Here is a 57,671-nt window from a genome sequence, read left to right as displayed (position 1 = left end):
CAAACAACAGATGCGTAATAACCAGACGCCTCACGGCGTCCGCTCGCCTACCACTACTAACCCCTGAATCGACGGAATGTCCCTTAGCGCAGTTTACGGTGCCGACCGCTTCGGTTTGTCGTTCGAACTGTTTCCGCCCAAGACCGACGCGGGCGAAGAAGCGATGTTCCGTCACGTCGAGCGGCTGCTAGAGTTCCAGCCAGGCTTCATCACCTGCACCTATGGCGCAGGGGGTTCGACCCAGACCAAGACACTCGACATCGTCGCTCGGGTCCGCGAGATGAGTGGCCTGCCCGTCGCCACGCACCTGACCTGCGTCGGCAGCACCGCCGACCAGTTGGCCGAGTACCTGACCGAAGCTCGTAAGCGGGGTGTCGACAACGTGGTGGCCCTGCGCGGGGATCCCCCCAAGGGTGAGTCCGCGTTCACGGCTACCGAGGGTGGCTTTCGCTACGCCAACGAGCTCGTGGCGTTCATCCGCGAGAACTTCGCCGACATGGGTATCGCCGTTGCCGGCTATCCCGAGAAGCACCTCGAAGCCCCCGATCTCGACGTCGACCTCGCGAATCTCAAGCGCAAGGTCGACGCGGGTGCCGACGTGGTCGTCACGCAGTTGTTCTACGAGAACGCCGACTTCTTGTCGTTCCGCGACCGCTGCTCCGCGCTCGGTATCGACATTCCCATCGTGCCAGGGCTTCTGCCGGTGACCAACTTCGCCCAGATCCAGCGCATCACCTCGCTGTGCGGCGCGAAGCTGCCAAAGGAATTTGCCACGGCGCTCGAAGCTGCGGGCGACGACGAGGACGCGCAGTTCGAAGCGGGTGTCGAGTTCGCCACTAAGCAAATGGAAGCCCTGATCAAGGCGGGCGTCCCCGGCATCCACCTCTACGTGCTCAACAAGTCCGAAGCGGCGAGCGCGGTGCTGGAGAACTTAGGAGTGGGGCGATAGTCGACGAGGACCTGTCGACAGCTTTGTACCCAATAGCCGACGAGCTACGTTTCGTCGGACAAACCCTTAGCATTTAGTGCTCGTCGGCTATTCCGCTTTGACTTCCGATCCCTCGTTGGCCATCGGTAACTCAAAACACGCGAGCGACCTCTCGCCTCGCACGTAAAGGCGATTGCCAACAATTGCAGGGTGCGAATAGAGTTCGGCTTCTTCGGTGGCTTCGTCGTCGAATAGCTTTGTGCGGCTGACGACTTTGGGTTTGTCACCGGTGATGTCGATCAGGATCAGTTCGCCACCGCGGCCGAGCACCAGCAGTCGATTGTCATCGGCGATCAGCGGCGCGTAGTCGCAGAACGCGGGGTCGTCGAGCGTCCAGAGTTCCTTGAGGCCATTGTCGAGGTCCAAACAGAAAAGCCGCTGCACGACGCAGTACGCTCGCCGGCCCACCACCACGGGTGTGCTCATATCGGGGGCGAGTTTCGCCTGCACCGCAATCGGCTCAGGGACGATGTTGCCCGAGTCGTCGAACTCGTACAGCCGCGTGCCATTGCCCTCGGTAGCGACCAGCAGCTTGCCATCGATTTCGATGGGCGTGGGGACGTTGAAGTCCCCTTCACGCGGGGGTTTCAGGGTCCACAGCCGCTCGCCGGTCGCGATGTCCCAACCACCAAGCGACGTGCGATCGTGCCCGACGATTTGCTCGCGGCCGCCGAACGTGCCGACCATGAACGAACCATAGCCGGCCGATTCGCCGGGGGTTTGCCACTCGGCCATGCCGAGCGCGGGGTCGATGCCCACCAGCGAAGCCTGGGGGCCACCGGGGTTCACGACGACTTTGCCGCCGGCCATGAGAGGCGAGCCACACGTGCCCCACACCATCTCGCTCTCGACGCCGTATTGATCGCGAATGTTTTGCTGCCAGAACACCAGCCCCGTCTCAAGGTCGACGCACGACAAGTGACCAAACGCACCGAGCAAAATCGCCCGCGTGCCGAGCAGTTGCGTCTCGTCCCCTTCGATCACCAGCGGCGTTGCGCGGGGAGTGTTGTCGTAGTCGAGCTTGCCGGGGGCGTCGTAGTCGACCATCCACACCAGGTCGCCGGTGGCGGCGTCGTAGCAGCGAAATTCGTCGCCCGTGTTAGGCAGGTTGCGGTCGCCAATCACGACGAACTTGTCGGTGGCCATGATGCCGCCGAGGCCTGCGTGGGCGAGCGGAACTTCCCACACGGCCGGCAACTTTTCGGGAAGGCTGGTTGGCAGAGCTCGCACGCGGCCATCGCGGTGCGGGCCCCGCCAACCAGTCCACCCGTGGGTCGACTGCCAGGCGGTGGCCGCCGGCGGCCCTTCGCCCGGCGGCCCTTCGCACATCGTTTTCCCTTCCGACTCGACTTCGCGAGGCGAAGTGGTCCCAAGCTTATCAGTGGACTTCTCCTTGGCCGAGTCTTTCTCGCCCTTGGCGTCCTTCTTGTGATACGCCTGATAATCGTCGGTCAGCGGCACGAATCCTTGCAGCGTCTCTAGCGCCAGCATCAACTCAGGCTCGTCCATCACGCCAACCAGCGATTCGCGAATGATTTGCTGATCGGCCTCGGGAAGGTCGGTGTTGATGAACGCGGTGACAAAAGGCACGGGCTTCGTCTCGGCGACCACACGCAGGTCGCCCTTCTTCACCGTGCCGCAGCCTTCGAGCAGCGGTGCGGCGTAGCTCGAAATCACGGCGGCAGCTTGCTCGGAGTCGCCCCACTCCAGAATCTTCACGGCACCATCGCTGCACGCGGCACTCGTCTCGGCCTTGTCGGCGTCGACCACCGCAATGCCGGCATCGGTGAGCATGTCGCGCGGGGCGGCGAACTTCTCGGCACACTCGGCCGGCCCGTACAGAATGCGATAGCCGCTGAGATCGGACACGGTCTTCGCCGAGTCGCCACTACGGACGACGATCAGGCCGGTCTGAGTGGTCGACCCATCTTTGCCAGTGAGCTGGGCGACCGGCTCGACGTTCAGATTCTTCTTCGCCGCATCGGCTCGCACCACCGAGTCCTTGCCGATCACGATGTGCACGGTGTCGAGCTCGTACTTTTTCATCGCACCGACCAGCGATTCACTAAACCCGACGGTCACTTCACGGCCAAGCTTCTTGCTCAGATACGCACCGAGCTTGTCGTAGTCGCGCTGGGCGTAGCCCTCGACGCACGGACACGACAACGGCAGGGCGAGCGGGTCCATCACCACCAAGTGCAGTGGCTGGGGGTCCGCCGCCATGGCGGCCTGGCTGGTGCCGAGCACCAGCAAGGCCGCGGCGATTAAACGCTTAACCAACATGGATTGACTCCAGGGGGATGTATTTGCTGCCGAATGACCAATAACCAAGAACGGCCTATTCGGCCTCGGCCTTCTTCTGTAGCGGAGACATCAGCACCCGCAGCGGCGCGCTGATGGCTCGCATCGTGGTGCTTGTGGTGGTGGTCGCCGCTTCGTCCGCAGCATTCGCAGGGACTTCGCCGGCCTTGGTCTTGGCAACCATCTCGGCACGCTCTTCCTCCGGAATTCGTTCCATCATCACGATGTGATTCCGAGTGATGTCGAGCATGAAGACTCGGCTGCCATCGCTGGTCGCGCCGATCGAGACCTTCTTACAGCCAGGCACGAGGTCGGCGGTGCCGACGACTTGCAGCAGTTCGCCCTTCGAGCTGTACTGCTTGATGCGCCCGGTGCCGCTCTCGGCGGTGTAGACGGTGCTTTCGGGACCGAACGCAACGTTCATCGGGTTGCAGCAGCTTCCGAAGCCACGGTAGCCATCGCGATCCGACTCGCCCCAGTGGGTGACTTCGTCCCCCTCGTAGTTGAAGCAAACCACGCGGTGCTTCGAGTTCTCGGCGACGTAGATGCCTTGGTCGTTGGCCTGGACGTCCATTTGGCCGCAGCAACCACTCAAGTCGGCGACGATCTCTTCGCCCGCCTTGAATTCTTCGTCGATCTTCCAAACGCTGTAGCCGTAGCCAACCGACGATGGGCAAGCGACGAACACGGTGTCGCCCACGGCACTGATCGAGGCGACGCCCAGCTTGCGAGCGATTTGCGAATCGAGTTGAGCCTGAATCTCTTCGTCCGAGGGCTCGGCGTCGTCCATCTGGGCGATGCGCTCGTTCCACAGCTTCTGGGTTCGCTCGAGGCTCGTCTTGCTGCGTTCGAGCTGTGTGATCTGTGTTTCAAGCATCTTGCGGGTACGATCGTCCTCCGATTCTTCATCGGCCGACTCGTCCGCGGGAAGTTCGGCGAGCGTGGTTTGCAGCTTCTCGATTTGACCACCGATCAATTCGATTTGCTGCTCGTAGATTTTGGCTTGCCGCTTGTACATTTCGGCTTGCGACTTCATCTGAACGATCACCGCTTCGCGCATCTTCGCGGCTTGTTCCTTGGTCACCGTGGCGTGCGGCGACGGCTCGTTGGCGACTAGATTGCCCGATTCGTCGAGCTTCACCAGTCGTCCGCCGCCGGCGACAAACACCATGCCGTCGGTCGACCGGATGTTGATCGCTTCGACCTGCACCGGGGTCGACCAAGTCTCGACGTACTCGCCATCGGCGTCGAACACGCGAACCTGGCCATCCTTGTCACTGGTACCGCAACCTGCGAGCAGGCGACCATCGCGGGTCATCGTAAAGCAGTTGACGGTGGTGTTTGGCAGGCCTTCTTGGTTGGCGGCGATGATCTTGGTTTGCTTGTGCGTGGGGGTTGCGAGCTCGGCTTCGGTCTCGGTCGACGAGATCACTGGCTGGCCACCCTCGGCAACCACCGCCGCGGCGGCGGCCTTTAGCGGGCAGTTCTCGGCATCGCAGGTGCCGTTCTCACATGCCTCGCATTTCACGACCGCTGTCGCTACGTTGGCGGCGTCTTCGCAGCACTTGGCGGGGCACTTGGGGTCGGTGCAGGTGCCGGCTTCGCAAGCCTCGCACTTAGCGTCGGTGCATTTCACCACCGGGGCGGGTGGCAGTGCCTCTTCGGCAGCGACAACGGCCGGCTTGGTGTCGGGCGTCTGGGTATCGGGCGTTTGGGCGACCTCGATCGCCAGCGCCAGGCCAGTTATCGCAACCAATCCGACGACCGCCAATAACAGCGATTTCATGTTCCGTGGCATGCCAGTGTGCCTCCCTGTTTAGAAAGAAATAGTCAGCAGGACTAAGAGTAGGAATAGGTCCCCGCCCGGGCGGAGTGCCCGATAACCATTCGGCGATTATCTCCGCTTCTTGGTCTAAATACCATCGCGAACGGTTAAAAGTTTCAGCATTTTTGGCCGGCCGCTATCGCTAGTTTCCCTAACAACAAGCTGCCAGTTAGACGGACGGCCTGCCGGAGAAGTTCCCCTGAAATGGAAGCAATTATTCCTAGGGAAGCTGGGCAAGGGACGACTGTTCTGACGCAAGCAGCCGGTTTTGGATAGAATGGGGGAGCTTGCACTTCGGCGAGGCACGAGGCCACGGTAGGCGACTCGTCGAAAAACACCCCCCTGCCCTACGTTATCTTCCCTCCGCCTTTGTCCGATCTTACTGGCACGCTGCTGAACGACTATCGGGTGCTCCGCCGGCTAGGCCGCGGGGCGATGGCCGATGTTTACCTGGCCGAACAGCAGTCGCTCGCCAGGCAGGTGGCGCTCAAGGTGCTATCAAGCGAGCTGGCCTCCCAGCCCGCGTACGTCGAACGCTTCAAGCACGAAGCCCGCTCGGCGGCGGCGCTCGTGCATGCGAACATCGTGCAAGTCTATGAGGTCGGCCAGTCCAACGGCTCGCACTTCATCGCCCAGGAGTACGTCGCGGGGCAGAACCTTGCCGAGTGGATCCACCGCAACGGCCAGGCCGACGCCGCGCGAACGCTCGACATCCTCCGCCAAGTGGCCGCCGCGCTGTCGAAGGCGCATGAGCGATCAATCGTGCATCGCGACGTGAAACCCGAGAACATCATGCTCGCCCGCAACGGCGAAGTGAAGGTCGCAGACTTTGGCCTGGCGCGCGTCACGACCGACGAGACGAATCGCACGCAGGCTGGCGTGACGATGGGCACACCGCTTTACATGAGCCCCGAGCAGATCGAAGGCCGGCCGATCGATAGTCGCAGCGACATCTACTCGCTTGGCATCACGGCCTATCACATGCTGGCCGGCGAGCCACCGTTCCAGGGCGAGACGCCACTCGCTGTCGCCGTGCAGCACATCAACAAGCAGGCACCGCCGCTCGCTGAGCGGGCATCGGAAACACCCGCGGCGCTCGTCGCGGTGGTCGAACGGATGATGGCCAAGCGACCGGAAGATCGCTACGCCGATCCAATCGAACTGATGCGCGAACTGCGCCTACTCGCCAAGCAAGCCGCCGCCGAAGGGTGGGCCGAAGGACCGGAGAATTGGTCGCTCACCGACCTCTCGTCCTACGGTGGCAATTCGATTCCCGCCACCGGAGAACTCGATCAATTGATGCGTGGCACGCGGATGCTGCAACTGCCGAAGACGAATCGTCGCTGGTTGTTCGCTGGCTTGGCCGGGGCAGTGATTGTGGGTGCGTTGGTTGCCGGAGCGGCGAGAAGGCCCTACGTGCTCGCCAATAACGAACTCCCGATGCTTGCCTACGACACTCCGCAGCAACAGTTTTGGCATGCCAAGATGGTCAACACCCCTGCAGGATGGAACGCGGTGCTGGACCGGTTTCCGACTGCCGATGCGTTTTTCACCGACGAAGCGAAGAAGGGCCTCGCACGGTACTACTTGGCTGCCGAGAACTACGAGGCCGCGTTACCCTACCTCATCGAGCTGGCGAACGTCGCGGAGAGCAAAACCGCCACGCGGACCTTCGCCAATGTCGCCCTCACAGTGGCCTACACCGAACTGGGCAACACGACCGAGGCGCAGCGCTACAAGGCGTTGGTCACGCCAACAGATATCGAGAACATGCTGACCGACCCGGAGTTGGTGGAGCGGTACCGCGGGCTCAAGCTCTAAGTCGCCTTCAGTTTCTCGCGCGAATGCGGTGCCGAGGGCTCGCTTGGCGGGTCAAATCTTAATCGCCGAGCGTGGTCGAGCGAATCGCGGACCATCATTCCGCCAATGAACACCCAGGCACAGATAAAGCACGTGCCAAGGACCGATAGGTGCAGGTCGAAGGGCATGGTGGAATCCAGGGAGGGTGCGGCGGGGCGGGCACGCTTCCGTGGTGCGCTTGGCGGGGAGGCATTCCATGCCATCAGCAGTTTCTTCGGCCCGTCTGGCCAGCTGTCTTCAGTGCCTCCTTGAGATTGCCATCTATGCCGCTTAGGTGGATTGGATTGGGTAAAAACGTCCGAAAAGTCGGCACACGAAAAGTACACAAATTTTTCGGATTGTGACTAGAAAGCGCGCTGTACCTGTGTTAACTTCGTGGCATGAATAGTGAACATAACCACACAATGCACGCACGTTCTATTCCCGACCAAGCCTGGGATGTTTTCCTCCCCGATGACGAAGGAGAACCTCTGCCAGATGAGGGGGATTTCTGGTGCGAACCGTGCGACGACGAGGAGGAGGACTAGCTGTGATTTGAGGTGGACTTCAACTTTCAACTTTCAACTTTCAACTTTCAACTTTCAACTTTCAACTTTCAACTTTCAACTAGTGATACGCACCACGGCCCTTACGCTCACCCGCTCGCCCTGTTTTTCTTGTTTTCCTTTTCGAACGAGTGCCATGCTTACTCCTGCGCAAATCGAATACATTCAGCACCTTATCAGCAGCAACGAAGAATCGAGCTACCGCGACATCGCCACGCGCGCGGGCGTTAGTCCGCGGACGGTGTCGCTCGTGGCCCGAGGTCGACGGCGGGCCGATCGTCGCCAGGATGCCTCGCGGAGCGAATCGCTAGTGTACGAACCCGCGGCGAACATCGGACGGTGTCCGAATTGTGGTAGCCGCGTGGTGCTTCCCTGCGTTGCGTGCCGGGCGCAACGCTACCGCCGGTTTCGCGGTTGGGGCGAGACCTGCCCGCTCAACACGGTGGCCCGCGGGCAGTGTCAGGCGTTGCGGCGACCAGCGTAGCCGCTGGTCTCGCGCGGCAGGCGCTCGCCAAACGGTATAACCGCACCTATCGCCAGCAGAATTCGGCGCTAGCAGGACGATTGTTGTCGACGTGCGGCGAAATCGGGGGCAATGCTTGTTCGGCTTACCACTTGGCCACGATCGGCTTGATAGCCGGCTGGCGAGCGAACCTCGCCGGCCGGCATCAGCCATCTGATTTGGCCCCCTGCTCGCGACGCTCTGTCGCCGGTATTTTCTCGGAAAATCAAGCGCCGATTGCTGCGCGGGGCGTGGGCCGGTACACTGCGATGACAAGGTTCAAAGTGGTTCGAGGGGTGCCACTTCGCCCGAGGTCGCTCGACCATTCGGAACTGGTCGGGCACACAGACGACAATACAGCAATCAATCAGGGAGTCCTCGATGAGCGAGGCGGCGAAGCTATCCGTTAACGGCAAAGAGATCGAACTACCCATCTTGGTCGGCACCGAGAACGAAGTGGGGCTCGATATCTCCAAGCTCCGCGCCTCGACCGGCTGCATCACGCTTGACGAGGGTTACGTCAACACCGGCAGCACGGCCAGCGCCATTACCTTCCTCGATGGCGAAGAAGGTGTGCTGCGTTACCGAGGCTATCCGATCGAGCAACTCGCCGAGCATGCCGACTTCATTGAAATCGCTCACTTGTTGATGCACGGCGAGCTGCCCACCCAAACGCAGCTCACCGAAATGCAATCGACCATGCGTTTCGAGCGAACGATTCCGCCGGCGATCGTTAAGTTGATCGCAAGCTTCCCACAACAAGCCCACCCGATGGCCATCGTGATGGCCGCCGTTGCCGGCCTCAGCGCGCATCACCTGGAACGCATCGATCCGGCCGACCCAAAGCAGGTGGCAGAAGCTTCTGCGCGGCTATTGGCCGAGATGCCAACCATCGCGGCTTATGCTTATCGCCGGACGACGGGGCAGGACTTCGTCGAGCCCACCAAGGACCTCGATTACTGCCGCAACTTCCTGCACATGATGTTCAGCCAGCCCGACAAGCCGCTGGAGATCGCCGACGAGCTGGCCGAAGCGCTCGACATGTTGCTGATCGTCCACGCCGACCACGAACAGAACTGCAGCACCTCGACCGTCCGCATGGTCGGTTCGAGCGATGCGAATCTGTACGCGTCGATTTCGGCGGGTGTTGCCGCGCTGTGGGGCCCGCTGCATGGCGGGGCGAACGAGGCGTGCGTCAACATGCTCGAGATGATCCACGCCGACGGGGGCGATGTCGCCAAGTACGTCGAGATGGCTCGCAAGAAAGAAAACAACTTCCGCCTGATGGGCTTCGGCCACCGTGTTTACAAGAGCTACGACCCGCGGGCGAAAATCGTCGAGGCCGCGTGCAAGAAGGTGCTGGCGAAACTGAAGATCGAAGACCCGATCTTCCCGATTGCCCAGGAACTGGAGCGCGTGGCGGTGACCGATCAGTACTTCATCGATCGCAACCTCTACCCGAACGTCGACTTCTACTCGGGCGTGCTGTACCGCGCGATGGGTATCCCGTCGAACATGTTTACCGTGCTGTTCGCGATGGGCCGCCTGCCTGGGTGGCTCGCCCACTGGATCGAAATGCGAACCAGCCCCGAGAAGCGAATCTGCCGCCCTCGCCAGATCTACACGGGCGAAACCGAGCGGAACTTCGTCCCGATCGAAAAGCGATCATAGTACCTCCATACTCCGTATGGAGAGAACCATGAAAGAAGCTTGCCACTCGAATAAGCTCGATTCGGAGCTAGCCTCCGCATCCCTGACATGGAATGGTTTGCTAGCCAAATAACCATACGGAGTATGGTTGTACAATGAACCTCGAAGAGCCTCGACCAAGCCTGGTCGGGGCTTTTTTCGTATAACGGTACGAATGTCGGTAAGCCATCGAACCCTGGCGCATCTAATAGGGAAATGACGGACACAGTCGCCATCCACCGTCGGGCGGGGCCAGCAACCGCTGCGGAGGACGGGCGTACGAAACCTTGCCCCGCCGCTGCCATGGCCAACTCCACCGACAGCGAGCTGGCAGCGCGGTTTGCGGCGGGCGATAACGCCTGCATCGCCGAGGTGATCGAACTGCATCAACCGAGCGTCGTTCGACTCGCGGCTCGCATGCTCGGCGGCGACCACCAACTGGCGATGGACGACTTGGTGCAGGAAGTGTTCCTCCGCGCGATCGAAAAACGAAACCAGTTTCAACAGACTTCCACCCTTAAGACTTGGCTCACCAGCATCACGCTCAACCAGTGCCGGGCGTACCTCCGCAAACAGCGACGGCGGAAGCTACTGCTCGGCTGGTGGCAGAACCAGAACCCATCGCAGCCCACAGGTCCAGCCGACACTCGGGCGACCACCAGCGAATCGGCCCAGCAAGTCCGCGACGCGATTGCCCGCTTGCCAACCGTCAGCCGCGAGATCGTGGTGCTGCACTACCTTGAAGAACTCACCATCGACGAAGCGGCCCAAGCACTCGGCATCACCGCAGGTGCGGCGGCAACGCGACTTAGCCGCGCCCGGGCACAACTCCGCGAACGCATCGACCCCACGCTCTTTCACGATTAACTAGCAATGACTCCCACGGACCAACAACTTACGCAACTGCTTCGCGAAGCCGACGCGATATCGACACCGCAAGTCACCATGCCGCTCGATGCGGGTCGGCTGCTCACAGCGGTCGCCGAGCGGCGGCGCAAGCGTACCGCGACGCGAACTGTCTTGGCTGCCACGGTGATAGTGGCATTGATCACGAGCGTTCGCTTCTGGCCGAGTTCGACAGAGCAAGTGGCGATGCCAACCGCGGAGGAGACGTCCATGGAGGAACTCTCGGCGGCGATTGCGGAGATTGAGTCGGAAGTAGCGCAGTTGCAAGCACAGATCGCAGACTCACCGGCACCAACTTACGATCTTATTTCGGCGATGAAGCATTCCTCCCACAACGACCCCGCGTATCGCGAGAAACTCCGAATTGAACTCGCAGAGCTCGAGAACCACGCCGCGGCTAGCGACGCCGCGCTCGCCTGGGAGCGGGCATGGTTTCGTTCGGGCGCGCTGCGGCTCGAACTCGCACGGCAGGACGCCAAGATCGCCCCCGATCGGGCAGCCGACTCGTATCGCCAGATCGCCAAGTCGTACGCCGGTACGCCTTGGGGCGACGAAGCGCGACTTGCGCTGACGAACTTTGCTACCCAATAGTTGCTACTTGCAACGGATTCCCCATAGACCGAACCGCCTCCTCCTGAGGAACTTCCCTATGTCGTACGCTTCCAAGCTCTCAGTGGCTCTTCTTGTTCTCGCCCTAGCTCCCACAGGTCACGTCGTGGCCCAGTTCGGAGGAGGACTGCCCGAAAACTCCGTCATGGTGACCACGTCAGTATTGGTGACAGGTGACACTTCGGCTTTTCCGCTCGACGATGGGTCGCTCAACGCCTTGTTCACAAGTTCCTTTATCGCGGAGGCGGGGGCCAAACTGAAAGAAACCCTGGGTGAGGAAGTTAACCTGCACCGATACCCCGGCCCACACTTCGCCTACATATCCGGTGGACGAAACGGCGACTCTCGGGTCGGTTCGCTTGTCCTCATGTTCGTCGATCCATCCGAAGAGTTGCAAGCTAAGCTCGCCTCAGAAGCTCCTAAGGTTGTAGTCGATATGCTTCGCCAGCGAGTGCAAAAGCAACTCGATAAGCAAGTAGATCAACGAGCTAGGGATTTAAGAACGCGACACGCGGCCCTCAATGAGCGGTCAGCTACCCTCACGGAGGAAATCTACGGTTTTCAGAAAACTCTTCTGGCGGAGGACGAACTCGTCAGTAGCGAGGAATTAAGAAAACACTATCTATATCTGGACAAGCGCCGCCGCGAGGATCGCCTCACCCTCCTCAACATCGATGCGGAACGGCAAGCGGTGGAGAAGCAAATCGAAGTGCTTCGACAGCAAACGGATACGGGTGCCACGACGCCGCTCCTGGAGGAACTGAAGGCCGCGGCCGCTTCCCGTCATGAAGCACTCTTAAGACTTCGTCACAATGCGAGGGCACATTCAGCCAAAGTGGAAGAGCTGGAGAAACAGATTGAACAGTTAGAACGCACCGTGCAGGACGAGGCGACAAAATCGACGTCGGACGATTCACCTTCACCTGGGCCGTCAAAGACGCAACAGGCGCTAGAGCAACTACGCGACGCCAGGAATCAGCTCGCGCACGCCCAGCTACCCAATCAAGACATACTTGGAAGTGCCGAGCACGCCGCGATGGAAGGTAAGATCGAATACTTGCGAAAGAAGGAAGAACTTACCCAGGCCCAATTCGGGACACAGCTACAATCGCTCAATGGCATGCTATCGCAATTGGCCATTCAATCCGATACCGCTGCCGCCCGCAGCGAGGCAATCGACATCGAACTAGAGAGTGTCGCCCAAAGCATTCGCAGCGCGAGCTTGATCGAACTCCAGCGAAAAGCCACCGATCGCCAAGTTCAGCTACTCGAAGCGAAATTGGAGCGCGTTCAGCAAGAGCTCATCGACGTGGAGATGTTGCTAGATAAACCTCAGAGCCAAGAGTTTGAAGTTCGGCTTTGGGGGGAATGAGTTCACATGGATGTGTTGACTACCGCTTCGCGATCAGCACTTCGCCGCGGCCTCCTTCGAGGAGGTCGCCGTTGTAGAGCTCGACGCTCCCCGGGACTTCGCGATCGAGCTCTAACTCTTTGAACACAAGCCCCAAGGCTTGCGGTGAATAGTCGCAGGCGTAACGAAACGTCGGGAGCAGCGTCGGCGTTTCGCCCAGCAAGATCAGCGTCCCGCGGCGCATGCCGGCGGCGGGGTGGGGGCCGCACTCGCCGCAGATGACGATGGTGCCGGCTCGCATTTGGTAGCCGGGCCATTCGCCGCAGTCGCCGAGTACGACGATCGATCCGCGGCGCATTCGCTCGCCGGCGTGGGTGCCGACGCTGCCATGCACCGTGATCTGCCCGCCACGCATGCCGACCTTCGACGCCGCGAGCGAACCGCCAACGTGGTTCGCGGCGTCGCCCTGCACTTCGATCCGCCCGCCGCGCATCTCGCTACCGAGCCAGTCGCCGGCCGAGCCTTCGATCACCAGCGACCCGCCGCGCATCCCCTGCCCCGCGTGACGACCGACGTTGCCTTCGACTCGAATTTCGCCCTGCGAAATGCCAGCGCCGATGTGATGGACGTAGCTGAAGTCGCCTTCGAGTTGCAAAACTAAGTCGCCGACGGTGCCCGAGACCTGAAACAGCTCGGCGAGCGGCACTTGGCGGTTGCCATGCCACACCAGGGTCTTTTCAATTTCTACGAGCGACTTTTCCACAAGGGCATCGGGCGTCACGCCGGCGAGCGAGACGGGGATCGTGTCGAGCGAACGTGGGCGAATCGTGAGTGGCAAGTGGCGAGCGTCGAAGGGCGAAACGAATAGCCGGCGAGCTACGCCTCGCCGGACCTATCGACTACTATAAGGAACATGCCTGCCGATCGTGAATCCCCGAACCTCCACGCCCTCATTCTCTGCGGCGGCACCAGCCGGAGGATGGGTCGCGACAAGGCGACGCTCGACTTCGCCGGCGAGCCGATGCTCGCGCGAGTGGTGCGGCGACTGAGTGCCACGATTCCGGTGGAGAACATCCTGTGCGTCGCGGCGAACGGGCAAGCCTTGCCGCCGCTGCCATCGCCGGTTCGCATCGTATTCGATCGCCAAGAAGACTGCGGACCGCTGGAAGGACTCGCCACGGGACTCAGTGCGCTGGCTGACGCCGATGCCGTGTTCGTCACCACCTGCGACGCCCCGCTGATCGTGCCCGAGGTGCCGGAGTTCCTCGCCAGGCAACTCGCCAATCACGACGCCGTAGTACCACGGATCAACGGGCAGCTCTACCCGCTTACGGCTGTCTATCAACCGCGGGTTGCGAGCGTAGCAGACTCCAGACTCGCGCGCGGCGAACGCCGCGTGATCGACTGGGTGACGGAGCTGGATGTTCGATATCTGTCGCGCGAGGAATTGACTGCAGTGGATCCGGAGCTCGTGAGTATGCGGAACTGCAACACGCAGGAGGAGTTGGAGGAGTTGTTGGAGGTCCACGCGAAGACGCGAAAGCACGTAGGCCGCTAACAGGCTCCGCGCCGTTACGGCGGACAGGCGAGGTGGCTTGCGCGATTGGTGGCTGCCTATGGGCCAGCGCAGGTATCTGCCGGCATCGATTCACCCGCACTGCCATAGGAACTTCGCCTTGGTACCATCAGTATTCAAGAAAGCATAGCCAACACCTCCATCACCAAAGTTGACGTAAAAGGGTGAAGTGCATGAGTCGATCTGACATAGAAATTGCCAGCCATCGTCAAAGGGAATCTCATCCCCTTGGAGGAATGCGGGAGTTCCACCGACCTTACACTCTCCCACAAGACCCATCGCAGCATTGCGTTCGTGTTCCGGCAACTTCCAGCGGTCCTGTTCCGACATGTACGGGACATCCTCGACAGCACTCCGATACACGGCGAACTCGCAAGGTTCTGGCTGAAGTCTATCCGAATTCGCAACTTCTACCATTCGATATAAAGTCGGCCCTACTTTGAGTTCTGCGGTCGAACATTCATTGGAGCCAGGTTGGAGAATGATGGCGTTTTCGCCACCATTCGGTTCGTAAGTACCGTCAACAAACTCGCCATCCTCCTCGTCAGTCATGAAGATGTATGCCATTCGAGCGGGTGTGATGACGCCTGTCACGTCGGAAAGGGCGATCTGGCAAATGAACCGCATTGGATTTCCCGTCTCTTTGCTGAGCGGCCACTCTGGGAGGGCAATCCAGTTCGGTTGGCCACCAAATTTGGTGGAATACTCAGTTATGGGAACACCTGCTTCGATGAAATCAATTACCTGCTTCGTTGGCATCTTTCACTTCACTCCCTCAAGTTTGTCAAGGACTAGTACCATCGATTAACTTCCCCGTCCGCGCAGCCTCCAACTCATCCCCTTCTTCTCGTGAACCAACTCACAATTAAGAAGTTCGTCACCCCCATGGCAACCCCGCCTGCTCGAATACAAGTCCAGGCGTAGTCATATCCATCCTGGCCAAGTACTTCGACAGTAGGCGCAGTCCTCGATTGCGAGACAATGTACGAGTAAATGGTCACCCAGAGGGCGATGCTAACCACTAAGCCGGCAACTTGTGTAATGGAGAATCGCATGGGCCTACGTTTCGGAAGAATGAGGTCTGCGGATCCGCGTTCATCCGCTCCGATCCGCGTCTAATTCCTCCGCCCCAATCGCAAAATTCTCAAACTCCATCGAATACCGCGAGTTAAACCACTCCGGCAAACGTGCTAAGCGGTCTTCATCGTACGGCACGTCGACGTGCAGCGTGCGGCCCACGGTCGCCGTGCGGATTTCGCCGTTTTCTACGAGTAGCTCGCCACCCTTGAACACCATCCTTGGCAGCTGGAACATCTCGGCGTAGTTCTTGCTCGGGGTGTAGAGCGTGATGTCGGCGTCGGCGCCGGGGGCGAGGTGGCCTTTTTGTTTGAGTCCTAAGAGGCGTGCGGGGCCGGCTCGCGTGATGATCGCAACTTCATTCAGCGTGTACTCGCGCTCCATGTCGGCGAGGTTCGATCGTTTCAATAAACCGCGAGGGCAGGTGGTGATCACTTCGCGGCGATACGTGCGGTCCATCAGCAAGCGGATCACTTCGGGGTACGCCAGGAACGAACCGCCGTTGGGGTGGTCGGTGCTCATCACCACCCGCCACGGATCGTCGACCAGCAGGTACCACTCCAGGCCAATCGCCCACTGCAGGGCGTGGACCAGGTTCTTGTTCTTGTACTCGATCGGCATGACGCCGCAGCCCGCCTCGACCTCGGTGTCGGCCGAGTACCAGCGGTCGCCGTAAATGTTTCGCAGGTAGTAACCCAAAGGGCCATCGCCCGTCATGCTGGTCGTGTTGCCAAACAGCACCTGCCCGACGTCGACCGACAAGTTCTTGTGCGTGTTGACGTACTCGGCGAGTTCGGCGACCTGGCTCTTGAGCGAAGTCTCCTCGCCCTCGCCACCCCCGTAGCTGTGAAACTGAATGTGGGTGAGATGCCCTTGATGGCCTTCGAGCGACTTCATCGTCTCGAGCGTCGTCCGCCAGTTGCCCGGCATGCCGAGCTGATTGCAGTGGATGTGTACCGGATGAGGCAGTCCCAGCGCGTTCGCCGCGCGGGTGATCCCTTGGATGATCTCGCGCGGCGTCACGTCGAACGTCGGGACGCGATCATCGAGCCCCGTGTTCTTACCGGCACCAAGCTGCTTCCAAGTTTCGACGCCGCCCGGGTTCACCAGCTTCGGCGCGTAGCTTTTGGTGGCCGACAATAGCCACGCGAGGTACGCCTCGACGTTCTCGGGCTCGCCCGCCGCGATCTGCTCCATCAGGTAATGGTTGTTGCCAACCAGCGTGTAGAAGCCGCGATCGATGGATGGCGTGTCAGCGAGTTCCTGATGAGCCTGACGCGCGCCTAGCGGCGGCACCGCCGCATCGAACGCCGCGGTGTATCCGAGGCCGGCGTACTTGTATGCCGTGGCGAACGTCGAAGGAACACTGCCGAGCGTCCCGCTTCGCGTCCAGCCACCATTGGCGAGCCGCGCCCGCTCCAGCGCCTCGGCAGGACTTCGACGATCGTCCGCGCGCAGTTTGCGGCCGACGTTGACCTTGGGCCCCGCGATGTGGCAATGCATGTCGACGCCGCCCGGCATGATGACGAGCCCGGCCGCGTCGATCACCTTGTCGGCCCGCGCGTCCTTGCCCGTAGGGGCGGCGATGATTTTGCCGTCCGCGAACCACAGATCGCGCACCACCCCATCAATTCCATTCGCAGGATCGTAAACCGTTCCGCCGGCGATTTTGGTGGTGTGAGGCATGGAGATAGTTTGATCGATGGACGCGCGGGCGGGAAGGTGTAGATGGGACGCACGAGTTCCGGGTTTCTGCCGCTATGGGAGAGACTCCAACCCTATGTCATCCTGAAGGAGCCGTATCCCTTTTGTCGTCCTGAGGGAGTTTAAGCCTTCATGTCATCCTGAAGGAGCCTAAGCGACTGAAGGATCTCGTTTGCCATTGAGACAGACCATTCCCAGGGTTCGTCCGACGACACGTAGGTCGTCGGCTATGGGTGCAAGCGAGTTCGACCATGCTGCTGAGACGCTATTTTCTAAGCAGCGCCGACTCCAGCTCTTGCGGAGTGCACTGATGAAAGCCTAGCAGCACTTCCATCTCGATCTTGCGACCGGCGCTCAGTAGTCCCGCACACGTAGGGCCAAGTAGCTTCGTCAGATCACCGAGGCATTCGGCGATGAGTGGCAGAGCGGCGCGCTCCAACGAGCTAAGCTCAATCGTATAGTTTTCTTTGACCACAACTTTGCACTCGCCGAGCAGCCGATCCGACATTCCAACATGTTCGATCGGCAAGAGCTCGCGGAGCCACGCATAGACCAACAGGTCGGCGGGGTCCGCATCGCCCCAAAATAGTAGGTGCCGCGAACCGACTAGTTTGTGCAGCCACCCCATATCGTCCTCTGGGGGGAGTCCAGCATACGCTACCGCACCGAAGGTCGGAGGATTTTCAAGCGACATTACAAATCGGTGGAGGCAGCTCTTTTTAGTGCAGTAGAGCACGGCTTCGGAATCGGCTCTCGGCGGAATGACATCGAATGGATAAGTTCTATCGGGGATGTAGTAATCACCATCGTTGATGTCATCGCGGCTGATGTCGTGCTGCTCAAACCACTGGCGAATCTTGTCTTTCATGACCTTGAAGGTAGCTCGGCGACACTTGGCGGCCAAGCACGGTGGGTGTTTTCTCCGAATTCTGGCGAATCCGGCTACAAAATCCTTGGCCTGTCACAAATCTACGCCCTCATTCGTCCTTATGGGTATCAGCGGGTGAGTTGCCTGCTGCACCGAAGCCTTGCGGAGGATGATCGCCATGAAAAAGATGCTAGTTGGGTCGATGTTGTTACTGGTGGGAGTGGCCGGATTCGTGCTCGCCAAGGGACATGAGGATGGCGAGCAGGTTCGGGTGATTTCGCAGCAAGATATCATCGAGAAACTCGATGGCGAGGAGGCCGCGGCGACCGTGGTCGAGGTGACCATCGAGGCCGGCAAGAGTGGTCTCGCGCACCGGCATCCGGGGCCTGGAATCGTCTACGTTCTGGAAGGCGAGTACGAGCTGGGCATCGACGACAAGCCGACCAAGAAGTTCAAGGCGGGCGAAACCTTTTACGAGCCGTCGGGATGCTTGCACAGGGTGTCGCGGAATCCTTCGAAGAAAGAGCGCTGCCGGCTGATCGCCGTAGTGCTCCATCCGCGGGACGCCAAGGAAATCGCGACCCCTGAAACGGCTTCCGAGCACGTGATGGAATAGTTGGCAACGATCGAAGTACAATGCGGCGTGGCGGTTACGGCTGGAGGGTGCTCGGCATGATGATGGAAAACCTGAACGAACTGCGGCCCCGGATGATGTCGGTCGCGTACCGCATGCTGGGGAGCGTCGCCGATGCCGAGGACGCAGTGCAGGACGCCTACTTGCGGCTGCACACGGCCGACAGCGTGACCTCGCCCGAGGGTTTCTTGATTCGCACCACCACGCGGCGTTGCATTGATCAGCTTCGCGCGGCGCAGCGCCGCCGCACCTACATCGGACCGTGGGTTCCCGAGCCCGTCGATACGACCAGCGGCGTAGACCAAGGGAAACTTGTGGACTCGTTGAGCCAAGGATTTCTGTTGATGCTCGAACGCCTCTCGCCAATCGAGCGAGCCGCGTTTCTGCTGCGGTCGGTGTTCGATTACGAGTACAGCGAGATCGCCGAGGTGCTCGACAAGACCGAACCCGCCGTGCGGCAGATCGTCAGCCGCGCGAAGTCGCGACTGCAGCAAGGTATTCCGAGATTCGAAACCGATACCGCCAAGGCCGATCGACTCGCCGAGCAGTTCATGGACGCTTGCCGGGCGGGGGACAAGGCATTGATCGAGTCGCTGGTGACAGACGATGTCGAGGTGCACTCCGATGGCGGCGGACGCGTGACGGCGGCCCGCGTCGTCATTCGCGGGCGGAATCTCACCGCGAGGTTCCTGGCGGGCGTCTTCCACAAGAAGCGGCGCAACTGCGAGATGCACGCCGCGCGGGTAAACGGCTCGCTCGGTGTGGTCTTCACGCTTGAAGGCAAAGTGGTTCAGGTCGTGTCGTTTGCCATCGATGGCGACATCAAAGCGATCTACATGACGCTGAATCCCGAGAAGTTAGCTCGCTGGTCCGCCACAGATATTCGCTAGTTTCGCGAATATCTTTGCTGCCGGGTCACAAACCGCGGAGCTCCGGCGTCCTTGTTGGTGAGAGCACAGAAGCAAGGACAAGCTTGCTATCGGGCGGGCTGCCCTTCTACCTTTAGCTGGAGAATTGAAATGGAAACCGCTACCTACGACCGCACGAAGAACGACGCCTACCGGGCCATGCTTGGCGTGGAGAAGCATCTCGCAAAGTGCACGATCGAGCGAACGCTGCGCGAGTTGATCAAGCTGCACGTCTCCCAGATCAACGGCTGTGCGTTCTGCATCGACATGCACTGGAAAGACGCCCGCGCGTACGGCGAAGACGAACAGCGGCTCTACAGCCTGCCGGCTTGGCGGGAGTGCCCCTACTACACCGAGCGCGAACGTGCGGGTCTGCTGATGGCCGAGACACTGACCAAGGTGGCCCACATGCCGGTGCCCGAAGAAGTTCACGAGCAAGTCCGCGAGCATTTCAACGAAGAGGAAATGAACGACTTGGCGTGGACCATCGCGTCGATCAACGCCTGGAACCGCATAAGCATCGCCCTGCACGCCACGCCGGGTGAATACCAGCCGCCACGCCATTAAAGTTGGTAAGTACCCGTAGGGTGGGAGGTTCTGTCGGCGTATGGAGCCGTGGATTGCAAAAACGCTCCGCCGCCGACAGGTTCACCCACCGTTCACCTCAGCCATTTAGGTGGGTAAACCTGCTGGCGGGCAAAGCCTCAACCATGGCAAACGAAACCTCGCCAGCAGAACTACCCACCCTACCGAATCCACACACCATCGAAGTAATGAGCAGAACATGAAGATCGTCGTCATAGGCGGCACCGGCCTAATCGGCACGAAGCTGGTAACACTTCTTCGCGAGCGTGGTCACGAAGTGATCGCCGCTTCCCCCTCCACGGGCGTGAACGCCTTAACGGGTGAAGGAGTCGCCGCAGCAGTCGCAGGTGCCCAAGTCGTGGTCGATGTGGCGAATTCACCGTCGTTTGAAGATGCAGCGGTGATGCACTTCTTTGAAACGTCGAGCCGCACGCTGCTTGAGGCCGAGAAAGCTGTCGGCGTGACGCATCACGTCGCGCTCTCGGTGGTGGGCACCGACCAGTTGCAAGCGAGTGGCTACTTTCGCGCCAAGCTGGTGCAAGAGCAGCTCATCGAGGCGTCGGGCATTCCGTACTCCATCGTCCGGGCGACGCAGTTCTTCGAGTTCATCGAAGGAATCGCCCAGTTCGGAACCGACGGAAACTTCGTCCGATTGCCGCCCGCCTACATGCAGCCCATTGTGTCGGACGACGTGGCGGCGCTGCTCGCGGACGTGGCCACTGCGAGTCCCGTGAATGGCACGCTCGACATCGCGGGACCCGATCGGATTCGCATGAACGAGTTCGTCGGCATGCTGCTCGGGTCGAAGAACGACTCAAGAGAAGTGATCGCGGACCCCAAGGCCACGTACTTCGGCACTCCGCTGGAAGAGAACACGCTGACGCCGATTGGAGCTGCGAGATTAGGTTCGACGCGGTTTGAGGACTGGCTGAAACGTTGAGTGGGAAATATTGCAGTGCGACTTCTGGCGCATACCGGCTATCTCACACCAGTCACGGAAGCCGCCACCAAGGCATGGTAAATTCGGTCCCTGCCGACCGGCTTAATCGTGGCCAAGCACCGATCCAGAATGCGGCGCAGATACACGCGAGTGACGCTCCCAACCAGAGGAGCCGAGGCTCATGCACTGCCGCAAAGGTAACCAAGCCGATTAGCTGTCCGAGATTGGTAGACATGCCCAGCCACATTATCCAGCGGGGCATAAGGTACGTACCAGACGGGACGCGCCAGAGCTTGCCCATAGACCCCGCCTTGAGACGAGGCATGACAAAGGCCATCGGCAACGCAACGAGGGTCCCGATGGCCAGCAGAATAAGAGACGTGGTGTCGCTCACAAGGTCTGCCAAACCCATTCCCTCGGGTTCATGCTTGAGAGTAACGAACGTAAGTACTGCAACTATCGCGGCAATTACTCCGTGAATGCTGAGAAGCTTCGTCATTCGAATCCATTGCTTGATCTGGCAATGCAAGTCCGTCGGACCAATTACACCATCACGGCACGTCCGCTGCCTTCGCGCGTATCAGTTCGCGATAAGGCTTCGCCTCCGGCCAGCCCAGCACTTCTTCGAGCTTGTCCGGCGGGACTTCGATGGCCGTTATGTGCTTCATCGTCACGCGATTATCGAACTTACCTTCGAGATAACCGAATGGTGTCCGCGCGATGGCTTCGGGGCCGGTGAGGGTTTTGTCCCGGGCCGGGATGAACAGGTCCCAGAATTTGTCGGCGTCTTCTTCGTCGAGCATCTGGGAGAATCGCTCGCGGATCGCGTCACCCGCGGCCGAGTCGCCTGCGTTACGAAGCACGAGGATCGCTTGGTAGGCGAGCGCCCGCTCCCAATGATCTTCCACCACTACGTAGTGCGAGAAGTGCAAGCGATCGTCGAAACCTAGAGCCAGCGGATTCGTGGAATCGGTCGGCAGTGGCTTTCCCGACTCCAGCACCTTCTGCATCTTGCGGGCGTCTTGGTGCCGGATATCGTACACAAAATACATGCCGCTGAACGGTGTCGCCCAGGCACCTTTGCGGATCTCGTCCGAGAGCCTGATGATCACCTCGCCATACTGCGGCGAACCATCCGGCGGACCGACGCTCGCGAACACGCAGTCGTACGCCCCGTAGAGTTCGTCTTCAATCGCGGGCGTCGTGTGCTGCAGGTGCTTGCCTCGTTCCTCTTCGACGTAGAACGACGCCAGCTCGCCACTCTTCAGCACCGCTCGCAGGTCCTCAAAGTGCAACCGATTCACGATCGGTGCCGCCATCTTGTCGAGCTTCAACACCAGCCGCTCTTCGTCCTCGGTAAGCGGCGCGAGGAACAGCTCGAACTCCTCCATCGTCGTCCGCGAACTGATCTCCATCCACTTCCGAATCTTCGCCGCATCCAGCGGTCGATGAAACGGACGAGTATCAATGGCCGTTTGACGCGTTTCCGCGAGCGGAGCGCCGGCGAGATCGGCGGGGGTTTGCTGGGCGAACGCGAACGGCGTTAGGAACAGCAGAGCAACGGACACCTTTAATGTTAACAAACGCATGAGAAGTGCATGAAAAAGAAGAGAGTACGGGAACACTAATCTTCGCTAATCTACACTAATCACTCCTCCTTAGATAACATCCATCGTGAATTCGACACCTACCGTGTTATGCGATCTTGGGCTCCTTGGCGTTCCAACTCCATCACTTCCGCTTCGATCTCGTCGTAGTGGTCTACCAGCCTTACACTGCGGTGCTCGTCTCGCCACGCTTGAAAAAGGTGTAATATCTCTGGCTTTCCAAGTAGTCTTGCGCCTTGTTCAACGACAAAAGAGTTCGGGACGTGCCTTTTGGGGTTTAGTAGTGCAAGTGCAAATTCCTTCCCTTGAAGTGCGTAGCTCAGTATGAAGGCTGTCGCCGCACTCCTCGATTGCCCAGCGCGACAACACACAAGTAGATTGTCGGCGTTTTTGGCGAAGGCCAGCGCACGCTCCAGATGGGAAGCGTCCACAGTCTTTTTACCTAGCTCGTTTAGGACAATGTCATCAAAGGTGAGATAGAGGTGATTCTTGCTGTAATCGCCAATGAACTTTGAATGCTTCATCGAAGAGTCGAGTATGGCAATAGTCGACCACTGATGAGGCTCGGTCTCAAGCAGATAGCTTCCGGCGAGATAGCTTCGAATGGCAATCTTCATTCGTGTCCTGAATTCTCGCGAATCCGGCTACAAATACAGGAACACTAATCTCCGCCAATCCCCACTAATACAATCCTATTAGCGAAGATTAGCGTCGATTAGTGTTCCCAAACTCATTGCGTCTCTCAACGACCTTGGCGATTAGTCTTCGAGGTCGATGATTCGCGTCTCGCTGTGGGTCACCCAGGCGTCGCCGTCGCGGTAGGTGGTGGCGGTGATGCTGTGGAGGCACTGGAGCACTTCGATCAGTTGATCGACTTGCGGTTTGACAAAGCCAATCGCGGCGACCGCGTTTTGGGCTTCTTCGTCCCCTTGCTCGATGGCAACCTTGATGCCGTAATCGGCCCACGGCTTGAGGGTTTCGAACATCGCTGCGCACCGGAAGTGGGCGGCCCACAACAGGGGCTTATCGAAGTCGGCGGCAGGGCCATCGACCTCGGGCTTCGAACCAGCCATCAGCTTCTCGCTCAGCTCGGGTAGCGTGCTCAGGATCAATACCGAATCGCTCAGGCCGGCACACGGCGCGATGCGATCGTTCACGCCCCACTCGGCGGGGAGTTCGTAGGAATAGATCGTGCCGGCCGAGGTGGTCGATTCCTTCGGGGCCTCCAGCTCCAAAGCCGGGACTCCCTCGGGGTCGGCTTCGTGGGCTTCGTTAATAGCGGCTTGGATTACGTCGAAGTACTCCACCGCACCATCGCGAACCGCACCGGCGTCGCTCACCCCCATTGCGATTGCAATCGTAGGCATGGGCAACGGTGTCTCGCTGAGCGGCATTTGGTCGAACCACAACGAGTCGGTCATGGTGGCGTCGAACACGATCGCGCTTTGGCCATCCGCAAAACCGGGGAGCAAGTGATCGCGGTTCGCCTTGTCGATGCGGGCCAGCAGCGGCACCACGATGTCGCGGACCTCTACGTACTTGGCCCAATCTTCTTCGGACGACTTCCGCTTACCAATGGTTTCCCAATGGCCAAACGCCCGCTTGCACCAATCGACGAACTGGTCGTAGTCCTCTACCGACTGGGTGCCCCGAGCGACGAACCAGCCGAGCGAGTCCTCGCCCAAGTGATTAATCAGCGGCAGTGGCTTGGTGCCGTCGGCACTGGGGGACATGGTGCCGTAGTTGTAAGTGAAAGCTTCGTAACCGCGTTCGGTCGCGAAGGTCGCCGACGCGATGGCACCAGGGGTCGGCAGCAAAGCTTTGACTTCGACGATTAACTGGTCGATGTCCTTTTCGATCGTCTCGGTTTCCTCTTCGGTCAGGTCGCCCATCGACAGTAGGCCTTTGCCCATCACGGCTAGGTCGCCAAACGAACGCTCCTGCGAATTGGCGGCCTCCATGAACGCGCCACTAACGTAACTCAGAGTGATCACGTCCTCGTCGGCGTGGGCGTTGAGACGCTTGAACTCCTTGCTATCGGCCAGCAACTTGCCTTCGCCGATGTCCTCAAACGTGTCGAGCGTGCTGGTTACACCAAAAACTAGGAAGTCGTCGATCAGGCCGACGACCAAGATCATCTCTTTGTCTTCCAGTATCTCTTTGACCGACTCGAACAACTCGGGCGTGTCGGCCATTTCTTCTTCGATCTCGCCCCAGGGGAGCTCATCGCCGGTGACGGTGAGCGTCAGCATCTCGTGGCCCGACACTTGCTTGCGCTCCAGTTGATCGTTCACCCACGCTGGGACGTCTTCGTTCTCGAGCTGCTTGCGCAAGTGAGCTTCGGCCGTATCCAGCACGCGGATCGCGCGGGCCTTGTCCTTAATGCGGAAGCCCATGGTGATGTTGGGGACGTCCAGCTTATCCTGGTATTTCTCCAGCAGCTTGACGATGTTTTCCTTGATGACTTCGTTCTCATCAATGGCTTCGGGGTTCCCGTACTTCTGCAGGGCCTCGAAAGGCGTGCGGTTTATCTCTGAGTTCATCTGCATGGCCACCTCCATCAGCGTGGTGACGCTGCCATCACCACAGACGAAGTACTCTTGGGCGACCATTTCCTTGGCGAGGGCGAAGACATCTTTGCCTTCTTCGCTGTCGAACCACTTCTTAAACTGCACCAGCTCGGGCTGCGTGGGGAACTGCCACTGCGTTTCGACCTGCATCCAGCCCATCTGGACGACGGGAATCGAGATCAGCTTCTTCCAGGCGTTGGTTTGCGTGATGCTCTTCCATTGCTCTTCGCCATTCAGCCACGCGGCGTAGAACGCGGCGTCGGCGGGCACGGCTTTGAGCGACTCGGCATGGTCGCGCATGTCGGCGGCCAGCGCGCGAGGCGCGGTTGCTAGCAGCGTCACCATCAGTATTGGAAGCGCTAGGCGTCCAGAGCGGGCTAGAAGAGATCGCATGGCGTCGGATCCTCGGCAATTCGAGTTAAGGCCTGTTTAGTTTCGTCGTGATAAGCTCGTAGGCACGCGCGGGCGTGCAGATGGTTGTTGTACGGCAGCCGACGGTCAAAAACAAACCGCCCCGCGTTCCCCACCCGCCCCCGAAGGCCCCCAAACTGGTGAGCCTAAGATAACCTACCTGTCATTCGCCGCCCGGGTTTCAAGCTTGGGGCAAAACGGTGGAAATTGTGGTAAAATGCCGGGCAGCAAACCGCTCTCGTCCCCCCAACACCCCCATCCCAACCGGAGTTTTCTATTATGAAATCCCGCCTCGTTGCTATCGCCGCCTGCTGTCTGGTCGCCACCTGGGTCGCCACTCTGGTCACTGCTCAAGACGCCCCCAAACCCGCGGACGCCACAGCGGCCCCCGAGGGCATGATTCGCCACGTGGTGTTCTTTAAGTTCAAAGAAGGGACGACCGAAGCAGACATCGAGAAAGTGGAAAAGGCGTTCGCCGCGCTGCCGGAGAAGATCGAAGAGATCGCCGACTTCGAATGGGGCACCAACAACAGCCCCGAGAAGCACGACAAAGGTTTCACCCATTGCTTCCTGCTCACGTTCGACTCCGCCGCCGACCGCGACGCCTACCTGCCCCACCCAGCCCACAAAGAGTTCGGCACGATCCTGCGTCCCTACCTCGAAGACGTGACGGTGATCGACTACGCGCCGGAAGCGGAGAATAAGTAGGCCGCACATAACGCGTGGCAGTCTTGTCATCCTGAGGGAGCCTCAGCGACCGAAGGATCTCGCGCAAGAGCAACCCCTGCCACTCGCGATGCAGCAGTTGAGATAGTTCTTAGCCACGGATGCACACCGATGAGCACGGATGCTCGTTGAGATTGGTGGTACTTTAGTAGCGCGAAACAACGGTGGGGGCCGGCATGACGGAGAATCCTTACGAACCGCCCCAGACCGAGATGGCGCCTGCGGCAGTCGAACCATTACTCGAATTCGAAGAGCCAGCCCCGCGTCCGATCTTTCGCGTTCTACTGGTGGGGTTTGGTCTTCTGATGATCTCGTCCGTTCCCGATCGCGCCTTCGCAGTGGTTCACTCCGAATGGAGCCTCGAAAGCTGGCGGCAACTTTGTTCGGCGCTCGTAAGCGTTTTGATGGGAACGGTGTGCCTTTACATCGGGATCACCGGCAAGACACCGTCGATCTTGAAACGCTGAGATCGAGATGGCGTTTTCGTAGGCCGGATCAAGCTCCGCGCCGACCCGGCGCTGCACGCGATAGACATCGTATAAGCGTGGCGATTTCTCAGCCACGGATGAGCACCGATTCGCCCGGATGGTTGCTGACCGGAATAATCCTTCTCTATTTTCCGAACTATGCCTGTTGCCCGCCATTCCACGGCGAGATAGGGAGTTCCATCAGCGAGTAGCACCCATCATGGGACAAGAACTACCAACCAGAGGCTGGGCCATCGCTAATGGACTAGGTGCATTCGCCATGCACTTTTTCGCATTCTTCGCGGTGCAAGCCGTGTTTGTGTTCGTCGTGCCCGAGCATTACATGGTGGCTCAGGAGGCGGGGATCGATCTCTATCCCTTTGCAAGGCTATTTGCGAGTATTTCTCAGTTGGTACTGCAGTTCTGGTACCTCCTAGTCATCGGCTTCCTACTCGCGGACGGCCTTGTGGTGACGTGGTTCACGTGGTGGGGATGGTGGAAAGCACTTACCCTGTTAAATTACGCCGTGTTGATGGGAAGCTTGTTCTTGGTACTGCTTGTGAGCGCTTGCATGACGGTCCCTTTACAGCTTCTATGAGCTTTATGTCCCTACAGATCGACTTCGACATCCTCCCTCACCGTAACCACCTAACCAACAACGCCACCCCCACGATAAACAGTATCATCCCGAGGTAATGCCAGAAGCAGCCGTTCGGCTTGCTGGTCCATTCGGGTTTGGGTTCGTGATGGCGAAGCAGGATTGGTGACTTGGGCCGATTGTTCGTGTGCGGAGCACAAGAGGCGTCCGCCACCAAGTTCGAAGACTTGCCAAGTGGATGGACCACTTAGAAACTTCTTGTCGCAAGCGACACCGACAATCGGCCCAACGGCGGTGGCTGAGTGGCCGAGTTTTTGCCGGCCGAAAGTCGGTGCCACCCAACCTCTCCCACTTCATTTGATCCGGTCTCCTTTGGGAAACAGTCATGACTGCTCGATAGGCCGCGATTTCAATCAGCTCTGCCTTTGACATTGAGTCATTCCGTTTCGATGGCGTTCTTGTGCTGTACCTCATGGCCCCACCAAACGCCAAACCATGCATCCGCCACATCTCCGTTCTATTGATGGGTGCAGGCACCCATCCTACGCCCTGCTTGCTGGATGGTGAAAACAGAAAAAAAGACCGCCGACCCGATGGTCGGCGGTCTTCTAAGTTTCGAACTCCTCGCACCCAGCGTTAGCCGGGCATGTGGCTGCTCAAGCCCCCTGCGGCGGGGACGTAGCAGTGGCGGACGTAGTCGACCACCATACGGTGCGAGCTGAATCGCTCGGCCAGAGTGGCGATCGACTCGATCATCATTTGAATCCACTTCGATGGCAGGCCGTCGGCGTCGCGTTCGTAGAACGCCGGGATCACTTCGTCAGCCAGCACGCTGTAGAGATTCTCGGCGTCACGCTCGTCGGTGATGTTGTCGTCGACGTGCTGCGTGCCATTGCCGATGGCGAAACCGTTGCGGCCGTTGTAGGCCTCGGCCCACCAACCGTCGAGGATCGAGCAGTTCAGGCCACCGTTGAGAATAACCTTCATACCGCTGGTGCCCGAGGCCTCGAGCGGACGGCGTGGGTTGTTGAGCCACACATCGACGCCCTGCGTCAGGTGACGCGCGACGTTGATGTCGTAGTCTTCGATGAACACCACACGGCCCGAGAAACGGGGATCCTGGCGGAGCTTGGCGATCTTCTTGATGAAGCTCTTACCACCTTCGTCAGCCGGGTGTGCCTTGCCGCTGAAGAGGAACTGCACGGGGCGTTCCGGGTCGTTGATCAGCTCGGCGATGTCGTCGAGCTTGCGGAGGAACAAGTCGGCCCGCTTATAGGTAGCGAACCGGCGAGCGAAGCCAATGGTGAGCGCACTCGGATCGAGCGCCATGCGAGCCGCTTCCACGGACGATTCGTCTTCGTTGCGACGACGGCACTGGCGGCTGAGTCGACGGCGGACGAACTCCAGCAGTCGGCTCTTCAGGGCGTGGTGCGTTTCCCACAACTCGCCCGGATCGATCTGGTAGACCTTGCTCCACATCTCGGGCTCTTCGAGCCGCAGACGCCAGCTTTGGCCGAGTTGGCGCTCGAACAACTGCTGCATCGGCTGGGCGATCCAGCTTGGGATGTGCACGCCGTTGGTGATGTGGCCAATCGGAATTTCTTCTTCGACACGCCACGGCCACAAATGCGCCCACATGCGACGCGATACGTAGCCATGCAGCGAGCTCACGGCGTTGGCACGACGCGATAGCTTGAGGCCGATGACCGTCATGCAGAACGACTCGTGCTCGTTTTGTGGCTCGACGCGCCCGAGGCCCATCAGTTGCTCGTGCGAGATGCCAATCTGGTCGCGAAGTGGACCGAGATGCTCTTCGATCAGCGCGGCGTCGAAGCGGTCGTGACCCGCGGGAACCGGAGTGTGCGTGGTGAACACGGTGTGCTGTGCCACATCACGCAGGGCATCGTCGAACGACAAGCCATCGCCATGCATCCGCTCACGAATGACTTCGAGCGGTGCGAACGCGCTATGGCCTTCGTTCAGGTGGTAGCAACCGGGTGTGATGCCGAGCGCTCGCAGCGCCTTCACGCCACCGACGCCGAGCACCAGTTCCTGGCGGATACGAGTGCGACGGTCACCGCCGTACAGCCGCGAAGTGAGTTCGCGGTCCTGCGGGCTGTTGCCTTCGACGTCGCAGTCCAGCAGGTACAACCGCACGCGGCCGACCATCATCAACCACACCTTGGCGATGAGCTTGCCCTCGCGGGTGTCGATGGTCACGTGAATCGGCTTGCCATCGGGACCCTTGCAGGCCGACATTGGCAGGTTCTCGACCTTGGTGTCGAGGTACTCTTCCTGCTGGTAGCCTTCGGCGTCCAGATGCTGCTTGAAGTAGCCTTGGTCGTAGAACAAACCAATGGCCACCAGCGGCACGCCCAGTCCGCTCGCGCTCTTGATATGGTCGCCCGACAACACGCCGAGACCACCCGAGTAGATGGGTACCGATTCGTGAATGCCAAACTCGGCCGAGAAATACGCGACCGGCTTCGAGCCCAGCACGCCGGCGTGATGGCCACCCCACGTGTGATGGGTGTCGGCCATGTAATCCTTCAGCCGGCGATGGGCTTGGTTGATTCGGGTGTACATCACCATTTCGCCCGCGCGCTCGGCAACCAGTTCCGGCGTCATCTCGGCCAAGAGGGCGATGGGATTGTGATCGAGTTGCCGCCAGCGGACCGGATCGAGATCGCGGAACAAGCTGACGACCTCGGGGTGCCAGCTCCACCAGAGGTTGCCCGCTAGTGTTTGCAGTTTGTTGTAGAGGGCTTGGGGAGTGATTTCGGTCCAATTCACTCGTTCGAAGGCCGTGGTGGTTCCGTCGTCTACTTGGCTCATGACTTGACTCTTAATTCCTGATCCTAACGATAGCCTGTTCGTATCCGCCTGGCGCGAATCGCCAAATGCATGCAGTCCACTTGCAATGCGGCCCGCCAGGCAAGGCTTGGTGCGTAGACCAACATCGCCCACTCGGGTGCGCACGGTCCACACTAACCGGACGCATTATAGCGATTCGGCAAACTATTGCGACGCTGCGCTAGCATCGAGGTGGCCCGCAGGGAACCTCGTTTACCCAGAATTCGCAAAGCACGCCCTCGAAGAGGGGACGGCTGCTAGCGATGCTGTTGTGAGCGAGGGTTCGTTGTGGAAGTGCAGCTTCATTGTGGGAGGGCTCTCCGAGGCCGAAAAATCGGGCTCGGAGAGCCCTCCCACAATCCAAACGTCCTCCCACAAATCACGCGTGCTTCCCCTACCAGCGACCGCCGCCGCCTCCGCCACCACTTCGGCGTGGACCACCACCGCCATGACCACCGCCGCCACCAGCGGGTTTTGGGCGTGCTTCGTTCACCGTTAGCGTGCGACCATCGAGGTCCACGCCGTTCATGCCTTCGATGGCTTGTAAACCTTCTTCGTGGTTCGCCATCGTCACGAAGGCGAAACCGCGGGGACGACCGGTCTCGCGGTCGTTAATGATGGCAACCTCGTCCACTTGGCCGAACGCAGAAAACTTCTCTTCCAGGCCAGCTTGTGTCGTGTTGTAGGAAAGGTTGCCGACGTAGATCTTCATCTCGAAACTCTCCAAGACGCGGACGTGCAGTGGCCACGACAACCACGAGTCGGTCGGGCTACCGCCGATACAATGGGCATACGCCCCGCCTCAAGTCGACGTCCGCATTCAAGATGCACGCCTGAAGAATCTCTCGAACGCGTCACCGGGCAGCGGGTACGCAGGCGTTAATTTACCAAATCTGTGGAAAACGCCAGAAAAATAGTCCGGGAAATCGGAAGAATTTCAGACCCCCAGAGTGGGGGAAGGACCAATGGGGGAATGACCAATGACCAATGCTAATGACCCCTTGGCTTAAGAAGCCACTGGTCATTGGATATTCGTCATTGGTCATTCATAGCCAGCCCGTCCGCCAGTCCGATCGGCGTCGCCGTCGCCTGCGCCATGTACGGTTTACCGGCGGCGAAGTACAGCACCGTCGGGTGCGCGAGGGCCGTGTGGTGGTAATACCCCACGGGGCCGCGGCCGGCCGACCATCGGGCCAGCCACTCGGCGAGCGCCATGAACGGCATGAAGAACTCCTCGGGAGTCGCCCGGCCGACGATCGTCACCTCGCCATCGGCAAACCGAGTCCGTCCGGCGAGCAGCGTAATGACCTCGGCGGACGAAGTCTCGAGCGCCCGCTCATCGCTCTCGGGAAGCGCGTCAGGCGTCTCGCCGGCAGCGAGTTGCTCAAAGAACTGAGTGACCGACGCGGGGGAATCGTCGGCGAGGGGGAACGATAATAGGTATTGATAGTCGGGCATGGGTGGAAGTATGGACGCCTCGCAAAGCGAGTGCAACGGTCGGCGCTGTATGTTCGTTGCCACTTGGCCTCGCATCGCGATCATCGTAGTTTGGGGGTGACGCCCGCAGAATCTGAGAAGAAGGTTGCACCCGATGTTTTCCGAATCCAACTGGAGCCGCAAGTCAATTGGCGACGTGGACGTGGTGTACCACGACGGGCTCTATCATCTGTTCCACTTGGTGCTGCCGACGCACGACTTCATTGCCCACGCGGTGAGCGACGATGGCGTGAACTGGCGGCGGGTCGACAACGCCATCTTCATTGGCGATCCCGGCAGTTGGGACGACCTGATGCTCTGGACCATGCACGTCACCCCCGATCCGCACCAGCCGGGCCGATGGCGGATGTTCTACACGGGCCTCTCGCGGTGCGACCAAGGCAACATGCAGCGGCTTGGCCTCGCCGTGAGCGACGACCTCTATCGCTGGACCAAGGTGCCGGTGAATTGGCAGGACCGCCGCGGGAAGTCGGACCCACCAGTGATTCAGCAAGCGGTCGCCGATTTGGTGCCGCAAGAATGCACGCGCATCAAGGCGACTCGTGACCCCGCGAGTGGCTATCCACTGGCCCCCGACCCCAAGCACTACGAAGCGTCGTACGACGACGATCGCAATTGGATCAGCTTCCGTGATCCGTTCTACTACCGCGAGAACGGCGAGGGATGGTTGCTGATGGCCGCGCGGACCAATTACGGGCCGCTCGTCCGCCGGGGTTGCATCGGGGCGATGAAGGAAGTTGCTCCCGACAAGTTCGAGGCCCACGAGCCGCTTTACGCGCCGATGCACTACGACGACATCGAGGTGCCAAACTTGCTGAAGGTCGAAGGCGAGTACTACCTAATTGGTTCGATTCGCGAGGACGCCAAGATTCGCTACTGGCACACGCACCGCATTGGCGAGCCGTGGCGGAACTACTCCGACAACGTGCTGCTCCCCACCGGCAACTACGCGGGCCGCATTTGCTACGACGACCAAGGCGTGCTGCTGTGGTGTTTCTACACCGCCAATCTGCACGATCGCACGATGGGCAACTTGATGCCACTGCCCAAGCGTCTGGTGCGGACCGAGTTGGGGCAGCTCAAGGCACGTTCGTACGAAGGACTCGATAAGCACTTGCTTGGGCGCATCGACACGTCGGCCATCAAGACGCTCAAAGAAACGTCGAGCGAGGACTACTGCCAGATTAGTTCTGATGACTTGCACCTGAGCAGCGACGCCGGTTTTCAAGCCTACGTGTTTCGCGAGCCGGCGAGTTGCTTCCGCATGACCGCACGGCTCAGCATGATCGGCGCTGGCAAGTGCGGGCTGCTGTACCGCGTGAACCGCGAGACGCACGACGGCTACTACCTGTCGCTCGACCTGCGAAAAGGGATCGCCCAGCTCCGCGCCTGGGGGACCGGCCCCAATCGGTCGGGCGAGCATATGATGCAGTTCGCCGCCCTGCAGACGGGCAACTACTACGCCGACGACCGCCACAACGTGACGATCGGCCTCAACGTGTTTGGCAGCTACCACGAACTGTCGATCAACGACAACGTAGTCCTGTCGCTGGCCGACCACCGGTACGACGAGGGGGCCTTTGGTTTCTACGTCGAAACCGCCGACCTACACATCCACGACCTGGAAGTCCACCACCTGAGGTCGCCGACCCAGAGTGACGAACACCTGGCGCGAGGGTAGGGGGAATGACGAATGACCAACCTATGCATCGTCCTTCATTGGTCATTGTTAATTCGTCATTGGGCATTTAAGCTCAACTCCGGCCGCTGACGCTTCCGGCTCGCCTTGCAAAGAACCTCCATGCAAACTCTCACCACCTGCACCGCCTGCGGTTGTACTTGCGACGACATTCGCTTGTCGGTCGACAAGAGCGGAACGGTTGTCGAAGCGGTGCACGCGTGTGGGTTAGGTGTGAGCTGGTTTGAAAAGCCTTCGCTCGCCGGACCCGCGGCATTGATCGATGGTAAGCCGGCAACGCTCGACGCGGCCATCGTGGCCGCCGCTAAGTTGCTCCGCGAAGCGAAACTACCGTTGGTAACCGGGCTTCAGTCCGCCACCAACGAAGCCAACCGCGCGGCCGTCGCGCTCGCCGACCAACTGGGCGCGTGCATCGACTGGACTTCGAAGCCAAGCGACGCGGCATCGACCCTCGCCCTGCAGACCGCCGGCGGCGTCACCGCGACGCTCGGCGAAGTTGCCCAGCGATCGGACCTGGTGATTGTGTGGGGAGTCGATCTCGCCACGACGCACCCAAGGCACTTCGAGCGGTACTCGCTCGAACCGACGAGCCCGTGGATCAAAGGCCGCAAGGATCGCAAGCTCATTGTGATCGCCGATCAAAAGTCGGAGACTTCGAAGCTCGCCGACGCCACAATTCTCCTGACCGCTGGTTCCGACTTCGAGGCGCTCACCACGCTTCGCATGCTCCTCGCCGGCATGGCACCGGATGCCGCGAACATCGAACAACAGACGGGCGTCACGCTCACCGAGTGGCAATCGCTCGTCGATACGATGAAGTCCGCCAAATACGGCGCGGTGATCTACGGTGGCAACCTCGCCGCGAGTCGCGAGGCGACGGTTGCGCTAACGCAGCTCATGGCCGACCTCACCGCTCACACGCGATGGGTCGCCGTCCCTGCCGGCAGCGCGGGCAACAAATCCGGTGCGTCGAATGTCCTGACGTGGCAAACCGGCTACCCGCTCGGCGTGAGCTTCGCCGCGGGCTACCCCCAGTACGGCCCCGATGAATGGACCACGGATAAGCTGCTGAGCCGAGGCGAAACCGACGCCGTCCTCGTGGTTGGCGGTGAACTCGACATGCCTTCAACGGTTCCCACGATCGCCCTCGATTGGCAAGATACTCAGGCCATGCAATCCGCCAAGATCGCCATCCCCACCGCCCGCCCCGGCGTCGAATGCGGAGGAACCACCCAGCGAGTCGATGGCATCACGCTTCCGATGCGTGCGGCGCGAGCAACCGATCGCCCGACGATGGAAGAGGTACTGAAGCGAATTGGCCACTGTCTGAAATAAAGAATGGCAGTTCCACCGATGTTGACAAGGTAAAATCTCGTGCTGACAAACGGCTTCAAGTACTTCGACCTCCGATCGATTCGACGGTGTTTCCGTACTAGCCGACAGACCTCTACTCTCAAGGAGAGATGCCACAAGGTGGCACTGGCGAACCTGCCCGCCAAAAAATGGGCTGGATGGAAGTCACCATCGTCGCCGAGAAGCAACGGACAGCCAAAAAGACCCCGTGCCCAACTGCTCATCGCGCGACCTGCGTCGCCATCCAATCCAAAACGTAATCGGCCTTCCACGGCATGAGCAACGTTAGTCCGATGTGGCCCGTGCGGTACTGCCAGCGCTCGGGTCGGCCGAGCGTTTCGTACAACGCTTCGCCTGCCGCGGCGGGGACGATATGGTCGTACTCAGCCTGCACCATCAGCACGGGCGTCTCTCTCAATGCCGCGGCCGAATAGTGCGGGTCCAGTTTCGATTTCTGCAGCACGGCGTCCGCGAACTCGGTCCTCTTTTGTCGGTCCGTGCATGGAAATAGATGAGTGATACAATCACCTTTTTTGTCGATCTCGTACTGCACATCGACAAGTTCGATGTGTTGGCCGAACAAGGGACTGCAGGCAATGATCTCGGCGACGTGCTCGCCCCCGCCAATCACGACGGCGGCATCAACGTCACCGATTCGGGCACCGACGGTGGGAAGGGCGATGGCACCCGCGCTCATCCCGACCAGCACTCGAGGGCCAACCAGCAATTCGGGCGACTGTTGCTCGACGTAAGCGATCAACGCCTCCATGGCATAAGCTCGATCCGCCAAGTGGTCGTCGATTCGCTGGGCCAATCGAGTGGAGCCTCGATCGTCGACGACGATTTGCTCAGGCATTCGGGAGTCCATTCCAATCGAACACGCCAACACGTTCCAGCCTTGGTCGCGAGCTCGTTGTAGCATTCGAGACTCCCCGGCGGACAGGATATCGATACTCCCCAAATAGAGCATCGTGCCTTGGGCGGAGTGCGTCGCCGGCATCACCTGGGCAATGGACATGTTTTGACGCCCAAGCGTCATTTGGAAGTCGGATGAGCCACCACCGACCGATGCCTTACCACGGAACACCATTTCTCCCTGAACGTCGTCGGCGGCCGGCGACGACGCAGTTACCAAGAGATAAGTGTCAACGCCAGACTCGACATCGTTAGCAAGGCTAAGTACGCGGCAGCATCCGTGGATACCCAGGTCGATCGGACCGGGGCCGGTTCGCGCCATCTCGGGAAGAGCCGGCGACTCGCGTGCCGGCCAAACGTTCTTGCTAACGACGGCCGCGGGTTTTGCGGATTTGTACTGAACTGGCAAGTCGACCGAAGCGACGCTCATCACGGCGACGATCGCGGTGAGCAGGCAAAGAAAGCCTGCGACAAGACGACAAGTCCACTGGTACCACCGCGATGTGTAGATGCGCTTTAGCACGAAGTGCACTCGGGGGGTCTTAGGCGAATCGCTGGCAGACTACTTCAACGGAGAGTCCTCCGCAACAGCGGTAAGAGCCTGCCCCGCTAGGCGATGGACTAGCACCGTCGGCTTCGCCGAGATTGACAGACGTCCATGGCCCGAACGGAGTAAAAGTCACCACCGACTTACAAATATCTCCCGACTGAATTAAATATTACTGGCGTTGCAGGATTGAATCGACTATACTGCTCCTACGGCAGAGCGCACCACGCAAGAAGAGGCCCGTTTCGCGAGAAATAGCCTTAATCCGGTGGATGATCGGGAGTGGCGGAACACTCCGAGGCCTGGCAATTTAGCCCCGCTCTGCCGGAATGGGTAGGCATTCTTTTCGGACGGGGTACCAATGATTCGCTTGTGGCTCCTTTCAGCGGTGGCTAGCCTCGTGGCACTCACGCCCATGGCCTGGGGCGTCTCGATTCGCAACATGACGACCGGCGAATTGCTGTTCTACGACAACTTCGAGAACCTGGGGAGCAACGTTAGTCACGTCGACTGGGCTCCCAATGTCACGGCGGATTTTGATCCGGTCGCGTCCGTCGGGAGCTGGCAAATCAATGGCGGAGGGACACCGCAAGGAAGCATTCCTGAGGCCGTGCCGGGCGACATCCAGGTCACCGACTTTCTAACGCCCTCCGTTCCGGCACCGGTACTTGGCAAGAACTACTTGCGCATCGATCGGCAAGACACCAACTCCTCGGCCTTCGCGAACATGACGTCGCCGATGACCACGGCCATCCATCAAGGTCATTTATTGCGGTTTGAAACCTACTTCGCCACCAGCACTCTCAACACGTCGGGGCCCGGGTTCTCACTAGTCAATGCCGACGCCGCTTCGATTACCCTGATGCCGTTCAATCCAAACGGAACGCTGCAGCATCGAGTCAACCGACAAGCCGGTGGCAACACCGTCACCAACACCAACCTCACGCACTCCGACGGAGCGGCTTGGGACCACGTGGTGCTCGACTATGTTATCGGCTCGTCGACTTATCAGTTCTCCTTGAACGGCGTGAAGGCGCAGGTCAATGGCAGCGTCGACTTGGCTTTGGCCTCGGAGAACTTCATTCCTACCGAAATCGTCGCCGTGCGATTCACGGCTGGATCTCGCACCGGATCGGGCGGGACCGCCGTTCAGCAGATGTTCCTCGACGCCGTGCCACCGCCGCTCGATCTCGAAATCAATCGGTCGAGTGGACAGATCAAGCTGATCAATCGCACCGCCGCGCCGGTGAACATCGTCGGCTACGAGCTACTCTCCCCCACGGGTGCCCTCGACGCCCCGCTGTGGACTTCCATCGCCGACAACTACGACGAGAATAGCCACAACGGCTCGAACACCGTCGATCCCGATGACACGTGGGACAAACTGGTTGGCACGTCGAGTCGCACGGAGTTAAGCGAGTTCCAGTTCAGCGCTTCACCAGGCAATGGTGCGACGCTTTTCAATTCACAGCAAGTATCACTGGGCAACGCGTGGATCCAAAATCCGATCGAAGACATTACGGGATCCATCGTCGTCGACAACGGTACTCCCGCAGGGCTGTTTATTCCACTCAACGTCACCTACATCGGTGGAGTGCATAACGTCACCCAGATCATTCCAGGCGACTTAAACTCGGATGGCCTAGTGAACGTGGCCGACCTCGCGGGCGTGTTTGCCTCGCGCTACAACCTGTCGACCGCGGGATTCTCCCCCGCCGAGCAGTACGAGGCGGGAGATTTCAACAAGGATGGCGTAACCAATCGGTTCGACTTCCTGATCTGGAACCAATACTACCGGGCCGCCAATCCCGGCGCGGCGGCACTTCCGCTGAGTGCCATGACTCAGGTCCCCGAACCGGGTACGTTGGGCCTTTTGGCGCTAGTGGCCTTGGCTGCGGCGTGCCGACTACCACGACGACTGCTCGGGCTGCCAGTTGTGTCAGCTTTTATTGCTGCCGCTAGCCTTCTCAATGCCGACGTTTCGCGCGCCGCAGATCTCGTCGCTTGGTGGAACTTGGCCGATGCCGGGGGCACCACCGCCAGCGATACTAGTCCCACGCCACGCGGAGGCGCGGCCAACCATGGCACACTGGTGAACTTCGGCGCGAACCCCGCTTGGAACAGTGGTCTCTCGGGGGCCAGCGACGGCATTACGATGCCGCATGGGCTTCGCTTCGCCGGCGGATTGAATAACACGGGAAGCCCCGCGACCGCTCTCTCGCAGTTTATCAACTTGGACGCTCATGTCGGAGATTTCAGTGGCCTCAGTTCTGGCACGATAAGCGTCTGGTATCGCCGCGACGCGGGTGGTACGCCCGACGACAACTCGCTGCTTGGAGTGGGCGGCCGGAGCGACAACTCTTACTCTCGTCTGCATCTCGAGAACCAAACACAGGCATCGCGGGCCGCCGAGTACGTGAATAACAACCTGGAGTCGGGGGTAAACAAGTCGAGTACGTTTGCGAACGCCGACGATGGCAACTGGCACCACTTGGCTTATACGAGTACCGGTAGCTCGTCCAAGCTTTACCTGGATGGGGTGCTCTACGCCAATAGCGACGCTCCCTTCATGTTCAACCAGCCTTGGACCCGCATGGGGATTGGCATGACGCCTCGCATGGACGACTTTCTGTGGTACTTCGATGGCACCCTCGGCGATGTTCGCATCTACGACGAACCACTCACTCAGGGGCATATGAATTACCTGAGCAACCCCGCGAACTACGGCAACGGCCAGTTGCAGGAAGCTTATCCCCTGACCATCACCGTTAACACCGACACAGGAAACATAACGCTCAAGAACACCACGACGAACGACATTGCCCTGGAGTTCTACGCCATTGAAAGCAGCTCGAACTCCTTGAGCTTCAGCGGCTGGACCAGCCTCGACTTCACCAACTATGGTGGGGCGAATGTATGGACGGCACTCGGCAGAACGAACTCCGAGTTGTCCGAAGGCGCGGCGGGCGACGGCGCCCTCATTCCGGCCGGCGCGAGCATCAGCCTTGGCAATGCCTACAACAAGAACCTGAACTCGCAAGATCTAAGGTTCAGCTTTCAGCTCGCCGGCGCGCCCAGCAGCGCCGTGCCATTTACCAGCGGTGGCGTCTACTACGTGGATGTGCTGCAAGGCGATTTCAATGGCGATGGCATCGTCAATCTTGCTGACTACACCGTGTGGCGAGACAACCTGGGGGCCGCGAACGAAAACGCCCTCAACGGAGCCGGCTCGGGGAACAACGTGGTCGACGCCGCCGACTACGCGCTATGGAAATCGCAATTTGGCGTCGGCGCCGGTGGCTTAGCCAGCGTCACGTCGGGACATAGCGCGGTGCCCGAGCCCGGGACAATTGCGGTGCTCGCGAGCACGATGCTGTTGGCCTCCTTAGCGGGTACGAGATCGCGGACACGCCATCCCTACGTTTGCCAAGTCCGTTTGTAAATCGCCCCCGCGAGTATTCGCCCGCGTCTAAATTCTGAACGGTTTGAGCAAGAGGATTTCTACTCATGTCTTTGGCGACTCGTTTATCCATGTCCTCGACTACGAATCTGCGCCGAAACGCGGTCTACCTACTCGCCGCGTTCGCGGCGGGAGTATTCTCTACGACCGCTGCGCAGGCTCAATCGCGGCCCGAGGCGGGACTGGTCGTCCCGCAACTCACGGCCTTCGACGACATCATGCGGCAAACGATGACCCAGCACGACATTAGTGCCGGTGTCGCCGCCATTATGCGCGATGGCAAGCTGCTTTATCGCCGCGCGTTTGGGTGGGACAATTCCGCCCGCACGGTGCCGATCGACGAAGACGTCACCATGCGGATCGCCAGCATCACCAAGCCGCTCACTGCCGCGACGATTCGCAACCTGATCGCCGATGGCCACATCAGCCTCAACCAAAGAGTCTTCAGTCTCGACGAGCCTGGAAGTGGCATCCTCGATCACTCGCCGTTCGGTAACGACTTCGACCCGCGTCTCAAGGACATCACCGTCAATCATTTGCTCCAGCACCGCGGCGGCTGGAATCGCGACCAGGTTGGCGACTGGACCTACGACGAGCGAGAAATCGCCAGCGACATGAGCCTCCCTAGCCCTCCCGGCCGCGACGCTACGCTGCGGTGGATACTTGGTAACGACGCGGGACTTCAGCACAACCCTGGTTCGACCTACTCCTACTCCAACATCGGCTTCATGGTCCTGGGCATGATCGCCGAAGAAGTCACCGGCAAGCCTCACCTCGAAGTGATGCGTGAAGAAGTGTTCCGCCCCGTTGGTATTCCCGACCACATGATCAAGCAGGGCCGCACCTTTGCGGCCGATCAAGATCCCCGCGAGCCGCACTACGAAGCGGGGATCGGCTTGAGCGTGTTTGGTTCGGGGTTCGTCAGCAATCGCGCTTACGGTGGCTGGGACCACGAAGCCCGCATTGGCCAAGGGGGCATCGTGGCCGACCCCATCGCGATCCTCGAGTACATGCAGCACTACATCATCTCGGGCGGCGACATCGGGTTGCCCGTTCCCACGTCGGGCGGCTCGACCCGATCGCACGGTGGCAGTCTATCTGGCACGAGCACCGTGGCGGTGCAGCGCGCCGATGGAATTGACTACGTCATCTTCTTCAACAAGTCCGATACCGTGGGCACCGCCGACTCCGAGTTCAACAAACTGATCAACGCCGGTACCATCCAGTGGCCCACCACCGACATTCGCACCCTCGAGATCGACGTGCCGGGCGATTTGACGGGCGACGGAGCGGTCGACATCGCCGACATCAACGCCTTCTTGTCCTCCTGGCGATCCGACACGTCTAGCGTCTACATTTCCGACCGCTACTTCCGGGGTGATATGAACTTCGATGGCACCGTCAATTTGAAGGACGCGTGGCTACTTCGGAACGCCCTGCGACAAGCGGGATCAAGCCTCACGTTCGACATCCCCACCTCCATCCCCGAGCCCGCGTCGCTACGGATGGTTGGCCTTGTGCTTGCTGGAATCATCAGTGCCTGCAGAGTCTCACCGCGGCGCTCCAACACTTAAGCGACGCGCTCTATATCGCCTACGAATCCAGCGCACCCATCCGTCGAATTTTGCTTTTAATCGCTCAAGACTCCTTCGCCGCATCGTTAGAGGAGGTTGGCTTGCGGACTTTACAACTCGCAGGCCACCGTCCTCGAGTCGTGCAACAAGGAACCGAGCGATGTGCCAGGCGGAAGAAGCGGATTCGATACCTAACACCCTCGCCCCCCCTGCGCGGTGCTGGGCATGGATCCTCGTGGTTCTGGTGGGGTCGATCCTTCTATCACCGGCACGCGGCCAAGCACTCCCCGAAGCGGGACCGCTGGTGTCCGAGCTCACAGCGTTCGACGACGCGATGCGAACCGTAATGACCGAGCAGAACATCAGCGCCGGCGTGGCGGCGATCATGCGCAATGGCAATCTGATCTACCGCCGGGCGTTTGGATGGGACGACGCCGCTCGCACCGTACCGATCGAAGAGAACGCCACGATGCGCATCGCGAGTGTCACCAAGCCACTCACCGCCGCCACGATTCGCAACCTCATCGCCGACGGCCACATCGGACTGCATCAGCGCGTCTTCAGCCTCGACGAACCAGGAACCGGCATTCTCGATCACACACCATTCGGCAACGACTTCGACCCTCGGCTGAAGGACATTACGGTAAATCATCTTCTCCAGCATCGCGGCGGTTGGGATCGCGAGATGGTGGGCGACTGGACGTACGCCGAACGGACCATCGCCAGCGATATGGGCGTCGCGAGCCCGCCAGGTCGTGAGGCGACACTCAACTGGATTCTTGGCAACGACCAGGGCTTGCAGTTCAGTCCCGGCTCGCGGAGTGCCTACTCCAATATTGGCTACATGGTGCTCGGCTTGATCGCCGAAGAGGTCACTGGACTGCCCCACATCGAAGCAATGCACCAGGAAGTCTTCCGGCCGATGGGGGTCCCCGATCACATGATCCAGCACGGTCGGACGTTCGCCGCCGATCAGGACCCGCGCGAGCCGCACTACATGTCGTCGACCACCTCGACCAACGTCTTCTGGAACTCGGGCAATGGTCAGCCGCAGCTTGTCAGCCGCCCGTACGGCGGCTGGCATCACGAAGCGCGTATTGGTCAGGGTGCCATCGTGGCCGACCCGATTGCGCTCTTGGAGTACATGCAAGTCTACACCATCGCGGGGAGCAACATCGGGGCGCCACGCCCCGGCCCCGGCAATTGGTCGCTCGCCCACACGGGAGGGTTCGAAGGTACCAGCGTCATCGCCATGCAGCGCGGCGACGGCACCGACTACGTCATCATGTTCAACAAGGCTGGCACCGAGGGGGACGCCAGCTCGCTGTTCTCCAGTTTGATCAGCGGCGGCACAATCGACTGGCCGACGCTCGACATCCGCGAGCTGGACATCGACGTGCCGGGCGACCTGACCGGCGATGGAGAGATCACCGCGGCCGACATCGACACCTTCATCGCCAACTGGAGGATGAACACTAGCGACCTCTATATTTCGGACCGCTACCGCGCTGGCGACATGAACTTCGACGGCATCGTCGACCTGGACGACGTCGCCCTGATGCGCGAAGCGATCAAAACCTCGGGCCTTGAATTCAGCTTCGCTCAGTCCGTCCCCGAATTAAGCTCGCTCGTCCTCGCAAGCATGCTCCTAGTTCTCTGCGCCGTCCGCCCTAGCCGCCGACCTACGCGTCGGCGGACATTTTTCGGTGACGGGCTGCTATGATGAGCGGCGAGGTGAGCACTCGCTGGAGGAATCGGCGCGAAGTCGAAGTTGCTCACGACCAAGTTATGTGAGTGGACGATGAGCGACCAGAATCGATTCGAACGCATCCGAGAACTATTTCGAGACTCCCCCGCCGAACGGATTGGGCCACCGATTCGCCAGCGGATGTGGGATCGTGCCCTCGAATCGAGCCTGGATTTTGTGGAACAACACATCGAGCACGCACTCCTGTTTGACGCGCGAAGCCAGTTGCACGCCTATGCGTTGTCAAAACTCCCCAAGGAGGGCCTGATCCTCGAGTTTGGAGTGTTTCGAGGCGATTCGATCAACACCCTGGCCGATGCGCTCGCCTTTTTGGAAGACCCGAGACCTCTCTACGGCTTCGATTCGTTCGAAGGACTCGAGGAAGACTGGGTGGGGCACGAATGCCTAGCCGGAACGTTCGACCTGGGCGGAAAACTGCCGCCGGTGCGAGAGCAAGTGCAACTCATCGCCGGCTGGATTGATAAGACGCTTCCTCCCTTCCTGGCAAAGCACCCAGAGCCCATCGCACTGCTGCATGTCGACACCGACACCTACACGCCTTGCAAGCTGATCCTGTCGTTGCTCCACAATCGCCTGCAGTCGGGCTCGGTTGTCATTTTCGACGAACTACTAGCCTACCCCGGTTGGCAGGTAGGAGAGTACAAAGCCCTGTGCGAGACGATCACCAAGCCCTACAGGTTCATCGCCTTCAGCGGACACCACGCCGCGCTGATCATCGAATAGTCCGTAATAGCCGCCGACCTACGCGTCGGCGGACCAGCCCCCAATTGGCTACTCTGCCTCGACTCAAGGCAGCGTCATATTCCCATTCGCATCGAGTGGCATGAAGGGATTGAACGCCACCTCCCACAGGTGACCGTCCAGATCGGCGTAGTAGCCCGAGTAGCCACCCCAAAACGCTTTGACCGGTTGCTTGACGGCCTTCGCCCCGCAGGCCACCGCGTGGCCGAACGCCGCGTCGACTTCCGCTTCGCTGTTGTAATTCGTGGCGAGCGTAACTCCAGCGAACCCATCTGACTCACTCGCCACCCCCGCGTCCTCGGCGAGCGCCTCGCGGCCATAGAGCGCAAGCACCGCGCTCGTCGAATGCAAGAACGTGACACTCTCGTTCGAAGCACTCGATGCCTGCCAGCCAAGTCGCTCGTAGAACTCGCGAGCCCGGGCAACATCCGCAACGCCTAAGGTGACAAGGTTGATTCGCGCGGCGACGGACATCGGAGGCCTCCTTGCAGTCAGACTAGGGTGAGTTGCAACATTCGTTCACTCGGACGAGCCGCCCCAACGCTTCGTGGTAGGGGCCAACGGCGTGCCACGTTCGAGCATCGACTTGAGGCTCGACATAATAATTGGCCACCCCGTCGCCATCATTTTCCCTTGCTGGCTTTCGGGGTCCACCCCTGCGTGCGTGATGGTTAAGCGGACGATGCCCGACATCATGCCAATGTCGAACGTGACCTGCGAGGCCGGCAAATCGCTGCCGGGGTGCGTCCAGGTGAGCACGAGCTTCTTCGGCGGATCGCTTTCGAGGACTTGGCCTTCGACAGCGACCTTCGTGGCATCGTCGCAGTCGCGGTGCTGCCACGGCGAGCCAACCTTCCAGTCCGAGACGTTCGACTGGCAGCCCCAGTAGAGCTTGGTGATCTCGCCATCGGTGATCGCTTGCCAAACTTTCTCGGGCGTGCTGTCGATGTAGGTCACGTAAACGAAGGCAGGTTTTTCCACGGCGAACTCCAGTTAGCTCTTGCAATTGATACGTTGCGAAATCGCTTACATCCCTTCGGGCCACTTGGTGGTCTCCACCAGTGGCTCGCCCGTTTCGAGCAGGCTCTTGAGGCTCGCCAAAAGGTGAGGCCAGCCTTGGCTTACGGCGTCGACCAGTTTCGATTCGGGAACGTCGATCTCGTGCGTTACCGTGAGCTTGACCGACGATTCCAGGGGCTCGATCTCGTACTTCAGCGTGCTGGCCCCTTCGGCCGCCATCTCCGGTTTGAACTCGTTCTTCCACGAGAGCACCAGCTTCTCGTGCGGTACGATTTCCAGAATCTTGCCGCTGTCCCCCACACGGCCGTCGGGGATCATCAACTTCCATTCCGAGCCAACCTGCCAGTCGCACTCTTGCCAGCACTCGCACCAGAACTTTCGCGTGAACTCGGGCTCGGTGAGCGCCTGCCACAGTTTCTCGGGCGTCGTGCGGATGTAGGTGACGTAGACGAACTTCGATTGGCTCATGACTCTTCTTGCTCCAACTGTTCCTTCAAATCGTTCAGCAGCCGCACGCGCCCCGCTTCGAACTTGTGCACCCACCGCCGCGCGATCTGGTCGATCGGCACCGGGTTCAGGTAGTGCAATTTCTCGCGGCCGTGCCACACGGTGACCACGAGGTTTACTTGCTCCAGAACTCCGAGGTGCTTGGTGATGGCCTGCCGCGTTGTGGCAAGACCTTGGCACAACTGCCCCAGCGTCTGGCCGTTCTCCGCGTGCAGCCGATCGAGCAGTTCGCGACGCGTGGCGTCGGCGAGCGCCTTGAACACCAGATCGAAGTCGGCCGGTGGTTTACTCATCGCTCGATTATGCAACCCTTTAGTTGCATGTCAATTCCTCCCCGTACCTGTCGGTTCCCAACCCCAATCGCTAAGCTAACAGCCTACAACCCATTGCTTAAAGCCAACTTCCAGGAGCCCCCCGCCATGTCCGAAATCCATATCTCAACCGATGCCCGTGGCGACCGCATGCACGCGTCCAGCGGGTCGAAGTGGGAGCCGCTGATGGGTTATAGCCGGGCGGTACGGGCAGGCAACATGATCGCGGTCACCGGCTCGGTCGGCGTCAACGCCGATGGCACCTACGCTCCCACCGTCGGCGAGCAAGCCGCGCGGGCGCTCGCCATCATCGAGGCCGCTATCAAGTCGCTTGGCGGCAAGATGGAGAACGTCATCCGCACCCGCATGTACGTCACCGACGTTTCGCAGTGGGAAGAAGTCGCCAAGGTGCACGGCAAAGTCTTCGCCGACATCCGTCCCGCGACGACCATCGTCGAAGTCACCCGACTGATCGATGGCGAAGCAAAGATCGAGATCGAAGCCGACGCCGTGATCGATTGAGCTCTTCGGTCCCCTCCCCCACACAAATTCGCGCTAGTAGCGGTCACCCTGTGAGAATACCTCTCTCGCGAATTCGTGCGGGGGAGGGTTAGGGTGGGGGCTGAGTTTGCTCGTATGCGCAGCCTTTCTTCATTTCCCCAAAAGCAGCTCCAAATCCCCCATAGCCCATGGCGGAAGCCTTGGGTTTTAGCGTCCACGCAGTACCCACCCACGCCCCCCGACAGGGGCTGGCCTGGAAGCTTCACCCCCTGCCCCACCTGCGGCAAACTGCGGCTTCGCGGCCCCCCCGGCGCTGCATTTTTTCACATTTTTTAGCGGAATCTTCTGACACGATTCTGCAGGTTTTAGGACAATACTAATTGGACGGCTCTGGCTGTCCTGCGTCCCGGACCGCATGGACCTCGCCGTCGGAAACGGAGAGGTTGCCTCGGGGATCGCGCTTGTGTGTTCTTCTCTAAGCCCCGATCGATCTCTTCCGCCATGCGACAGCCGAAACTCCGCCGCCCGAGCACGCCCAAGCATCAGCCTCGGATCGGATTCGAAACGCTCGAACCACGCCACCTGCTCGCGGTGGTCATCAACGAGATCCACTACGACCCTAACGTCGCTACCGAGCAAGTCGAGTTCATCGAACTGTACAACTCGGGGGCATCGGCCGTCGACCTCTCGAACTGGATCCTCGACGAAGCGGTTGACTACACGTTTCCAGTAGGTTCGTCGATCGCGGCGGGTGGCTATTTGGTCGTCACGCAGAACGCCAGCGACTTCGCCACAAAGTATGGGTTCGCTGCCTTCGGTCAGTGGCAAGACGGCGACCGGCTGAGCAACGATGGCGAGTCGATCGAACTTTTCGACGCCTCGGGCACGCTGGTCGACATCGTCAGCTATCGCCCTGGCTTCCCGTGGCCCACCACCGGCGACTACGGTAGCTCGCTCGAACTCATTCACCCCGATCTCGACAACGACCTTGCCGGCAGTTGGCGCTCGTCGGGGCTATCGTCGACACCAAACGGTGGGCAAGACCTCGTCGCCTCGGGGGAATCGTGGCGATATCGCAAGGGCATTGTGACCAATCCTCCCACTAACCCCGGGACCCCCGCCTTCGACTGGCGATCGAGCGGCTTCGTCGAAGCCAACGATTCTGTCGCGTGGCAAAGCGGGGTGGCGACCATCGGCTACGGCGATGGCGACGACGTCACCGTGCTCGCCGACATGCAGAACAACTACTCGACGGTCTACCTCCGCAAGTCGTTCAACATCGAAGGCGCGGTGCCGAACCATCTCGAACTCCGCATTTACCTCGACGACGGTGCGATCGTTACCATCAACGGCGTCGAGGTTTCGCGGCATTACATGGGCACCGGGAGTGCCAACTACAACAGCTTGTCGCAGACCGATCACGAGGCCGAGTGGGAAACGGTGCTGCTGACCAACGCCTCGAGCTACTTGGTGCAGGGCGTCAACACCATTGCGGTCCATCTGCTCAACAGCAACCTCGCCAGCAGCGACCTGTCGTTCAACCTGCAGCTATCGGTACCTGACGACACCATCAGCCAACCGACGCCGGGCGCCGTCAACACGGTGTACTCCACGAACGCCGCCCCGCAACTGCGTCAATTGAATCAGTCGATCGCGCAGCCTCAGTCGGGCGAGGACGTGGTCGTCTCGATCAAAGCAACCGATCCCAATGGAGTGGCGGGTGTGACGCTGGCCTACCAGATCGTACTCCCCGGCAACTACATCCGCATCACCGACGCGGCGTACGAAACCAACTGGACGACGCTGGTCATGCGCGACGATGGCCTCGCTGGCGACGCCGTGGCGGGGGACGATGTGTACTCCGTGACGCTCCCTGGTTCGCTGCAGAACCACCGCAGCATGGTCCGCTATCGCATCACGGCAACCGACACCCTCGGTGCATCGGTCCAGGGTCCCTACGCCGACGACCCGCAGCCGAACTTCGCTTACTTCGTCTACGACGGCGTGCCCGACTACTCCGCCTCGCTGCGTCCCGGTCAGGTTTCGAACGTCGTTTACAGCGGCGACAAGCTGGACGACATCGCCACTTATCACCTAATCGCCAACCCCACGGACGTGCAAAACAGCCAGTACAACGGCCAGTACAACGAGGTACTGTTCCGTGGCACGCTGGTCTACAACGGCGTCGTGTACGATCACGTTGAGTTCCGCAATCGCGGCCAAGCATCGACCTACCAAGTCGGCAAGAACAAGTGGAAGATCGAGTTCCTCACCGGTCACCACTTCCAGGCTTACGACAACTACGGCAAGCCTTACAACGAACTGTGGGACGAAATCAACATCCTACCCGGCACCAATCCTTGGTGGCGGAACGACGTGTCGACCGAAGGAACCGTGCTGTTCGAACCCGCAGCGTTCAAGTTGTTCGAACTGGCCGGCGCGCCGTCACCCAGAACCAACTACTTTAATTTTCGGGTGATCGACGGGGCGTCGGAGACCGGCGCCAATCAATTCGCCGGCGACTTCTGGGGGCTCTACATCGGTATCGAGCAGCCCGATGGTAGCTTCCTCGACGAGCGTGGCCTCGACGACGGCAATATCTACAACATGCACAGCGGCGTCTGGGGTGCCACCACCCAGCGGCATCAGGGCCCCAACTCGCCCACCGATCGCTCGGACCTCACCGCGTTCGTCAATGGCACCGACGGTGGGTTCGAATCGCTCCAGTGGTGGCAAGAGAATCTTAACTGGGATGTTTACTTCGCGTGGAACATCGTCAACCACCTCGTGAACAACTCCGACATCCGTCCGAACGAGAACGTCAACTACTACCGCAACGAAGTCACCGGCCAGTGGTACGTCATTCCTTGGGATCTGGACCTGACGTTTGAAGATGCTCCGCATCACGGCCAGCCCGTCACCACCCGCGAGAACATCCGCTCGCTGCTGAGCCAGCATCCTTCCGCGCGGCTAGCCTACAACAATCGCCTGCGTGAAATCACCGACCTACTTCTCAACAGTGGCGACGCGGCGCAAGTCATTGCCGAGCTCGCGGGTGTCCTTACGCTCGGCACTGGCGACCTTTCGATCGTCAACGCCAATCAGGCGATGTGGGACTATCACCCGCAGAAGAATAAGAAGGGCATCTGGTACGAGAACTTCAACCCCGCGCTCTTGAGCCAGAAGTCGTTCGCTGGGCTCGTCGACTACATGCAGGACTTCGTCGGCCCTGGCGGCTACGGTTATAACCTCGTGCAGGGCCAGGGCAACGACACCGGTGTTCCTACCAAACCCACCATCAGCTACACCGGTACGGCGGAGTTCCCGGTCGACGAGCTCGCCTTCGAGACCTCCACGTTCAGCGATCCCCAAGGCCCAGGCACGTTCGCCGCGATGGAGTGGCGCATCGCCGAGGTGTATAACGCGGGCGTCGCCAACTACGTGGCCAGCACGCCGTACATTTACGAGATCGAGGGAACTTGGGAGTCCGGTACGCTGAGCTCCTTCGACAGCCAGCTCGATGTCCCCAGCACCGCGCTCGAAGCCGGCAAGACCTACCGCGCCCGCGTTCGCATGCAGGACGCGTCGGGCAACTGGAGCCACTGGTCCGACCCCATCGAGTTGCTCGCCGCGCCTCCGAGCGAGCAACCGACGCTCGCCATCACCGAGCTCAACTACAACCCCGCCAGCGCTGGCCCGATCGCCGGTGCCGATCTTGAGTTCATCGAGATCTGGAACTATGGCGACAACGACCTCGATCTCTCGGGCTATCAGATCGCCGACTTTGCAAACACGCCTTACGTGTTCGCTAGCGGAACCATCCTCGCCGCCGGCCAGTTCATCGTCATCGCCCGCTCGCCGGAAATCTTCCAGTCGCACTATGGCACGAGCATCAACCTGGCAGCCAACGGCTACTTCGACGCCAACTTCAGCAACGGTGGCGAGACCGTCACGCTCCGCACCCCCAGTGGGCTAATTCTTCAGTCGCTCACCTACAGCGATGGCGACGGCTGGCCAACCGCGGCCGACGGGGGCGGGCCATCACTTGAGATCATCGACCCGCTGGGCGATCTCAACGACCCCGCCAACTGGCGCACCAGCGCGACCGTTGGCGGCACGCCCGGCAAGTCGGGCATCGCGGTGCCCCAACTCGCAGGCGATTACGACAATAGCGGCACCGTCGACGCTGCCGACTACACGGTGTGGAAGCAGTACTTCGGCGCGTCGCTCCTCACGCTCGGCGCCGGTCCCGATGGCAATGGCGATGGCCTCGTGAACCTCGCCGACTACACCATTTGGCGCGACAACCTCGGTGCCACGCTGCCGCCACCGGTCGCCGTCGTGGTAAGTCCACCAGCGGAAGAAGATACCGCGAACGACGAAGCCCTCGCCACACTCGAAGACGAATCCACAGCGATCCCCAGCCCCGCCTCGCGGGCGTGGATGCCTCTCGCCTCGCCATCGACCGATGCGAGCGAAGTCGACACCGCGAGCAACTCCACCTCCGCCAGCAGCTCTGCCATCGACGCAGCGCTTTTACTGTTGCTCGACGGCGAATCGATCATGAAATCCGATGAACCACTCGATTGGTTCGCCTTGGAGAGCGAACAGGAAGAGTCGGAGCTACAAGTAACCCTCGACACCGCTCTAGCGATCTAACCGCGCGTAGGCCGCATCAAGCTCCGCGCCGCGTGCGGCAATTCCCGCGCGGGCTGTTGTTGCGACGCTACCCTCCCGGCAAAGCGTTAAATGCCGGGTCGGCGCTCCGCTTGATCCGGCCTACCTGCCTTTTTCCCACTTGCTTCCATCCCCGCCGCCGCTTCGCTATAATCACGTTAGCTAAATTTTTATGAGATATCCGCCAACCCAGGAACTCAGGCGATGAGAACCTTTCTGCTAGCCCTCGTGGCCACGCTTCTACTCCCCACCTTCGCGACGGCCGTCGAGTTGTTCGACTATTCGCAGGTCGAAGTCACGGGTGGACCGCTGCGGCACGCGGCCGAGCTCAATCGCGATCAGCTCCTGCTCTACGATCCCGACCGCCTGCTCGCGCCGATGCTCACCGAAGCGGGGCTCGAACCCAAGGCCAAGGCCTACCCCAGTTGGGAAACCTCGGGCCTCAACGGCCAAACAGCGGGGCACTATCTCACCGCGCTCGCCATCACCGCCGCCGCGCTCGACGATGCGAAGTGCCGCGAGCGACTCGACTACATGGTCGCCGAACTCGCGCGGGCACAGAAAGCCAACGGCGATGGCTACGTCGGCGGGGTGCCAAGCAGTCGCGACTACTGGCCGAAGATCGCCACCGGTTCGTACGACGTACAGGGCTTCTCGCTCGATGGCCGGTGGGTCCCCTGGTACAACTTGCACAAGACGTTCGCCGGCTTGCGCGATGCCTACCTCATCACCGGCAACCAGCAGGCTCGCGAAGTGCTCGTTGGTCTCGCCGACTGGACCGCCGAACTTATCGGTAAGCTCAACGACGAACAACTCCAGCGTATGCTCGGCTGCGAGCAAGGGGGCATGAACGAAGTGCTCGCCGACGTCGCCTCGATCACCGGCGACGACAAGTACCTCGCGCTCGCCAAGCGTTTCAGCCACCGCGCGATTCTCGATCCACTCGTACGCGGCGAAGATCGCCTCACCGGCCTGCACGCCAACACGCAGGTTCCCAAAGTCGTCGGCTTTGAACGCATCGCCCAGCTCGCGGACGATGCCGACTACCACCGTGCTGCGGTGACGTTCTGGGACAAAGTGGTCGACGGCCGCACGCTGGCGTTCGGTGGCAATAGCGTCCACGAGCACTTTCCGGGCCCCGACCAGTCGATGGCCTGGATCGATGGCCGCGGCGGACCCGAGACCTGCAACACCTACAACATGCTGCGCCTCACCGAGCAGTTGTTCGCCGTCGATCCCACGACGCGCTACGCCGACTTCTACGAGCGGGCGATGATGAACCACATCCTGTCGTCGCAGCATCCCGAGCACGGCGGTTACGTCTACTACACGCCCGCCCGCCCGCGCCACTATCGGGTTTACTCCGACGCCGAAGAGAACTTCTGGTGCTGCGTCGGCTCGGGCATGGAAAGCCAAAGCAAGTACGGCCGATTCATCTACGCCCACGACGGCGACACCGCGCTGTACGTCAACCTGTTCGTCCCTTCGAAGCTCGACTGGAAAGACAAAGGCCTCGTCGTCACGCAGAACACCACCTTCCCCAACGAACCCAAGACGCAGCTAAAGCTCAGCGCCGACTCGCCCACCAAGCTCGCGATTCGGATTCGATACCCCTCGTGGGTCGCCGAAGGTCAACTCGCCATCGAAGTGAATGGCAAGCCGGTAGAAATCACCAGCGAGCCCGGCAGTTACGTCGAGATCGATCGCACCTGGAACGATGGCGACACCATCGACGTTTCGCTCCCGATGCACACCACTGTCGAGTCGCTCCCCTACCAGGACGACTACGTCGCGCTGGTGCACGGGCCGATCGTCCTCGCCGCCAAGACCGGCACCGAGAGTCTCGACGGCCTCGTCGCCACTGCCGAGCGCGACAACCAAAGCGCCTCGGGCCCGATGCAATCGCTCAACGAAGCCCCCATGCTCGTGGCCGATCGCGATGAGCTCCCAGGCATGCTCGAGCCCGTCGCCGGCAAGCCGATGACGTTCAAGCTCGCCGGCGCGATCCGCCCCGACACGTTCGACGACCTCGAACTCGTTCCGTTCGCCGGCGTGCACGATGCTCGCTACATGGTTTACTGGCGACTCGTCTCGCCGGACGAGTACCAGCAAGAACTCGCTCGCATCGAAGCCGCCGAGCAAACCGCCCTCGCGCTCGATCGCGCCACGGTTGATCGCGTCCCGCCGGGCGAACAACAACCCGAGACCGAGCACAACTTCCAAGGCGAGCGGACCGACACCGGCGTGTGGAACGATCGCCGTTACCGCCACGCCCAAGGCTGGTGGAGTTACGACCTGGCGACCGATGGCGAACAGGACCTCGAACTCGCGCTCACCTACTGGGGCGACGACCACCGCCACTTCGACATCCACGCGGGTGACGAACTGCTAGCCAAAGTCGACTTCGAAGGCCCCACGCCGGGCGAATTCGTAACGCACCGCTACAAGATCCCCGCCGAGGTACTCGCGACGGCGAAAGATGGCAAACTCACCATCAAATTCACCGCCCACGACGGCTCGATGGCCGGCGGCATCTACGACGTGCGGTTGGTGAAGAAGGGCGTGGAGTAAAGAAGTCCCCTCCCCCGAACGGTTTCGCGTGAGAAACCATCGTCCCCCGTTCCCACTCCTTCGCGAAATCGTTGGGGGGAGGGTTAGGGTGGGGGCGAATAAGCGATGACGTCAGTTGCTACACCTTCGGCGCCGTGCCACCATCGCCAACGTGCCAAGCACAAGTAGTGTGATCGTCCGTGGCTCAGGCACGACGCTTGGTGGCGACCACAGGGCGATGCCCCATCGGCCGTCCTCGAGCGCGAACGCATAGGCAAGTTGGCCCTGATCGTTGAGGCCTCGGCGGCGCGTGTCGCCCGGATAGGAGTGATCGTTTCCGAAGCTCAAATAGGCGATCGTGCTACCCAGCATCGCATCCCCTCGACGCGCCACCTCCAACAGTCCCAGTTCGTCGTCGTGAAAGTAGAGACCCACATCGGCGAGCCCGACAATCGGAGGATTCATCCGCGCCAAGAACGCGGTCTGTCCCTGGTCGTTGATGGTCAGCGTTAAGAAGTCAGCAAAAGTGCCATTGCCGTCAGGGGAAGCTTGTCCGGCGCGGGCGATCTCGATGGGAGAGGTCGTGCCATCGCCACGATACAACGCTGGGATATCAATACCGGTCATGTCGCCGCGAAGACCGGCTTCGAACGCAACTTGTCCCGCGTTGTTCAAGACGACGGTGGAAAACTCCCACAACATCTCGTCATCACCAGACGTGGGGGCTCCCTTGCGGACGATTTCCACAAGTCCACTTGGTCCCCCCGCGCGGAAGACCCCTTCGTCGAGCCCACGGGCAGCGGTACCGCTCAGCCTCGCCCGAAACGCCACTTGGTCAGCCTCGTTGGGGGAAGGGTATCCGAAGCTGGAGAACGATCCGTCGCCATCCGGGGCCGACTGACCACCTCGTACCACTTGTTCCAAAGCAGCGGAGCCATCTCCGCGAAAGATGCCCGACCTATCGCGAATTCCGGCGGTACCAGTCAAGGTTCCCATAAAGTACGCCTGCCCGCCGGCGGTCAGCGTGGGCGCAACGATATTGGCGAGCGTTCCATTTCCATCCGGTGCCAACTGCCCACTGCGAGCGATCTGCATCACTCCCGATGTGCCGTCGCTAAGAAACAGACCCCCATCACTTGTCGCCTCATCAAGCACGCTGGAGATCAGGGTTCTCCCGTTGTCGCCGAGCTTCTGCAACACAACTCCACCTAGCGCAGTGGGGTCCCCCGGGATAGCGTCCCCAGATCGCGCAATCTCCACGCGAGCGCTCAACCCGTCGCCTCGATAGACGCCGGTACCGCTCTCCGTTCCGCCACCTACTTCACTAAGCGTCGACTGAAAGGCAACCTCGCCCGCGTCGTTCAGGAAGAAATGGTAGAGCACCTCGTACATCTGCTGGCCATCGGGGGCAAGTTCCCCTATCCGAGCAATCTCCACCAAGCCCGTTGGCCCGCCACCGCGGTAGATGCCAATCGACCTTCCATCGGCGGAGCTCGTTCCGGTTAATACCGATCGGAACGCCACCTCACCTTGATTGTTCAGCTCCGGATACATGGCCGACTCAAACGTGCCGTCGCCATTGGGAACGGTCTGGCCTGAGTGGACAACAATCGTTGTCGTTTGTGCCACTGCCACGCTGCCCGCGGCAAGCAACATCAACCAGAGCGCCAATCGAATTCCGCCTCGTCGTCCCATTATTCACTCCACCGCCTGAGATGGGAAGAAAGTTACGCTGCAGGGAACAGTTCGCGGCACCAATTCGAACTATTCCCAGTATAGTGGGAGCCACGCGCTGCTCGCAACTAGTAGATAAACAGGAATGCCGTGGAGCTAGAATGGGTGTGCTACCACCTTCGTCTGACGACACGCGGCGTCCTCGGCTATTGGAGAGAACAACGAACAACGCCCCTTGAGCCGGAAGCGTCAGCGCCCGGAGCTTCGCACAAGACATCGCTGCAACTCTCGACGTTCCGCCGTCCTCACTCCTGCACACTAGCGAGGTTCACTACTTCTCGCCAAGTTAGTTCAACCAAACCAACAACCCCAACCCTCGCTCTTTCGCTTCGACCACGAAGGCTCGGAGTGTTTGGAAGTAGGCCTGAACGTACTCCCACGGTTCGTCGTCCTCGTACTGTTCGTCCCAGATTTCTGGGTAGATGCCGGTGGCGTTCAGCGAGGCGAGGTCGCCTCTCGACTGCAGATCGTCGTCAGAAATGCTCGCCAGCAGGTCGGCGATCGCGGCGGTCTCACTCGGCGAGAACGACCGGGCGGGGCCGTACCCCAGGTCCTCGTCTCCCACCACCTGCCCGCACGAGACGATGAAGCCCTCAGGGAAATCTCCTTCCCACGCCGAACCGGTCAGCAAGAAATGGATGGCGTGCCACGCCTTGTCGACATCCAGCTGATCGGCCTCGGGAATGGAATCGCCTTCCGAGCCTCCCCCATCGAAATCGGCGTACACCACCGACGTAATGATCTCCGGAGCAGCATGAAGCCGCTGGCGCAGCTCTTCCGGGATCCGCGCGAAGTTTCCAATCATGCTCATGGGATGGGTCTCCGGAAAGGGCGCTTAGCGGGCGGATAGTTGTCGACCGGCAGGGGCTAACGACGGGGTGGCTTTACCCCCCCGCGACTTCGCACCCAACACGCAGCGAGGAGGAGTGCCGAAACCAGAACCAGGCTTTGAGGTTCCGGCACCGTCGCGGGTGGCGACCAGATGGCGATACCGTCCCGACCATCGGCTAAGTCAAAAGTAAAGGCAACTTGGCCCAAGTCATTGAGGCCACTGTGTTGTTGATTATTGATTGATTCGCCATGTCCCTTGAATTGGAGGCGTGTGATGGTACTGCCCAACAAGGAGTCACCCACACGGGCTATCTGAAGGAGGCCCAGGGCATCATCGTGAAAATAGAGACCGGCCGGAACGTGTGTACCCATACGGGAGCTGAGGAGACCCAGGAAGACCGTCTGCCCAGAATTGTTAAGCGCGATCGAATCAAAGTTAAGAATCACATCACCGCCATTAACAGGCTCGCCGCTACGAACGATTTCAATAGCGCTTCCGGAATCGTCGCTTCGAAATATGCCTCCAAGATTCGCTGAGCCACTTGCTGCGTTTCGAATGGTCGCATGGTACGACACTTGGCCCGCGTCGTTGAGCGCAAAGACGCCGAATCTCTCGTACTCTCCATCTCCGCTGGGTGTTAGCTGACCTTCGCGGACGATCTCCGTCACTCCGGTCCCATTCTGCACAAGGAATAACCCACTGTCTTCGCTGGCCTCGACACCCAGGCCGCCGATACTCGCGCTAAAAACAACTTGCCCCCGTTCATTGAGCGCGCTGTTTCCCAAGCTATTAAAGAACCCGTGTCCGACAGGTACGGAGTCCAATGTCCGCACCATCTCCACCATGAGGCCATTCGAGTCATCGATGCCGAAAATGCCCCCGTTATCGCCTCGCGTGTGAGCATCCCTTATGTCCGCGAGAAAAGTGGTCAGTCCACTATTGTTGATGGCCAAACTGTTAAACCTCTGGAACACACCATCGCCATCCGGCGGCGACTGGCCGGCGCGGGCAAGCTGTACGATGGGGGCCGAGCCATCGCGACGAAAAATGCCATCGACTGCGTTGGTTACCCACAATTGGCTGAAGAATACTATTTGGTCCGACTCATTCAACACGGGCCCGCCAGCGTTGCCGAAAATTCCATCGCCATCGGGAGCCGGCTGGCCGGATCGAAAAACCTCTTGCAGGCCATTCCCTCCAACTCCGCGATAGAGTCCCGCGAAGTTGGCCGTATCATCGTTCGTTCTCAAATTCGCTCTGAACGCAATCTCTCCAGCGTCGTTAAGGCTGGGCTGCGACATACTACGAAACCTTCCGGTGCCGGACGGATCGCTCACGCCATTGCGGACGATTTCAACTAACCCGCTGGCCCCATCGCTGCGAAAGACAGAGGCAACGGCGTCTCTGCCATCGTTGGTGTCATCCAAATACGCTTCGAAAACGATTTGGCCGCGGTTATTGAGAGATGACAGGAAGATCAGTGAAAAAACACCATCGTCATCCGGAGTGGATTGGCCAGACACGGCAACGATAGAGAGCGACTCCGCGAGAACAACCCCGCCTAACGACCAAGCCATTACCAACACTGTCACTGAGAATTTGGCGACTCGTCGTTTCATTCGAAGTATACCGTCTGACTAGGGCGCAATCTTGCGACGCACTCGATGGCGACAGCGTCAACTCAAAGTTACCGCATACAACTATTAGCAAGGAAAGAGTTTGAGTTGGGTGTTCTGCGCCCGCGACTCCTTACCCAACACCCCGCGAAGAGCAGCACCGTGACAACCAACACCACGCTCGAAGGTTCCGGGACCGCTTGGCCGACGACGGTCACGCGGGCACTTCCGAAATGGATCACCGAGGGCGTGAGAATGTCGATGGTGTT

At 60.2% G+C, this 57,671-nt stretch carries 47 protein-coding genes (1 of these 47 running past the window's edge); 25 read left to right on the top strand and 22 right to left on the bottom strand.

Going from position 1 to position 57,671, the window contains the following annotated elements; translation table 11 throughout:
• The first annotated feature begins 76 nt into the window (after window positions 1-76).
• Window positions 77-949: a methylenetetrahydrofolate reductase [NAD(P)H] gene (gene metF, locus SH292x_RS03420; protein ID WP_442484183.1), complete on the top strand. Its 873-nt coding sequence runs from the start codon at window positions 77-79 to the stop codon at window positions 947-949.
• Window positions 950-1,036: 87 nt separating this feature from the next.
• On the opposite strand, the gene SH292x_RS03415 is transcribed toward metF, so the two are convergent.
• Entirely contained in the window at window positions 1,037-3,271 is a 2,235-nt protein-coding gene (locus SH292x_RS03415) for a PhnD/SsuA/transferrin family substrate-binding protein (protein ID WP_442484182.1), read from the bottom strand.
• A 55-nt stretch (window positions 3,272-3,326) separates the two neighbouring features.
• Entirely contained in the window at window positions 3,327-5,075 is a 1,749-nt protein-coding gene (locus tag SH292x_RS03410; protein WP_442484181.1) for a hypothetical protein, read from the bottom strand.
• A gap of 408 nt (window positions 5,076-5,483) precedes the next feature.
• Here SH292x_RS03410 and SH292x_RS03405 point away from each other — a divergent pair, with 408 nt between their 5' ends.
• On the top strand, window positions 5,484-6,935 hold the full coding sequence (locus tag SH292x_RS03405) for a serine/threonine-protein kinase (RefSeq protein ID WP_442484180.1): 1,452 nt from the start codon (window positions 5,484-5,486) through the stop codon (window positions 6,933-6,935).
• Here the strand turns inward: SH292x_RS03405 and SH292x_RS03400 are convergent.
• Window positions 6,932-7,102 carry a hypothetical protein gene (locus SH292x_RS03400; RefSeq protein WP_442484179.1) on the bottom strand — a complete coding sequence of 57 codons (171 nt, stop codon included), beginning with the start codon at window positions 7,100-7,102 and terminating at the stop codon, window positions 6,932-6,934. The two genes, SH292x_RS03405 and SH292x_RS03400, sit on opposite strands and share 4 nt — an antisense overlap.
• 276 nt (window positions 7,103-7,378) lie before the next feature.
• On the opposite strand from SH292x_RS03400, the gene SH292x_RS03395 reads away from it, so the two are divergent.
• The 6 genes from SH292x_RS03395 (at window position 7,379) to SH292x_RS03370 (ending at window position 12,597) form a co-directional block, all read left to right on the top strand.
• A complete protein-coding gene (locus SH292x_RS03395) occupies window positions 7,379-7,501 on the top strand; it encodes a hypothetical protein (protein ID WP_442484178.1) in 123 nt (40 codons plus the stop codon).
• Window positions 7,502-7,655: 154 nt separating this feature from the next.
• Entirely contained in the window at window positions 7,656-8,003 is a 348-nt protein-coding gene (locus SH292x_RS03390) for a hypothetical protein (protein ID WP_442484177.1), read from the top strand.
• 399 nt (window positions 8,004-8,402) lie between these two features.
• Window positions 8,403-9,692, top strand: a complete 1,290-nt coding sequence (locus tag SH292x_RS03385; protein WP_442484176.1) for a citrate synthase — start codon at window positions 8,403-8,405, stop codon at window positions 9,690-9,692.
• 321 nt (window positions 9,693-10,013) lie between these two features.
• On the top strand, window positions 10,014-10,577 hold the full coding sequence (locus SH292x_RS03380; protein ID WP_442484175.1) for an RNA polymerase sigma factor: 564 nt from the start codon (window positions 10,014-10,016) through the stop codon (window positions 10,575-10,577).
• 6 nt (window positions 10,578-10,583) lie between these two features.
• The gene (locus SH292x_RS03375) at window positions 10,584-11,207 is read left to right on the top strand and encodes a hypothetical protein (protein ID WP_442484174.1); all 624 of its coding nucleotides are present in this window, start codon (window positions 10,584-10,586) and stop codon (window positions 11,205-11,207) included.
• 7 nt (window positions 11,208-11,214) lie between these two features.
• Window positions 11,215-12,597 (top strand): hypothetical protein, encoded by a 1,383-nt coding sequence (locus SH292x_RS03370; protein ID WP_442484173.1) that lies wholly within the window; start codon window positions 11,215-11,217, stop codon window positions 12,595-12,597.
• Between the two features lie 19 nt (window positions 12,598-12,616).
• Here SH292x_RS03370 and SH292x_RS03365 read toward each other — a convergent pair whose 3' ends face one another.
• A complete protein-coding gene (locus tag SH292x_RS03365) occupies window positions 12,617-13,414 on the bottom strand; it encodes a formylmethanofuran dehydrogenase subunit C (protein ID WP_442484172.1) in 798 nt (265 codons plus the stop codon).
• Window positions 13,415-13,489: 75 nt separating this feature from the next.
• Here SH292x_RS03365 and mobA point away from each other — a divergent pair, with 75 nt between their 5' ends.
• Window positions 13,490-14,134 (top strand): molybdenum cofactor guanylyltransferase, encoded by a 645-nt coding sequence (gene mobA / locus SH292x_RS03360; protein WP_442484171.1) that lies wholly within the window; start codon window positions 13,490-13,492, stop codon window positions 14,132-14,134.
• A gap of 90 nt (window positions 14,135-14,224) precedes the next feature.
• On the opposite strand, the gene SH292x_RS03355 is transcribed toward mobA, so the two are convergent.
• The 3 genes from SH292x_RS03355 to SH292x_RS03345 form a co-directional block, all read right to left on the bottom strand.
• Complete coding sequence (locus tag SH292x_RS03355) at window positions 14,225-14,911, bottom strand: DUF1963 domain-containing protein (RefSeq protein ID WP_442484170.1); 687 nt, start codon at window positions 14,909-14,911, stop codon at window positions 14,225-14,227.
• A gap of 336 nt (window positions 14,912-15,247) precedes the next feature.
• Window positions 15,248-16,915, bottom strand: a complete 1,668-nt coding sequence (locus SH292x_RS03350) for a formylmethanofuran dehydrogenase subunit A (protein WP_442484169.1) — start codon at window positions 16,913-16,915, stop codon at window positions 15,248-15,250.
• A gap of 283 nt (window positions 16,916-17,198) precedes the next feature.
• Window positions 17,199-17,801 (bottom strand): hypothetical protein, encoded by a 603-nt coding sequence (locus SH292x_RS03345; RefSeq protein WP_442484168.1) that lies wholly within the window; start codon window positions 17,799-17,801, stop codon window positions 17,199-17,201.
• Between the two features lie 178 nt (window positions 17,802-17,979).
• Between SH292x_RS03345 and SH292x_RS03340 the strand changes: the two genes are divergently transcribed.
• The 4 genes from SH292x_RS03340 to SH292x_RS03325 all read left to right on the top strand — a co-directional run bounded on the left by SH292x_RS03340 (window position 17,980) and on the right by SH292x_RS03325 (window position 20,868).
• Window positions 17,980-18,417 carry a cupin domain-containing protein gene (locus tag SH292x_RS03340; protein WP_442484167.1) on the top strand — a complete coding sequence of 146 codons (438 nt, stop codon included), beginning with the start codon at window positions 17,980-17,982 and terminating at the stop codon, window positions 18,415-18,417.
• A 20-nt stretch (window positions 18,418-18,437) separates the two neighbouring features.
• A complete protein-coding gene (sigJ, locus tag SH292x_RS03335) occupies window positions 18,438-19,325 on the top strand; it encodes an RNA polymerase sigma factor SigJ (protein ID WP_442484166.1) in 888 nt (295 codons plus the stop codon).
• Between the two features lie 129 nt (window positions 19,326-19,454).
• On the top strand, window positions 19,455-19,910 hold the full coding sequence (locus SH292x_RS03330) for a carboxymuconolactone decarboxylase family protein (RefSeq protein WP_442484165.1): 456 nt from the start codon (window positions 19,455-19,457) through the stop codon (window positions 19,908-19,910).
• A 217-nt stretch (window positions 19,911-20,127) separates the two neighbouring features.
• Window positions 20,128-20,868 (top strand): SDR family oxidoreductase, encoded by a 741-nt coding sequence (locus SH292x_RS03325; protein WP_442484164.1) that lies wholly within the window; start codon window positions 20,128-20,130, stop codon window positions 20,866-20,868.
• A gap of 551 nt (window positions 20,869-21,419) precedes the next feature.
• Here the strand turns inward: SH292x_RS03325 and SH292x_RS03320 are convergent.
• The 3 genes from SH292x_RS03320 to SH292x_RS03310 all read right to left on the bottom strand — a co-directional run bounded on the left by SH292x_RS03320 (window position 21,420) and on the right by SH292x_RS03310 (window position 25,438).
• Window positions 21,420-22,457, bottom strand: coding sequence for a hypothetical protein (locus SH292x_RS03320; protein ID WP_442484163.1), 1,038 nt, complete (start codon window positions 22,455-22,457; stop codon window positions 21,420-21,422).
• A 98-nt stretch (window positions 22,458-22,555) separates the two neighbouring features.
• Window positions 22,556-23,092, bottom strand: a complete 537-nt coding sequence (locus tag SH292x_RS03315) for a hypothetical protein (protein WP_442484162.1) — start codon at window positions 23,090-23,092, stop codon at window positions 22,556-22,558.
• 141 nt (window positions 23,093-23,233) lie between these two features.
• Window positions 23,234-25,438, bottom strand: coding sequence for a hypothetical protein (locus tag SH292x_RS03310; RefSeq protein ID WP_442484161.1), 2,205 nt, complete (start codon window positions 25,436-25,438; stop codon window positions 23,234-23,236).
• A 297-nt stretch (window positions 25,439-25,735) separates the two neighbouring features.
• On the opposite strand from SH292x_RS03310, the gene SH292x_RS03305 reads away from it, so the two are divergent.
• The 3 genes from SH292x_RS03305 (at window position 25,736) to SH292x_RS03295 (ending at window position 27,247) form a co-directional block, all read left to right on the top strand.
• Entirely contained in the window at window positions 25,736-26,164 is a 429-nt protein-coding gene (locus SH292x_RS03305; protein ID WP_442484160.1) for a Dabb family protein, read from the top strand.
• A 194-nt stretch (window positions 26,165-26,358) separates the two neighbouring features.
• Entirely contained in the window at window positions 26,359-26,649 is a 291-nt protein-coding gene (locus tag SH292x_RS03300) for a hypothetical protein (protein ID WP_442484159.1), read from the top strand.
• Window positions 26,650-26,929: 280 nt separating this feature from the next.
• Window positions 26,930-27,247, top strand: coding sequence for a hypothetical protein (locus SH292x_RS03295; RefSeq protein ID WP_442484158.1), 318 nt, complete (start codon window positions 26,930-26,932; stop codon window positions 27,245-27,247).
• A gap of 636 nt (window positions 27,248-27,883) precedes the next feature.
• On the opposite strand, the gene glgP is transcribed toward SH292x_RS03295, so the two are convergent.
• The 3 genes from glgP to SH292x_RS03280 all read right to left on the bottom strand — a co-directional run bounded on the left by glgP (window position 27,884) and on the right by SH292x_RS03280 (window position 31,558).
• The gene (gene glgP, locus SH292x_RS03290) at window positions 27,884-30,082 is read right to left on the bottom strand and encodes an alpha-glucan family phosphorylase (RefSeq protein WP_442484157.1); all 2,199 of its coding nucleotides are present in this window, start codon (window positions 30,080-30,082) and stop codon (window positions 27,884-27,886) included.
• A gap of 412 nt (window positions 30,083-30,494) precedes the next feature.
• Window positions 30,495-30,812, bottom strand: a complete 318-nt coding sequence (locus SH292x_RS03285) for an RNA recognition motif domain-containing protein (protein ID WP_442484156.1) — start codon at window positions 30,810-30,812, stop codon at window positions 30,495-30,497.
• A gap of 323 nt (window positions 30,813-31,135) precedes the next feature.
• Complete coding sequence (locus SH292x_RS03280) at window positions 31,136-31,558, bottom strand: hypothetical protein (RefSeq protein ID WP_442484155.1); 423 nt, start codon at window positions 31,556-31,558, stop codon at window positions 31,136-31,138.
• 133 nt (window positions 31,559-31,691) lie between these two features.
• Here SH292x_RS03280 and SH292x_RS03275 point away from each other — a divergent pair, with 133 nt between their 5' ends.
• Both SH292x_RS03275 and SH292x_RS03270 read left to right on the top strand, forming a co-directional pair.
• Window positions 31,692-33,278 (top strand): glycosyl hydrolase, encoded by a 1,587-nt coding sequence (locus SH292x_RS03275; RefSeq protein WP_442484154.1) that lies wholly within the window; start codon window positions 31,692-31,694, stop codon window positions 33,276-33,278.
• Window positions 33,279-33,398: 120 nt separating this feature from the next.
• Window positions 33,399-34,631, top strand: a complete 1,233-nt coding sequence (locus SH292x_RS03270; RefSeq protein WP_442484153.1) for a formylmethanofuran dehydrogenase subunit B — start codon at window positions 33,399-33,401, stop codon at window positions 34,629-34,631.
• A gap of 238 nt (window positions 34,632-34,869) precedes the next feature.
• Here the strand turns inward: SH292x_RS03270 and SH292x_RS03265 are convergent, their stop codons facing one another.
• Window positions 34,870-36,087, bottom strand: coding sequence for a hypothetical protein (locus SH292x_RS03265; protein ID WP_442484152.1), 1,218 nt, complete (start codon window positions 36,085-36,087; stop codon window positions 34,870-34,872).
• 385 nt (window positions 36,088-36,472) lie between these two features.
• Here SH292x_RS03265 and SH292x_RS03260 point away from each other — a divergent pair, with 385 nt between their 5' ends.
• The 4 genes from SH292x_RS03260 to SH292x_RS03245 all read left to right on the top strand — a co-directional run bounded on the left by SH292x_RS03260 (window position 36,473) and on the right by SH292x_RS03245 (window position 43,636).
• A complete protein-coding gene (locus tag SH292x_RS03260) occupies window positions 36,473-39,553 on the top strand; it encodes a LamG-like jellyroll fold domain-containing protein (protein ID WP_442484151.1) in 3,081 nt (1,026 codons plus the stop codon).
• Window positions 39,554-39,642: 89 nt separating this feature from the next.
• Window positions 39,643-41,145, top strand: coding sequence for a serine hydrolase (locus tag SH292x_RS03255; RefSeq protein WP_442484150.1), 1,503 nt, complete (start codon window positions 39,643-39,645; stop codon window positions 41,143-41,145).
• A gap of 160 nt (window positions 41,146-41,305) precedes the next feature.
• A complete protein-coding gene (locus SH292x_RS03250) occupies window positions 41,306-42,868 on the top strand; it encodes a serine hydrolase (protein WP_442484149.1) in 1,563 nt (520 codons plus the stop codon).
• Window positions 42,869-42,946: 78 nt separating this feature from the next.
• Window positions 42,947-43,636 carry a class I SAM-dependent methyltransferase gene (locus tag SH292x_RS03245; protein ID WP_442484148.1) on the top strand — a complete coding sequence of 230 codons (690 nt, stop codon included), beginning with the start codon at window positions 42,947-42,949 and terminating at the stop codon, window positions 43,634-43,636.
• Window positions 43,637-43,699: 63 nt separating this feature from the next.
• Here the strand turns inward: SH292x_RS03245 and SH292x_RS03240 are convergent, their stop codons facing one another.
• The 4 genes from SH292x_RS03240 to SH292x_RS03225 are packed head-to-tail and all read right to left on the bottom strand — an operon-like array spanning window position 43,700 to window position 45,474.
• On the bottom strand, window positions 43,700-44,128 hold the full coding sequence (locus SH292x_RS03240) for a VOC family protein (RefSeq protein WP_442484147.1): 429 nt from the start codon (window positions 44,126-44,128) through the stop codon (window positions 43,700-43,702).
• Window positions 44,129-44,173: 45 nt separating this feature from the next.
• Window positions 44,174-44,635 carry an SRPBCC family protein gene (locus tag SH292x_RS03235; protein WP_442484146.1) on the bottom strand — a complete coding sequence of 154 codons (462 nt, stop codon included), beginning with the start codon at window positions 44,633-44,635 and terminating at the stop codon, window positions 44,174-44,176.
• A 45-nt stretch (window positions 44,636-44,680) separates the two neighbouring features.
• Complete coding sequence (locus SH292x_RS03230) at window positions 44,681-45,142, bottom strand: SRPBCC family protein (RefSeq protein WP_442484145.1); 462 nt, start codon at window positions 45,140-45,142, stop codon at window positions 44,681-44,683.
• Window positions 45,139-45,474 (bottom strand): ArsR/SmtB family transcription factor, encoded by a 336-nt coding sequence (locus SH292x_RS03225; RefSeq protein WP_442484144.1) that lies wholly within the window; start codon window positions 45,472-45,474, stop codon window positions 45,139-45,141. Before SH292x_RS03225 ends, SH292x_RS03230 begins: the two co-directional genes overlap by 4 nt.
• Window positions 45,475-45,600: 126 nt before the next feature.
• Here SH292x_RS03225 and SH292x_RS03220 point away from each other — a divergent pair, with 126 nt between their 5' ends.
• The 3 genes from SH292x_RS03220 (at window position 45,601) to SH292x_RS03210 (ending at window position 53,241) form a co-directional block, all read left to right on the top strand.
• Window positions 45,601-46,014, top strand: a complete 414-nt coding sequence (locus SH292x_RS03220) for a RidA family protein (protein ID WP_442484143.1) — start codon at window positions 45,601-45,603, stop codon at window positions 46,012-46,014.
• Window positions 46,015-46,494: 480 nt separating this feature from the next.
• Window positions 46,495-50,652, top strand: a complete 4,158-nt coding sequence (locus tag SH292x_RS03215) for a lamin tail domain-containing protein (protein WP_442484142.1) — start codon at window positions 46,495-46,497, stop codon at window positions 50,650-50,652.
• A 222-nt stretch (window positions 50,653-50,874) separates the two neighbouring features.
• A complete protein-coding gene (locus tag SH292x_RS03210; protein WP_442484141.1) occupies window positions 50,875-53,241 on the top strand; it encodes a beta-L-arabinofuranosidase domain-containing protein in 2,367 nt (788 codons plus the stop codon).
• A gap of 111 nt (window positions 53,242-53,352) precedes the next feature.
• Here SH292x_RS03210 and SH292x_RS03205 read toward each other — a convergent pair whose 3' ends face one another.
• The 4 genes from SH292x_RS03205 to SH292x_RS03190 form a co-directional block, all read right to left on the bottom strand.
• A complete protein-coding gene (locus SH292x_RS03205) occupies window positions 53,353-54,915 on the bottom strand; it encodes a DUF7453 family protein (protein ID WP_442484140.1) in 1,563 nt (520 codons plus the stop codon).
• 325 nt (window positions 54,916-55,240) lie between these two features.
• Entirely contained in the window at window positions 55,241-55,765 is a 525-nt protein-coding gene (locus tag SH292x_RS03200; RefSeq protein WP_442484139.1) for a YfbM family protein, read from the bottom strand.
• 56 nt (window positions 55,766-55,821) lie between these two features.
• Window positions 55,822-57,405: a DUF7453 family protein gene (locus SH292x_RS03195; RefSeq protein ID WP_442484138.1), complete on the bottom strand. Its 1,584-nt coding sequence runs from the start codon at window positions 57,403-57,405 to the stop codon at window positions 55,822-55,824.
• 68 nt (window positions 57,406-57,473) lie between these two features.
• Window positions 57,474-57,671, bottom strand: partial view of a PEP-CTERM sorting domain-containing protein gene (locus SH292x_RS03190; RefSeq protein WP_442484137.1) — the 3' end only. 486 nt of this gene lie beyond the right edge of the window; the window shows 198 of its 684 coding nt (coding positions 487-684); its start codon lies off the right edge, out of view — the gene reads right to left on this strand; it ends in the stop codon at window positions 57,474-57,476.

The organism is Aeoliella fuhlenseeensis, from assembly GCF_052161615.1.
Taxonomy (GTDB): Bacteria; Planctomycetota; Planctomycetia; order Pirellulales; family Lacipirellulaceae; genus Aeoliella.
This window is presented reverse-complemented; position numbering and strand designations above follow the sequence as displayed.

Coding starts and splice junctions, on each gene's coding strand:
- metF (WP_442484183.1), top strand. CDS start 77: ATGTCCCTTAGCGCAGTTTACGGTGCCGACCGCTTCGGTTTGTCGTTC.
- SH292x_RS03415 (WP_442484182.1), bottom strand. CDS start 3,271: ATGTTGGTTAAGCGTTTAATCGCCGCGGCCTTGCTGGTGCTCGGCACC.
- SH292x_RS03410 (WP_442484181.1), bottom strand. CDS start 5,075: ATGAAATCGCTGTTATTGGCGGTCGTCGGATTGGTTGCGATAACTGGC.
- SH292x_RS03400 (WP_442484179.1), bottom strand. CDS start 7,102: ATGCCCTTCGACCTGCACCTATCGGTCCTTGGCACGTGCTTTATCTGT.
- SH292x_RS03395 (WP_442484178.1), top strand. CDS start 7,379: ATGCACGCACGTTCTATTCCCGACCAAGCCTGGGATGTTTTCCTCCCC.
- SH292x_RS03390 (WP_442484177.1), top strand. CDS start 7,656: ATGCTTACTCCTGCGCAAATCGAATACATTCAGCACCTTATCAGCAGC.
- SH292x_RS03385 (WP_442484176.1), top strand. CDS start 8,403: ATGAGCGAGGCGGCGAAGCTATCCGTTAACGGCAAAGAGATCGAACTA.
- SH292x_RS03380 (WP_442484175.1), top strand. CDS start 10,014: ATGGCCAACTCCACCGACAGCGAGCTGGCAGCGCGGTTTGCGGCGGGC.
- SH292x_RS03375 (WP_442484174.1), top strand. CDS start 10,584: ATGACTCCCACGGACCAACAACTTACGCAACTGCTTCGCGAAGCCGAC.
- mobA (WP_442484171.1), top strand. CDS start 13,490: ATGCCTGCCGATCGTGAATCCCCGAACCTCCACGCCCTCATTCTCTGC.
- SH292x_RS03355 (WP_442484170.1), bottom strand. CDS start 14,911: ATGCCAACGAAGCAGGTAATTGATTTCATCGAAGCAGGTGTTCCCATA.
- SH292x_RS03350 (WP_442484169.1), bottom strand. CDS start 16,915: ATGCCTCACACCACCAAAATCGCCGGCGGAACGGTTTACGATCCTGCG.
- SH292x_RS03345 (WP_442484168.1), bottom strand. CDS start 17,801: ATGAAAGACAAGATTCGCCAGTGGTTTGAGCAGCACGACATCAGCCGC.
- SH292x_RS03340 (WP_442484167.1), top strand. CDS start 17,980: ATGAAAAAGATGCTAGTTGGGTCGATGTTGTTACTGGTGGGAGTGGCC.
- sigJ (WP_442484166.1), top strand. CDS start 18,438: ATGCGGCGTGGCGGTTACGGCTGGAGGGTGCTCGGCATGATGATGGAA.
- SH292x_RS03330 (WP_442484165.1), top strand. CDS start 19,455: ATGGAAACCGCTACCTACGACCGCACGAAGAACGACGCCTACCGGGCC.
- SH292x_RS03325 (WP_442484164.1), top strand. CDS start 20,128: ATGAAGATCGTCGTCATAGGCGGCACCGGCCTAATCGGCACGAAGCTG.
- SH292x_RS03320 (WP_442484163.1), bottom strand. CDS start 22,457: ATGCGTTTGTTAACATTAAAGGTGTCCGTTGCTCTGCTGTTCCTAACG.
- SH292x_RS03315 (WP_442484162.1), bottom strand. CDS start 23,092: ATGAAGATTGCCATTCGAAGCTATCTCGCCGGAAGCTATCTGCTTGAG.
- SH292x_RS03310 (WP_442484161.1), bottom strand. CDS start 25,438: ATGCGATCTCTTCTAGCCCGCTCTGGACGCCTAGCGCTTCCAATACTG.
- SH292x_RS03305 (WP_442484160.1), top strand. CDS start 25,736: ATGAAATCCCGCCTCGTTGCTATCGCCGCCTGCTGTCTGGTCGCCACC.
- SH292x_RS03300 (WP_442484159.1), top strand. CDS start 26,359: ATGACGGAGAATCCTTACGAACCGCCCCAGACCGAGATGGCGCCTGCG.
- SH292x_RS03295 (WP_442484158.1), top strand. CDS start 26,930: ATGCACTTTTTCGCATTCTTCGCGGTGCAAGCCGTGTTTGTGTTCGTC.
- glgP (WP_442484157.1), bottom strand. CDS start 30,082: ATGAGCCAAGTAGACGACGGAACCACCACGGCCTTCGAACGAGTGAAT.
- SH292x_RS03285 (WP_442484156.1), bottom strand. CDS start 30,812: ATGAAGATCTACGTCGGCAACCTTTCCTACAACACGACACAAGCTGGC.
- SH292x_RS03280 (WP_442484155.1), bottom strand. CDS start 31,558: ATGCCCGACTATCAATACCTATTATCGTTCCCCCTCGCCGACGATTCC.
- SH292x_RS03275 (WP_442484154.1), top strand. CDS start 31,692: ATGTTTTCCGAATCCAACTGGAGCCGCAAGTCAATTGGCGACGTGGAC.
- SH292x_RS03270 (WP_442484153.1), top strand. CDS start 33,399: ATGCAAACTCTCACCACCTGCACCGCCTGCGGTTGTACTTGCGACGAC.
- SH292x_RS03260 (WP_442484151.1), top strand. CDS start 36,473: ATGATTCGCTTGTGGCTCCTTTCAGCGGTGGCTAGCCTCGTGGCACTC.
- SH292x_RS03255 (WP_442484150.1), top strand. CDS start 39,643: ATGTCCTCGACTACGAATCTGCGCCGAAACGCGGTCTACCTACTCGCC.
- SH292x_RS03250 (WP_442484149.1), top strand. CDS start 41,306: ATGTGCCAGGCGGAAGAAGCGGATTCGATACCTAACACCCTCGCCCCC.
- SH292x_RS03245 (WP_442484148.1), top strand. CDS start 42,947: ATGAGCGACCAGAATCGATTCGAACGCATCCGAGAACTATTTCGAGAC.
- SH292x_RS03240 (WP_442484147.1), bottom strand. CDS start 44,128: ATGTCCGTCGCCGCGCGAATCAACCTTGTCACCTTAGGCGTTGCGGAT.
- SH292x_RS03230 (WP_442484145.1), bottom strand. CDS start 45,142: ATGAGCCAATCGAAGTTCGTCTACGTCACCTACATCCGCACGACGCCC.
- SH292x_RS03225 (WP_442484144.1), bottom strand. CDS start 45,474: ATGAGTAAACCACCGGCCGACTTCGATCTGGTGTTCAAGGCGCTCGCC.
- SH292x_RS03220 (WP_442484143.1), top strand. CDS start 45,601: ATGTCCGAAATCCATATCTCAACCGATGCCCGTGGCGACCGCATGCAC.
- SH292x_RS03215 (WP_442484142.1), top strand. CDS start 46,495: ATGCGACAGCCGAAACTCCGCCGCCCGAGCACGCCCAAGCATCAGCCT.
- SH292x_RS03210 (WP_442484141.1), top strand. CDS start 50,875: ATGAGAACCTTTCTGCTAGCCCTCGTGGCCACGCTTCTACTCCCCACC.
- SH292x_RS03205 (WP_442484140.1), bottom strand. CDS start 54,915: ATGGGACGACGAGGCGGAATTCGATTGGCGCTCTGGTTGATGTTGCTT.
- SH292x_RS03200 (WP_442484139.1), bottom strand. CDS start 55,765: ATGAGCATGATTGGAAACTTCGCGCGGATCCCGGAAGAGCTGCGCCAG.
- SH292x_RS03195 (WP_442484138.1), bottom strand. CDS start 57,405: ATGAAACGACGAGTCGCCAAATTCTCAGTGACAGTGTTGGTAATGGCT.